Source organism: Luteibacter sp. 621 (genome assembly GCF_050435445.1).
Lineage (GTDB): Bacteria > Pseudomonadota > Gammaproteobacteria > Xanthomonadales > Rhodanobacteraceae > Luteibacter.
This window is the reverse complement of the sequence record NZ_JBNDKI010000022.1, coordinates 1-57,671: the sequence shown is the minus strand read 5'-3', so window position 1 is coordinate 57,671 and position 57,671 is coordinate 1. Positions and strand designations below refer to the sequence as shown.

The following is a 57,671-nucleotide window of genomic DNA, read 5'->3' as shown; positions in this document are numbered from 1 at the left end:
TCGCTCGAAGTGTTTTTCCGGGTCGACGATGAAGACGGTGGTATCAACCACGTCATCGAAGGTGAGGCCGGCGGCGGCGAGGACGCCGTTGAGGTTGGTGAAGGCCAGGCGCACCTGGGCTTCGAGGTCGGGCTCGGGGGAGCCGTCCTCGCGGCTGCCGACCTGGCCGCTTACGAAGATGTGGCCGCCGGAGCGGACCGCGGGGGAATACCGGTTGCGCTCGTACAGGGCCTGGCGGCCGGTGGGGAACACGACATCACGCTTTGCCATGGGGTTACTCCATCGGTGGGCGCTTGGGCCCGTGGGGAACGATGGCTCCAATCTAGGCACCGGCCGGGGTGGGATAAACGAGCAACCGCACCCATCACTGTTTGTAGAATCCAAACAGTCCGACGTCGGCAGGGGGTAAGTTGTGGATCGTTTCGACGCCATGCAGGCGTTCGTACGGGTGGTGGAGACGCGAAGCTTCACCAAGGCCGCCGATACCCTGCATATGAGCAAGACCACGGTGACCCAGCTTGTGCAGCAGCTGGAGACGCGCCTGCGGGTGAAGCTGCTTAATCGAACGACGCGCAAGGTGAACGTCACCGCCGATGGCGCCGTGTATTACGAGCGTGCCGTACGCCTGCTCGCCGAACTGGATGATGCGGAGACCAGTCTTTCGAGCGCTTCAGCCGTGCCGCGTGGCCGGCTTCGTGTCGATGTGCCCAGCCCCTTCGCGCGGCTCGTGCTGGTACCCGCGTTGCCGGCATTCCATGCGCGTTACCCCGATATCCAGATCGACATGGGTGTCAGCGACCGAGTGGTCGACATCATCGGGGAGAACGTGGATTGCGTCGTGCGCGGCGGTACGCTGCTTGACCAGTCGCTGATGGCCCGCTCGCTGGGCGACCTTCAGCTGGGTGCCTATGCCGCGCCAGCCTACCTGGCAAATCACGGGACACCGATCGATCCACGCGACCTCGAAGGCACCCACCACCGCATCGTCGGCTTCCTGTGGGCACGTTCGGGCAAGACATACCCCTATGTCATGCAGCGTGATGGGGAGCAGGTGGAGGTGCAAGGCCAGCATGCGTTCGCTTTCGATGATGGGAATGCGTACCTGGCCGCGGGTGTGGCTGGGCTCGGCGTGATCTGGCTTCCCACCTATATGGCGGAGGTACACCGCGAGCGTGGGGAGCTGGTCCCACTGTTCGCGGACTGGTCATTTGAATCCATGCCGATGCACGTGGCCTACCCGCCTAACCGGCACGTGAGCGCGAAGCTTCGGGTGTTTATTGATTGGGTGGTGGAACTGATGCTGGGGAAGACGCTTTGATACCGCACTTTACGGACCATGCCGCAAATGAGCGCACCTACCTGGCGTGGGTGCGGACAGCGATCGCCGTGATGGCCTTCGGGTTTCTGCTGGAACGCTTCGATCTGTTCCTGGCGTTTGCGCTGGCAACGGGCCCGCATACAGCCGTGCACGTGAACACCCGGGCCACGGAACTGTTAGGGCTGGGTTTGATACTGGTCGGGGCTTGGATGACGTGGCTGGCTACGCTGCGATATCACCGGAACAAGCGACAGATTGCGGATGAGGACAACCACAGTTATTCGGGCACGGGGCCGCAGAGGGCGCTCTCGTGGCTTGTGGTGGTGATTGGGATCTTCCTTGTTGGGTATGTGGCCCGGCAGCTGGTGGTGATTTCGTTGTAGGTGGGGGTGAGGGGATCGCGCGCGAGCGCGCTCCTACAGGGGGCGACGATCCCTGATGGGTATAGACCTCTGGATTGTCGGCGGGATTATTGGAGGAGGCGGTTGATTTCTTCGACGTCGCTGAGCTGGGCGGCGCCGACGCTGCGCTTCAGCAGCAGTTTGTTGAGGATGAACTGGTGGCGGAGCGAGGTGTACTGGGTGCGCACTTCGGCGAGGATCTGGATGGCCACCACGACGTTAGTCAGGCTCTGCGTGCCAATGTCGTAACCGGCGCGCAGCGACGCCAGTGATTTCTTCGCTGATTCGACGGCCGTGCGTGCGTCATCGACCTGGCTGATGCCGGCGACCACCAGATTGAAATAATTGTAGGCATCACGGGCGGCCTGGCGGCGCGACGATTCCAGATCACCCTGGTCGGCATCGCGCTGGTGGATCGCCTGGCGAACCTGCGACTGGGTAAGGCCACCACTGAACAACGGTACGGCGACGACCAGGCCGATCGTGGTGCTACCCGGGCCGTAACCCGCGCCGCCACGATTCACGTTGGACCACGAACCGAGCTTGTCGTAGCCCACGGCCACGTTCAGCGTGGGCAGGTGGCCACTGCGGGCCGCGTTGATCGAGTGCTCATCGGCCTTCACCAGATGCGTGGCCGCGACCACCGAGGGGTTCTGTTCCTCGGCCTGCTTTACCCACACGGTCGCATCGTCCGGCGTGGGGCGATCCATTGGCAGATCATCGCGCAGCGTCTTCAGCGTGCCCGGCTCCTTGCCCGTCAGCTGCTGCAGGGCGCGGCGTGCATCCTTCAACGCGTTTTCCGCATCGACCCGCTCGGACTTGATGAAGAGGTAGTAGGCGTGCGACTGGGTCAGGTCGGCTTCTGGTGCAAGGCCCTTGTCGAACAAGGTTTGCGCCTGGTTGTACGACTGGTGGTACGCGTCCTCGTAGGACTGGAACACCTCGACCTGGTCCTGCGCCACGAGCACGTTGAAGTACGCCTGGGTCGAGCGGACGTACAGGTCCTGCAGTTCCCCTTCGTAGGTCGCGTTCTGCGCTTCGGCGGTCTGCTGGGCCTGGCGTTCGCGGGCGAACTTGGAAAGATCGACCACGGTCTGGTCGAGGTTCAACGTGAGGTCGCGCTGGCGGCTATGACCGTCGCCGCCGTTCACGGGGGTGCCATCGCTATTGGTGTTGTTCGAATAGGCCGGATGGAACTGCTGAAGGCTGAGGCCCGCGGAGAGCTGTGGCAGCAAGGCAGCACGAGCCTGGGGGACGCCTTCGGCCACCACCAGCCGGCGTGCATCCGCACTTTGCAGCACGGGGTCGTTGGCCACCGCCTCGCGGTAGATGTCCATGAGGTCTTCGGCGCCAGCCACGGCGGGCAAACCGCCGGTGAGGGCCAGCAGGCCGGCAAGGCAGGCCGAGAGGGTGTTCTTACGCATGGACGGTTTCCCTAAACGCACGGAGGCTTCCCGGCGTTGAGCAACTACCGTGCCACGACCACAGGCTCGTTCTATCCCACTGTTTCTTCGAAGGTTCGCATGAACCGGCGTAAAGCGCCGCTGTCCGGAATCGTGTCCGCGGACAACGCAGGCCGGACAGTACCGGTCATGGGCTGGCCGGCATGTTGAGCGCCGAACGGACCGTCAGTTCGTACCAATGCTCCTTTCCGCGGGCATCGTGGTACTTGCGCAACACCGGCGCCAGCTCGTTCTCGGCGCACCAGGTGGCGAACACCTTCCACGCCGCGTTGTACGGGTGGGTGGGGTTGCGGATGTCGTAATCCGGGGTCCAGCGGAACGTCTGCAGGATGAGCGCGACCGTGTTGTTCTGCCCGGCACCCAGCTGGACCGGACGCACTTCGGCGCCGGCGAGGATGCGCGAGGTGAACTCCGTTTTCGCCGTATCGAAGAACTCCTGCACCTGGCGCAGGTCGCGCTCGCCGCAGGGGCCGTTGCTGCTGGCACTACGCTCAAGGTCCTGCATGCAATCGGCCTTGATGCAGTTCTCGGTGATGCGCAGCATCGCGCCTAGGGTCGAAGAGGACATGGTGTGAACCTCGGTGTGCGTTCTCAGCGGTTGGCGACGTTCGGGGCCGGCTCGGCTTGCCAGCCGCCACCCAGCGCCCGGATCAGGTCCACGGTGGCGCCAGCCTGTTCGCCGCGCAGCTGCACCTCGTTAAGTCTCGCGCCCAGCACCACGCGCTCGGCATCCAGGATGTTCAGGTAGGCCACCGATCCATCCTCATATTGCGCTTTCGACAGGCCGAAGGCACGTGTGGAAGCGTTCACCGCATCACCTTGCACGGCGGTCTGCTCCTGGAGGATGCGCAGATTGGAGAGGCTATCCTCCACCTCCCGAAACGCCACAAGGACCTGCCCACGGTACTGGGCCACGCTTTCTTCGTAACGCGCCTTGGCCTGTTCCAGGTTGCCCTTCCTCACACCCCCGTCGAACAGGGGCAAATTGATGGCGGTACCCACCAGTGGTCCCAGCAGGAAGCTGCGGCTCGACCACTTGAACACGTTGCTCAGGCTTTCGGCTTCGTACCCGCCGGTGCCGGTCAGCACGATGGAGGGGAAGTAGGCGGCGCGCGCCACACCCACCCGCGCGTTGGTGGCGGCCATGGCACGCTCGGCCGCCGAGACATCCGGCCGCCGCTCGAGCAGGCTGGATGGCAGGCCGGGCGGGATGTGGAGCTCCACGGGTTTCAGTGGCGCGGGCGCGAAGGTGAAATTCGCCGGCGCCTTGCCCAACAGCACCGCCAGCGCGTGCTCGGTCGTCGCGCGAGCGCGCCGCGCGGACATGGCATCGGATTTTGCCGTCGCCAGTTCCGCCTCGGCCTGCGCCCTGTCCAGATCGGTCACCTCGCCAGCCTCGTAGCGGTTCGAAACGAAGGTCAGCGTGTCCTTCCGCAACTCAATGGCGCGGTCGTAAACGACAATCTCCGCATCCAGCTCGCGCAGCCGGAAATAGTTCTGGGCCACATCGGCCTGCAGCATCAACTGCACCGACTGGTACAGCGCCTGCGATTCCTGGCTCTCGGCCTTTGCCGCGGCCACCGTGGAAGCGACCCGGCCAAAGAGATCCACCTCGTAAGAGATATTCGCCTGCGCCCGCCATACGGTCTGCGCATCCGGGCGCACGCCGGTATCCGGCACACCGAGCGATTCGGGCGCGTTCTGCTGCCGCGTGGGGCCAAAGCCGGCGGAGATATTCGGGAAGCGGGCCGCGCCCGCCGTACGTTCGGCGGCTCTCGCCTCCTGCACGCGCGCCGCCGCCACGGCGAGGTTCGTGTTACCAGCCATCGCCTGCGTTTCCAGCTCGTCCAGCTGCGGCTCGCCGAACACCTTCCACCACTCGCCGCGGCCCGCAGCCTCCGCCGGCAGCGCGGGTTGCCAGCTCCCTTGTGCGTCGGCGCCTAGCGATTCCTTATACGCCGACGGGGGGGCTACATCGGGCACCTTGTACTTTGGCGCCAGTGAGCAGCCGGCCACGCCACACGCGACCAGCACACCAAGCAAAGCGATATGCGTACGCATCAGCTGGCCCTCTCCGGCAAGGCATCCTCGATACCGATGACGCGCCCGTTGCGGCCGTGCTTGTCTTCAAGCTGGTGGGCGCCCGCCAGCGCACGCATGAGCACGTAGAACACCGGTGTCAGTAGCAAACCGAATAGCGTGACACCCAGCATGCCGAAGAACACCGCGATGCCCATGGCGTGTCGCGTCTCGGAACCCGCGCCGTGGGAAAACACGAGCGGCACCACGCCCATGATGAAAGCGATAGAGGTCATGAGGATCGGGCGCAGACGCAGGCGACTGGCCTCGATCGCCGCCTCCACGATGCTGCGACCCTGTATCTCCAGCTCGCGTGCGAACTCGACGATCAGGATAGCGTTCTTCGAGGCCAGGCCCACCAGCACCATCAAGCCCACCTGGGTGAAGATGTTGTTGTCGCCGTTATCCAGCCATACGCCGAACAACGCGCACAGCAGGCTCATCGGCACGATCAGGATCACCGCCAGTGGCAGCGTGAGGCTTTCATACAGCGCGGCCAGGGTGAGGTAGACGAGCAGCAGGCTGACCGGGAAAACGATCACGGCGGTGTTGCCGGCGATGATCTGCTGGAAGGTCAGGTCGGTCCATTCGAGCTTGAACCCGCGCGGCAGGGTTTCCGCCGCCAGGCGCTCCACCGCGGCTTGCGCCTCGCCCGAGGAATAGCCCGGCGCCGGCCCGCCGTTGATATCGGCGGCAAGGTAACCGTTGTAGCGCACGACGGATTCTGGCCCGTAGGTGGTCGAGACCTTTACCAGCGACGAAAGCGGGATCATTTCCCCCGCCGCATTGCGGGTCTTCAGCTGGCCAATATCCTCCGGGTGCGCGCGGAACGGCGCATCGGCCTGCACGCGCACCTGGAACACGCGGCCGAAGCGGTTGAAGTCGTTGACGTACTGCGAGCCCAGGAACACCTGCATGGTATTGAACACGTCGGTGACGGCTACGCCCAGCTGCTTGGCGTTGTCGCGATCCAGATCCACCTTCAGCTGCGGCACATCGATCTGGTAATTGGTGAACGCCGGACCCAGCTCGGGCGTCTTCGCGGCCTTGGCAAGAAAGTTCTTCGTGACCTCGTTCAGCGCCGTATAACCCTGCGCACCGCGGTCCTCGATCTGGAACTTGAACCCGCCCAGCGTGCCAAGACCAAGCACCGGCGGCGGTGGAAACACCGCAATGAACGCGCCCTTGATGGCGGCATACTTCTTGTTGAGCGCCATGGCGATGGCGCCAGCCGATTCGCTGGCACCGTGACGATCGGCCGAAGGGGTGAGTTTCAGGAACATCACCACGGAGCTGGACGAGTTCACGAAGCCGTTGATCGAAAGGCCCGGGTGCTGCACGGCGTGTTCTACACCGGGTTGTTCGAGGCCGATGCGGCCCATGTCACGCGTGATCGCTTCGGCGCGATCCAGCGATGCCCCGTTTGGCAGCTGCGCGATGGCAATGATGTACTCCTTGTCCTGCAGCGGCACGAATCCTCCCGGCACGATGTGGCCCATGAACGCGGCACCGCCCAGCAGCACGAGGTACACCACGACCATGACCCATTTGTGCTGGATGACGCCAGCGACGCCGCGGCCGTAATAGTCGGAGCCCCGCTGGAACACCCGGTTGAACGCGCCAAAGAACCGGCCAAGCACACGATCCATACCGCGTGTGAGCCAATCCTTGGGCTCGTCCCTGCCCTTCAGCAGCAAGGCGGCCATGGCCGGTGAGAAGGTCAGGGAGTTGAACGCCGAGATGACCGTGGAGATGGCGATGGTCATCGCAAATTGCTTGTAGAACTGGCCGGTAAGGCCGGACATGAAGGCCAGGGGCACGAATACCGCGACCAGCGTCAGCGCGATCGCCACGATGGGCCCGCTCACTTCGGACATGGCCTGGTAAGTCGCATCCCGCGCCGGTAGACCCGACTCGATGTTTCGCTCGACGTTCTCCACCACAACGATCGCATCGTCCACCACGATACCGATGGCCAGCACCATGCCAAACAGCGATAGGGCGTTGATGGAATACCCAAGGATCAACAGCAAGGAGAACGTGCCGACGATCGATACCGGCACTGCCAACAGCGGAATGAGCGACGCTCGCCAGGTTTGCAGGAACAGGATGACCACCAGCACGACCAGGATCACTGCTTCGATCAAGGTGTGGATCACCGCCTCGATACTTGCCCGCACGAAGGTCGTCGGGTCGTACACGATGCTGTACTCCACGCCGGGTGGCATATCCGGCTGAAGCTCTTTCATCGCCTCGCGCACGTCGTGCGATACCTGCAGCGAGTTCGCCCCGGGCAGCTGGAAGATCCACAGCGCCGCGGCTTCCTTGTTATCCAGCAGCGCTCGCGACCCGAACTCGGCCGCGCCAAGCTCCACGCGCGCGACATCGCGCAGATGGATCAATGCTCCCGCCTCACTCTTCAGCACAATGTCGCGGAACTCATCCTCGGTCTGCAGGCGTCCTTTGGCGTTGATGCTGAGCTGCAACGGCACTTGCCCTTTCATCGGTGAGCCGCCGATAAGGCCGGCAGCCACCTGCACGTTCTGCTCGCGAATGGCGGCCACCACATCCGCGGCAGTGAGGTTGCGCTCTGCCAGCTTCTGCGGATCGAGCCACACGCGCATGGCGTAGTCACCAGAGCCCTTGATCACCACCTGGCCCACGCCGGTAATCCGCTCCAGGCGTTCCTTGACGTTGATCAGCGCGTAATTGCGCAGGTAAGTCTGGTCGTAGCGGTTGTCCGGCGAGATCAGGTGCACCACCAGCGTGAGCGTCGGTGAGGACTTGATCGTGGTGACGCCCAGCAGCTGTACATCGGGTGGCAGGCGCGGCAACGCCTGCGATACGCGGTTCTGCACCAGCTGCTGGTTCTTGTCCGGATCGGTGCCGAGGCGGAACGTGACCGTGAGCGCCATGTTGCCATCGGCACTGGCCTGGGATTGCATGTAGAGCATGCCTTCCACGCCGTTGATCTGCTCTTCCAACGGCGCGGCCACGGTATCGGCCAGCACCTTGGGATTTGCACCGGGATACGAGGCATAGACCACCACCGAGGGCGGCACCACCTCGGGATACTCCGAGATCGGCAACGCGAACACGGAAATGACGCCGGCCAGCAGGATAAGCGTGGAGAGCACCCACGCGAAGATCGGCCTGTCGATGAAGAAGCGGGAGATATTCATGGCATCTCGCTATGGCCGACAGGGTCAGCGACTGGCGACGGGATCGTTTTCGCCGGACATGGCGACGACCTTGGGTTTCACGGCATCACCGGGATGCACGCGCTGGAAGCCGCTGACGATGATCCGCTCACCCGGCTTCAGGCCCGTATCCACGATGCGCAGGCCATCGACAAGGTTGCCGAGGGTGACCTCGCGGTACTGCGCCTTGCTCTTGTCATCCACCACCAGCACGTACTTCTTCGCCTGGTCGGTGGAGATGGCGCGGTCGTCGATAAGGATGGCGGGATGGGGCAGCCCGGCGCCCACCGATACCCGCGCGAACAACCCGGGGACCAGGGCGCCGTCGGGATTATCGAAAGCTGCACGAACCCGGATAGTCCCGGTGGTGTTATTCAACTGGTTATCCACAGAGGCCACCTTGCCAATCCGCGGTGTGCCTTCATCGGTAGCCAGACCCAAATGGACCACGACCTCGCGCTGGCCGACCAGGCTGAGATAACGCAGGTACGTCTGTTCATCCACGTCGAAGTCGGCGTAGATGGGCGACATGGAGACCAGGGTGGTGAGGGAGGGCGAGCTGTAGCCGGCGGCGACGATGTTGCCAACGGTGCGTTCGGCGCGTGAGACCTTGCCATCGACCGGTGCGTTGATCGCGGTGTAATCCAGGTTCACGCGGGCCTCGGTGAGCGCGGCTTCCGCGGCCTTTACGTCGGCGGTCGCTGTCAGCGACGCGTTGTAGCGATCGTCGAAGTCGCGCTTCGAGATGGCATTACCCGCCTGCAGTTTCTGGGCGCGAGCGTAGTCTGCCGTGGTGAACACCGCGCGCGCCCTGGCGGCGGCGACCTGCGCCGTGGCGCGGTCCACGGCGGCGGCATAGGGGCGCGGGTCGATCAGGAAGAGCGGATCGCCCTTCTTAACGGTCTGCCCGTCCTTGAAGTACACCTTCATGATGGTGCCGGGCACCTGCGCCCGGATATCCACGCGCTCGATCGCCTGCAAGCGGCCCGAGTAGGTTTGCCACTCGGCCACGGGTTTGTTCACCACCTGGGCGACATCCACCTCGGTGGCCTGCGCGGCGGCATCGGGCGCGTGCTTTCCGCAGGCGGTCAACAGCACGGCGAGCGGCAACATGACCGCGACAACCGTGGAAGGAAGGCGATTAGCGAGGTTCATGGATTTGTCCCCAACAGCGGATGCGGACGTACGGGCAGCTCGTGCCGAGTGTCGGGGGCGCAGGCATGCGCCCGATAGAACCGCCCTGCTGCTATTTGGATGCGATCGCAAGGCCGCTCGTGGCGGATTGGCCATAGCGAGCGTGCGATGGCATGCCGCTGCAAGTTGTGGTGGTTTGGTGCTACCGGGTGTCCCGCACCAACGTGTGCGACCCGGGGCCGCGAGGGTTTATCCTCTTGGCTCCCCACGAGGCCTGGCCATGAGTGATTCCAAACCGGTGCTTATCGAGACCACGGGCGCGGGCGGCTACCAGGTCGCCATCGCCGCGCAAGGTCCAACGTTCTTTGCCGATGAGCCCGCCGAACTGGGTGGCCTTGCAACCGGCCCTACGCCGTATGAACTGCTGAGCAGCGCGCTGGGTGCCTGTACGGCCATGACGATGCAGATGTATGCCCGGCGCAAGCAATGGCCCGTCGCTGGCGTCCAGATAGCGGTATCGCACAGCCGTGATGCCGCCGGTCGCGATCACTTCGATCGGCAGATCTACGTCGATGGTCCGCTCGATGAGACCCAAGTGGCCAAGCTGATGGATATCGCCGAGCGCTGCCCGGTGGGCAAGACGCTCGGCGGCGGTGCCGACATCACGTCGCGGCGCGTCACATCGCCACCGGGGCATGCCCACGAACCACCGCGGGATACGATGCATGAGCCCGCCATGGTCGAGGCGTGCGACGAGTTCGACAAGACCGGCTGAGTTACATGCGCATCAGGCTCACGTCGCCCACCAGGGCGTAGTTGTGCATCGGGCGTTGTGAGCCGTCGCTTGCCGTGTACAGGTCGGTGTCGCCGGCGGAGTCACGGATGTTGCTGCGTGGGCCTCCCGTGCGGCCGGCGATGGATGGCGGCTCCGCGGGGTCGCCCCAGCCGAGGCTGACCTTGGTGACGGTGGCAGGCAGCGGCGTCTTGAGCGTGAGCCTCAGCATGTCACCGGCGATCACCTCGACGGCGGCAATCAGGTTGTTATCGGCCGTGCTCACGGGCACCACGGCGTTGTTCGCATCGCGCAGGTCCAGGCCGTAGTTCCTCGTCGGTGCGACCCACGATGTATCCAGCGTAAGAACACCGTCAGGTACGTTGAACACGACGTAGATCGTGCGCGGCCCGGTGACCATGGCCATCACCATGTCGAGCGCCGGGTTACGCATGGGGAAGCCGGCCTGGCGGTCTTGCACGAGCTGGAAGATCGCGCGCGCGAAATAGCGGCCCTGCCAGCGATGGCTTTCATTGGTCAGGTGCAGCATGGGCTGCCCTACCGACGATTCATCGAAGTAGTCGAAGAGATACTGCGGGTTCACCATGCGCATCGTGGCGCTCGCCAGGCAGGCATCTCGTTGCGCCAACGCGATGAACGGATTGCAGAACGCCATGCTGCCGCTGCCGTAGCTGTTATGGCTGCATACCTGCGCCACCAGCCACAGCGGTCGCCAGGCCTGCTCAGGCACCAGCACCTGGCAGAGCTTCGTCCAGTGCGCCGCCTCCAGTGCCTTCAGTTTCGAGGCGTAGGTTTTCCGCGTTTCGCTGAGCCCGCTGGAATCCGCTTCACCCTGTTGCCAGGTCGTCGCGAGCCAGCCGATATTGCCGCCCGTGGCCGTCGCTTCCGCGCGCATCAAGCCGATCATGTTCTGCAAGCGCAGCTGGCTGTTCTTCCAGCCCTGGTAGCCACTGAGGTTATCGGCGGCAAGGAAGCTGGCGAAGTAACCGATCGGCCTGCCGCCTTCGCCGCTGGTGAAAGCGCTGTACTGGCTGAACTGTGCAGCGAAGGGGACGCCGGTCAGCGCGGTGGTGTATTCCACCAGGCCGTCGGCACACGCATTCGTTCCCACTTCGCCGCCCGTGCCGTGGCCGCCGTCGTATTCCACCAGTGGCGCAAGGCGGGTCATCGCCGTGGGATCGGTACCGGGGCGCACACCGCCATTGAAGGTGACGTTGGCATAGATCTCCTGCAACGTCAGTGCGGACCGGCCACCGGTGCCCACGGCGTTGGACTGGCCATGGAACATGATCAACTCACGGCGGGCGCGCGTGATGACATCGGTGGCTGGTGTATCCGCCGCCGCCGCATCGTCACTGAAAAGTGCAGACAGACCCGCCAGGCCAGTGGCGCTGGCAACACTCACGCCGCCGATGGCAGCCAGGCTCTGTCGCAAAAAGTCGCGGCGTGGCCGCGAGGGATCATCCTCTTTCATCGTGGCGCCTCACATGCGGGGAGGGGGATGGCGCTGTGAGTTCGATGGTAGAGGTTTGAAGCCGATGCGCGAGCGGCATTGCCGTCTTCGCGCATCGGTTCAATTTGGCGTGGGAAAGATGTTTCCCGCGCGTGAGCGCTGTATTACCAGGGCAGCGTCTTGCCAAGGTAGGTGAACGTGCCCGTCGGGCCGTTCGCATCGAGCAGTGCCATCTCGACGCTCGACTTCGCACCCGTCGGCACATCGATCTCGCCGTGACCGCCGTTCATTTCCGTCTTCACGTAACCCGGGTGGATCGCATTCACCTTCACGTTCGTATCGCGCAGTTCATAAGCGAGGTGGATGGTCCACGCGTTCACGGCACTCTTGGAGACGTTGTAGGCCGGGATCTTGAAATCGAAGATCGGCGACTTCGGATCCAGGTGCATGGCGAACGAACCCAGCTGGCTGGAGACGTTGACGATGCGGCCGGCCGGCGAGGCCTTGATCAGCGGCAGGAAGGCGTTGGTGACTTCAACGACGGCGAACAGGTTCGTATCGAAGGTATCGCGCCACACCTGCAGCGACTGCTGCGACGGCTTCTTGTCCAGCGCATCGAGCAGGATGCCGGCGTTGTTCACCAGGATATCGAGGCGGCCGTACTTGTCGGTGACATGCTTGACGGCGGCAACGATCGAGCCGGCATCCGTCACATCGAGCACGATCGGATCGACCGGCAGGCCCGCATCGCTGAGCTTCTTGGCGGCTTCCTTCGTGCGGGCCTCGTCGCGGCCGGCCAGCAGGGTACGCACGCCGGTCTCGGCAATCTGGCGGACGGTTTCGAAGCCAATACCACGGGTCGCGCCCGTGACCAGTGCAACCTTTTGCGAGTCATTCATTGCGGTACATCTCCAAGGGTGAGGCATTGGGGTTGGACATCCTTTTCGACCTATGGGCGGTGGGTGCGTGATGCAACCGCTGGATGTCTACCTCCGCGCGATTGGTGCGTTACCGGGGTGTTACCCAATGGTTTGCCTGCCGGAAATCTCGCCATGCCCCTGATTCGCCACCGCGCCATCCCGCTTTCCCTCGCGTTTGCTGTACTCGCAGCGGCGGGCTGTGCCAGTAATCGCTTGCTGCCGCTGACACCGATGCCGACGACCGCTGTGGACCTGACGGGCAATTGGCAGCTCGACCCAACTCGAAGCGAAGACCCTGCGGAGAAGCTGGCCCTGGAGCAAAGCGGCTCGGGGGGTGGACGTGGCGGTGGCCACGGGGGTGGGCACGGCGGCGGCCATGGGGGTGGCTTTGGTGGTGGGATGGGTGGCGGGGGTATGGGTGGCGGCGGCATGGGCGGTGGCGGGATGGGCCACGGTGGCATGGGCGGCGGTGGCGGTGGCGGTGGCGGTGGCGCCTCGTCCAGCTCCGGCAGCCGCGCGGGCGGCGGTGATGGCATCACCAAGCAGACACCCTGGCCCACGCATATCGTGATCGCCCAGGACACGACCACCCTGCATGTCGAAGGCGACGGCGTGCGCCGCGAGGTGCCGCTTTCGTCGAAGGGCACGAGCGACCCGCGCGATCCCATCACCGGCTGGTACGGCAGTGAGTTTGTCGTGGAATCCGGCAACCCGGATCGGATGCAGGTGACGCAGCGCTATTCGCTTTCGGCGGATGGGCGGCAACTGTCGATTCGTACTGACCTCGCGGCAAAGCGGATGAAGGAGCCGGTGACTGTGTGGCGGGTGTTCAATAGAGTCGCGCCAAGCGGGACGTAATGGCCCGGTGGTGGCGGCTTACGCCACGACCACCAGGACCTTCCCGCCGGCACGGCCACTCTCGACCAGATCGAGCGCCGCATTGCCATCAGCCAGCACGAAGCGCTGTTCCGAAAGCACCGGCCGCAGCTTGCCCGCATCCACCAGCATGGAAGCCTCAGCCATGATCTCGCCGTGGTGCTCGCGGCCTTTACCGGTGAGTAGCGGCATCAGGGTGAACACGCCGGAATAGGTCGCCGCGCGGAACGACAACGGCGCCAGCGCATGCGTGCCCCATCCGAGGCTGCTGACGACGTGTCCGCCGTAGCGGCGTGCGGCGACGAACGCGGCATCGAGCGTCGCACCGCCAAGGGTGTCGTAAACAATGTCGAAGCCTTCGCCAGCGGTGTGTGTTTCGACGACGGCATCGATCGGCGTGTCGCGATCGACCCACGTAGCGCCTAAGCTTTCGATGATGGCTTGCTGTGCCTTGCTGCCCGTAGCGAACACACGTGCACCACGCGCGGTAGCGAGCTGCACTGCCATGCTGCCGACACCACCTGCGCCGGCAATCACCAGCACGGTTTGACCTGCGTGTACGTTGGCGCGATCGACCAGACCTTCCCATGCCGTGATGAAGACGAGAGGCAGTGCGGCGGCCTCGGCCAGCGATAGTGTGTCCGGTGCGTGGGCCAGCAGGCGAGCATCCACGGCGGCGTACTGCGCCAGTGAACCCTGCACACCGCCGACGCCACCGGTCATGCCGTACACCGCATCACCTGGTTCAAAACCCTCGACACCCGGGCCGACGGATTCGACATGACCCGCCATATCGATACCCAGGATGGCCGGGGCCGGTTGGCGGGCATGGGCGCCCTGGCCGGCGCGGATCTTGCCATCCAGCGGGTTGAGGCCAGCGGCCGCGATGCGGACCAGCACCTGGCCGGGGCCGGCGACGGGCCGTTCCACGGTAGCGACGCGGAGGGGTTGGCCGGCGACTTCGAGACGCAGGGCGGTCATGGTGGCGTGGGTGGACATGGGCTTGCTCCGGAGCGACGGCGTCGCTGTTGTGGATAACTTAGGCCATGCGAACCCGCATGAGAACGCCCGTATTTGCACGACACCCATGCATAAATGCATGATCGGCTTATGGAATGGAGCGACCTGAAGATCTTCCTGGCCGTGGCACGCGGGGGCACCCTGGGTGCCGCCGCGCGGGACCTTGGCCAGACCCAGCCGACCATGGGCCGGCGGATCCGGGCGCTGGAGGAGGCGCTGGGCACCACGCTGTTCCAACGCACCAGCGAAGGCTTCGTGCTTACCGACGAAGGCGCCGCCGTGCTGGCCCATGCCGAACGCATGGAGGCCGAGGCGTTGGGGATCGCACGTGCGGCGAGCGGGCAAGCGGGTTCGCTCGATGGGGTGCTGCGTGTGTCGTCATCCGATTGGTTCGGTGCACATGTACTCACGCGTGCGGTCGCTGCACTCGGCGTGCGCCACCCGGCCGTGCTGGTCGAACTCATCACCGATGCACGACTGCTCAGCCTTGCCCGGCGCGAAGCCGACCTGGTATTCCGCATCACGCCATTCGATGAACCCGATATTGCACAGCGGCGCTTGATGACGATGCGTTACGCCGCGTACCGCGCGGTCGGCGCGACATTCGACGATCGTCTGGTCACGATGGATGTCGCGTTTGGCGGCATGCCGGATGTGGCGTGGCTACAGCAGCATTTGCCCGATGCGCGGATCGCCTTTCGCAGCAACAGCCGTGAAGCGCAGGGGCGTGCCTGTGCGCAAGGTGTCGGTATTGCCGTGCTTCCCTGCCCGCTTGGCGATGCCATTGCGGGGATCGAACGTATCGATCTTGGGGAAGCACCGCCTGAGCGCGATGTGTGGCTTGGGTATCACCGTGATCTTCGGCATTTGCCGCGGTTGCGGGCCTTCCTGGATGAAGTTCTGGCGATCGTGCGTGCTGATGACTAGAAGAAGTCGCGGCGCTGGGTAAGTGAATACCCGTTGCCGCACCCGACAAAGTTGTATCCATCGACATAGATGCGCGGGCGCAATTTTTTCATTTCGCCTCCGTACTCCAGAACCGAAAAAACCGGCTTGCGCCGGCTTTTTCATCCATCAACCAGGAGGTCTTGCCTCAGCAGATCAACGGGCTAGTTGTTACAGCGGACGTTAGCCCCGCCACAACCGGCCGTCAACATGTCGCTTACCGAACGGTTTGTCAGCCTTCCCTCGGCAAGATTCCGGAAGAAACAAGACTTGCCGGATTCACATCCGAGCGCTTCCTTCCGCCTACACACGATGTCCCAAGTTCCTACAGACATCATCACCAAACTTTTGCTACCGTCGCCTCGTTGCCTGCGCGCAGTTCACCCCCGCCGCGCAGGCAACCACCGCTGTACGCGGTGAAAGTCGCGAGCCAGAGGTGTTAGAGCACCGCCTGGCTCGCTAACCAAAACCAGCTCTAAGGAAGTTGATTATGGCTACCCCTGATCATACGGCACTCGCTCGCCCGCCGAATCCCCCCGGCGACACCTCACCGGCCAACGGGCCGCCTGCATAGGCCGCAGGCACGGTTGAAGAACCGCGGCGAGGCCTTCTTTTTGAGGCAATTCTTGATCGAATGAGGCAGGCAAGGCGCCTGGCGTTCCTCATCGTTGGCCTTCGCCCCGACTACTTCGTCAATCAAGCCACCCGGCGCCCGGTCACGGGCTACCGGTGAACCCGCGATCGTATGGTCCGTGGCATGGCAGGTCGTGACGACTGTCGTGCCACGTTAGATCGCGGTGTGGTGACACATGGGAGTGAGTGATGCGAGCCGTGAGCGAAAACCTGGGGTCTGGATCTGATGTTGGCGACGATGCCGGCAATGTTCAGACGACCCACGATCTTTTGAATGAAGCGACGATGTGGTTGCAATACTCGCGTGGCGTGACGGCCACGCTGGCCGATTTAATCCATGAAGCGGATGAGGTCGACTACAAGGGGCTTGGATTGTCCCTGGAAGCCATTGCGGCGATGACCTTGTTGGGCACGCAGCGATTGAGCGAGGCTCACGCACAGATTTGTTGGGACACCGGCCGCCGCTTGCCCTAGAGTGGGCGGTTCGTACCGCCATAAAGCACACGGCAAGGCATGGCCCACTCGGTTTTCCCGGACATCCCGGTGCCCCAACCCACGCGCCAGCATTTCCCCGCCCTGGACGGGCTGCGCGGCGTCGCCGCGCTTGCCGTCGTGGTGTTCCATTTCATGGAAATGGTCATCGGCAATTACAGCCAGCTACTCATCGGCCACGGCTGGCTGGCGGTGGATTTCTTCTTCTGCCTGTCCGGTTTCGTCATCGGTTACGCCTACGACGACCGCATCGGATCGATGGGGCTGCGGACGTTCGCCCGGGTGCGGCTTATCCGCCTGCATCCCATGGTGGTGTTTGGGTCGGTACTCGGACTTATCGCGCTGTACGCGGATCCCTTTCGCACCACGCCGCTAGGCTTGAGCCCCGGCCAGGTCAGCCTGATCTTCCTGGCGTCGGTGTTCCTGATTCCCTACCCAGCCATGCAGGAGCGCAGCTTCTGCCTCTTCAGCTTGAACTCGCCGGCGTGGTCGCTGTTCTGGGAATACATCGCGAATATCGCCTACGCCCTGTTTCTTTGCCGCCTGGGACGGCGCGGGCTGGTCGTGGCTACGGTGGTGGCGGCCGCCATCCTCTGCGCGGTCGGTTACACGCAGGGCAACCTGTGGGCAGGCTTCAACGGCCAGACGTTCTGGGTCGGCGCCGCACGAGTGAACTTCTCGTTCCTCGCCGGGTTGCTGGTTTATCGATCCGGGTTCCTGATCAAGACGCGGCTGGGATTCACCGCACCGGCCGTACTTCTTGCGCTCGCGCTGATGACGCCTTATGCCACCGGTGGGTGGATTCGCGAAGCTGCCGTGATCATGCTTGTCTTTCCCGCACTGGTGATGCTGGGGGCGGGCGTGACACTCAACGAGCGTTCGAAGCGTTTCTGCAAGTTTGCCGGTGATATCTCGTATCCGCTGTATACGACGCACTATGCGGTCATCTATGCGTTCGGCAATTACGTAGACACGAAGCACCCGGGAACGGCCGCGCTGACACTGGTAATCGTCGGTGGCGTGGTGGCTACCGTCGCCTTCGCTTACGTGGTGATGCGGTGCTATGACATGCCGTTGCGCAGCTATCTGAGCCGGGGAAAGCCCATGTCTGGTCGCGTACCGGGCGCGAACTAGTCACGTCTCCTTCTGTGCACCACCGTCGAGCCGCCCAAACTCCACTTCGCTTCTGCAATAAAAGAGATCGACATGCTCGGCGGCGATCGCGGCCATCAGCGCCTCGCATATCGCCTCGTCCGTCGTCACCGAGACGGTGATCGGCCGGTCGGCCATCTCGAAGAACCCTGCGGAGTGCATTTTTCCCGAGTGACCAAAACCCGCCGCGTCGACAGTCAGGGTGCCACCTGGTGCACCGAGCTTCCGCGCCGTATCGAGAATCCACTGGCCAACCGGATGACCGTGGACCTTTCGGTTTTCCTGCGTAAAGAAAAGTATGCGGTAGCCTTTCATGGTGTCTGGCCCTCGGTAGATGATCAGTCGGTGGCGATCGCCTTCAACGGCTCGCCATGGAACATCAGTACGCGTACCTTTTTAAGTTCATCGGCGTGTTCCTTCAGGAAGGTCTCGAGTTTTGCCCTCCGGTCGACCAGCTCCAGGCATTGGGGGTGGTGCATCGTGTGCGCCTCGGGGTGATGGTGGCTCAGGCGGTGGCCCTTGAGGTAGCCCGAATCGATATGGTGGAGGATGGCTTGTTCCACACCCGATTTACGAGCGACCGTCAGCAAATGATGCGCCAGCGCAGGGGCCGACAGGTGGTGCCAGAAGCGGGTGCGCTCGGCGCGGCTGGATGAGGGAAAATAGAGGCGCAAGGCCGCCAGATCGTGCATGTATCGCTCCTGTGTCACGGTTCGCGGGACTGGGATGGGGATTCGTTCGCTGGCCGGAGGCTCTTGCGGTACGCCTTCACCTCGGCCAGGCGCAGATCTTCAGGCAGGTGGCGCACGTGCTTGGCTCGTCCGAGGCGTTGCGCGTGGTAAATGCCGGCGTGGCCCGAGAACAGATAGCTCGCAACGCAGGCGATCGCGGCGAACGGGGCGATGGCTGGCCCGAATAGCTCGATGGCCATCACCGTACAAGCCAGTGGCACATTCGCCGCGCCAGCGAAGACGGCAACGAAACCGAGCCCGGCGATCATGCCGACAGGAAGGTGGAGCAGCGGTGCCAACGCGCTTCCAAGGGTCGCGCCGATGAAGAACAGCGGTGTCACCTCACCACCCTTGAAGCCGGACCCGAGGGAGGCCACGGTGTAGACGAACTTGCCCGCGAAATCCCAAGGCGCCAGCGGATGCTGGAACGCTTCAACAATCGTCGGGATACCCAGCCCGATGTATCGGTAGGTATGGAAGACGGCCACGGACAACGCGATGACTGCGCCGCCGATCAGCGGCCTGAAGGGCGCGTACGCGATCCAGCGCTTCATCCACGCCCCCACGTGATGCGCGGCTGTCGCGAAGAGCAGCCCCACCAGGCCGAAGATGATGCCGGCAACGATCACGCTCAAGGCTGTTTGCCAGGTCATGGCGGTGACGGTATCGACGACATACACGGTGTGGTGAACGCCCCAGGCGAGGCAAACGCGATCGGCCACGATCCCGGCGATAACGCAGGGAAAGAGCGCGTCATAGCGGAGCCGTCCGATGGCGAGTACCTCAAGGCCGAATAGCGCGCCCGCCAGCGGGGTGCCAAAGACGGCTGCGAAACCGGCACTCATGCCGACCATGAGCAACACCCGCCGGTCTTCGTGGCGTAGGCGGAAGACATGGGTGAGCTGGTCGGCGAGTGCCCCGCCCATCTGGACGGCCGTGCCCTCGCGGCCTACCGAAGCGCCGAACAGATGGGATACCACCGTACCGATGAAGACCAGCGGGACCATGCGCCGCGGAATCACCTTCCGGGGGTCATGGATCTCGTCGATGATCAGGTTATTACCCGCCTCAACCGGTTTACCCATCCGGTGATACGCCCAGCCGACGACGAAGCCGGCAAGCGGCAGCAGGCCGATCAACCAGGGCGATGCTTCGCGCGTGGCGGTGGCCCATTCCAGGGCGAGCAGGAAGAAAGCTGAGGCGGTGCCGGCCAGGGTGGCGGCGCAGCTGGCGATGATCAGCCACTTGCCCATGTAGGGCAGCAGCTCCCATTGCTCGAGTGAACGTAGGTGACGCATTAGGGTTCCAGAAGTGGTGGGACCACCTGGTTTCCCGACGCCATAAGCACGAATGCCTACGCCCCCGGGAATCCAGGATACGTAGGCATCATCAGCCCGAAGGCGGTTCTCGGAGGCATGCCATCTCCGTTGGGCTCAGTGTAATGCGGCATCAGCCCAAGGGCAAAGTCTCAACGGGTGGCCATCCTGACGAGGAAGAAGCCAAGGGCAAGGCAACCCAATGCCCCCAGGACATGAGCCGCCAGATGCGCGGCGACCGCGCCGAACTGACCCCGCTGCAGCAACAAGAAGCTCTCTGCGGAAAAGGTGGAAAACGTGGTCAGGCCGCCGACGTAGTTGAAGGCTTCGGCCACGCCAAACCGCAGTAGGGCACCCAGGGTTGAACCGATGGCCATGGAGAGCAGGGTCAGTGGCATGTCAGGTGGCTCGGTCAGGCGGAATGGAAAGCAGTACCCATTGCGCATAGCCCGACGCAGCACCGGGCAGGGCGAGCATGAAGCGACGTCCGAAACAGTTCGTAACCGTTCTGCCTTAAAGCCGTGAGTTCACTCATTAGCCTCTGATCGCTCAATGTCTTTCACCTCGATTGTTAGCCAAGTCCTCTGGATCGTGGGAAGCGTGGAGGAAATCTTACCAACAGCCAGGTGCGGAGAACGGAAGCAAGTAGTCCGCCGATACAGGCCATGGCTACGAGGGAAAAGCCCACGGACCCGGGCACGTTCCAATGTAGCGCGACTCTGGCCAGAACTAACAGGCCGCCCAATACCGCGCAAGCCAAAAGCCAACGAAGTACGGTGTTTAGCCGTCGCTGCCATAGCATGGCTCTGTGTCGGGTTGTCCGCTTTCGTTGATGAAAGATCATGTTCAACCTCTTCCTTTCCAGAACAGCTCCCCCCTGCGGCGAATGCACCCGCCGCGCCACGAACTTCGACGTATCAAACACCGTTTTCTGCGGGGGAAGACCGTTAGAATACAAAGACACCCTAAGGAGCGCCGCCGTGAGCCCGCGAGCAATCGACTCAGAGCACTATTTGCTATCGGTTAAGCTGCGTCGGGAGCAACTGCCATCCGCACGAACATATCCGTTCTCGCTCCCGCTGTTCCGGTCTTTGAACGAGATTTTTTTCCATCCGAAGGTTACATTTTTCGTCGGTGAGAATGGGAGCGGGAAGTCGACCCTGTTGGAAGCCATCGCGACCGGCTGGGGCTTTAATCCTGAAGGCGGAAGTAAGAATTTTCGTTTCCACACCCGAGAATCCCATTCATCCTTGCATCAACACCTGAGACTCGTAAAGACGGCCAGACGCCCTAAGGACGGGTATTTCTTTCGCGCAGAGAGCTTTTACAACGTAGCTACCGAGATAGAGGCCCTCGACCGAGAGCCGGGATCCTCCCGGCTTATCGATTCGTATGGCGGACGGTCGCTGCACGAGCAATCCCATGGCGAATCTTTTCTATCTCTCTTCAACAAGCGATTTCGCGGGAATGGCCTGTACATTCTTGATGAGCCTGAAGCAGCGCTTTCGCCGACCCGTCAGATGGAGATGATAAAGCGACTTCACGAACTCGTGAAGATGAACAGTCAGCTCATCATTGCCACTCACTCCCCGATACTTATGGCTTATCCAGACGCAGACATATGGCAGGTTAGTGACAACGACCTGGTCAAGACCAGTCTTCAGGAAACCGAGCATTACATAGTCGCTAATTCATTCCTGTCTAATCCAGAACACGCTATCAGGCAGCTCCTTTTCTGAAAGCGTGGCCTAGCCAGTCCTGGGTTCAGCGCCTGCGTCTTATCTGGCAGTCTTGGAAGTGACGAGCGCAGCGCGTCAACAGGGTGGTGAGTAGAAAGGCTCGCTTAGATCATCTCATTCGACGACGTAAAGCACGCTCCCGTCGGCACGGTACTCGATGAATCCAGGCAAGGATTTATCCATGTATTTGATTCCCTTTCTCAACAATTTTCCGTCATCGAACCAAGCTTCGTAGCTCCCCTCGTACTGTCCATTCACGACATGCGCCTGCAGCGTTAGGCGACCATCTTCACTCCATTCTCGGATGACGCCTTGAGCCAGCCCCTCGACGAATGTCGCCTCGCTAGAGAGAAGGCCATTCTTGTGCCAGATACGCGCAACGCCTTCCTTTTTTCCGTCTACGGTCGTCCACTCTCCCCTGAGACTGCCATCCTCATGGAAGCGACGATGAATTTGGGTGCTTCTAGGCGCCATTCTTTCCTCACATGTCTCTATACGACCATTCGTCCGGCGCCTCATCCGATAGTCCACGCAGGCAAAGGTTCCGGCGCGCTTCGGCGCGTTTAACACATGCGTCATACCATCGATCTGGGGCTTCGGCCGGCCCCATACCAATCCAGCGATCACACCGCTTCGCCTCTTTTTCGAACCGATCATAGCAACCCTCGTAGTCCGGTGGACGCGGTGGGCACAATGCGTCGCCCGGCTTTGGTACCGGAACCGCGGGACTCCATCCGGGAGGATGTCTCCTGATTGCGTCGGCGAGACGCCCCCAAAGCCCCCCCGACTCGCCCACGGCCCCAGCGTCAGCGGTGCCGGCGCCGGCGCCTGCGGTTGTTGCAGAGCCACTAGCTGCCCCGGCGCCTTGAGGAAGCATACCGGCCTCAGCGCATGCAGGAGCAGCAGCGGGCTGGAGACAGTTTGCAGTGGACTGCGTACCGAAAGGATCGATTCTATTTATCGGATCGCCGTCGACGTAAGAGTAAAGATTCAGCTGTCCAGAAGAGTACCCAATGGGATCTTTCGAGAGGAACCGCCCGATAGCTGGGGAGTAGTAGCGATTCCTGTAAAAGTAGATGCCGTTATCATCAAGCTCCCTGCCAGTGAACAGAAACCGGTTCGCAGGTTCTGTCCCTGATGGATCGATTGAGGGCACGCCGAAGGGGTCGTAGCTTATCGTTCGATTAACGGTACCAGCTGCGTCGGTCTCAGCGACCGTGCTACCTATACCATCAACAAATGTAAATCGCTCTCCGTCGCCCCCAAACCAGCCGATGCGTTCGTCGACCGAAGTACCTGGGAATACGCTGGACATGCCACCGGACGATCGAATCGCCATGATTGACTGGCCGTCATAGAGGTACGATCTCTGTTCACCGGAACTGTCGGTGACCGAAGCACGGCGTCCAGCCGCATCATATTTGTAGATTGTTGACGAACCTCCGGGACGGGTTATCGATTCCAAGCGACCCTTTGCGTCCCACGTAAATGAGTTGACGCTATCACTTATCATCCGACCGACCTTATCGTATGTGATCGCATGACCATTGTTAGATAGCAGGCGATTCAGCGAGTCATAGACACGATCACCGACGGTCGGCTCGGGTAGCAACTCGGCTTGGAAAGTACTATTTACGAGTATGCGCTTTGAACTCTCTCCGTACGCGTATCGAATTGACCCGATTTCTCGACCATCTGCATGGATGTAATCCAGCTTCAGCAGATTTCCTGCGGAGTCATAGTCATAGAACGCCTTCATTCCATTTGGGAACAGTAACCCACTCCTCAGACCGCTTCCGTCATAGGTAAACGTTGACGTTCGATCCCCGCGACTGACGGCTGTGACTTGCCCTACCTTGTCATAAGAATAGCTAATAGAATTTTCGCCGTTGAGCGAAACCGCGGTCTTCTGACCAATCTTGTCGTATCCGAATTCAACAAGATCGTTCCCCGTTTTCTCTGCAATAAGCTGGTCGAGAGCCCCGTAGGACCAGGACACAGTTAGTCCAGACGAATCGGACTGCGACAGCTTTCGCCCTGCTGCGTCGTAGCTGTTGATAGTTGTCGATCCGTCCGGGTGGCTGGTTTTAGCCAACCTGTCCATTTCGTCGTAATCGTAGTACGTCAAGTCACCGCCAGCATCGCTGTATAGGCTCGGCTTGCGATCCGCGTAGTACGTCCACGCTTCGACCGCCCCCATTTGATCAATGTGAGTGATCAAACGATTCATCACGTCGTACTCGAATCGGTCAACTGATCCGTTGGGAAGGCGCACCGAGGTAAGGTTGCCGTTAGCATCATAATCGTGTTCAGTGATGGTTCCGCTCCCGTCCATCTGCCTGATGATGCGGTCGTTAGCGTCGTATTCGCGCGTCTTCACGACGCCGTCCGGACTCACGATCGACGTCAGGCGCCCAGCGGCGTCCCACACGAAGCTTGTAGATAATCCGCGACCATTTGTGACCGACACTAGGTCGCCGCCACTGTATGCGAATCTTGTCGTTCGGCCCGCGGGGTCCACGATCTTCACGACGCGTCCAGCTGAATCGCATTCACGAGTTGTGCGTTGACCTAGCGCGTCGGTCGTGCCGATTAGACAGCCATTGAGGTAGCTATACTCCGTCACACCTCCGAGCGGATCGGTGGCAGAAATGAGTTCCGCCGTGCCGCGCCTATATTCATAGTGTTCAGACGCCGCTTCACTTGTCCCAGCCAGATACGTGATGTCGGTAACATTTCCAACCTCGTCGAAACGACGGGTTATGACGCGCCCGATTGAGTCAGTGATCGACGTTGCCTGGCCGGACGCGAGGAGCTCATATGTGCGCTTCTCAGGCTTATTGGTTCCGTAGCCATCGATGTCGAACTTTACAGACCCGCTGTTTGCGTCGAAAACATAGAGGTGCTTTCGCCCGGTGGGTAACGTAACCAATGTGGATGATTCGTTCTGTTCCGTGGTCGCGTATTCGAACGTCTCTTTTGTACCATCTGCAAATTCCTGCGCGGTTACCCGGCCGGAACCATCATACGTAGTTTCCAGCCAGACCGTGCCCATGCGATCGGTCAAGCGGGACATGCGGCCATCGGCCCCATATCCGTACACTTCCGTACTCCCGTCGGGATACGTTACGGAGTGCAGTCGTCCGGCGGAGTCATACGCATAGGCGGTCAGTCGACCGATGTTGTCCTCGAGTTGCTTGATGCGATTCTGGCTATCGTAGCTAAACGTTAGCGACCTGCCGTTTGGTGAGCTGATCGTCTCCAGCAGACCACCGTTGTACACAAAGCTCGTCTCATTCCCGAATTGATCCTTTGTCCATGCAAGCGCATTCGGCGTATGCCGGCCAAATGCATACTCGCTTCCGTCACGTGTTGTAAGTATCCAGTGAGCTCCCTCGCTCGTCGCGTCCATAAGGAATTGAAGCGTGGATCCATAGAGTCCCGAGTCACTCCCGCTGTGTGTCCACACTGTTCCGGCTAAGGGCCATGCCACCGACCCGCTCGTTAGGCGATAAGGGACGTCTTGACCGCATGGCATGACAAGGCTGATAGCTGCCATGCCGTTCGTGCTGTAAAGGTGCATTCCGAAATTGGTTGTTGAACCAACGCCGAAGCTGCGCGGCCGCGTATCGTCGGACCGGTATGACCTAGTAAGCGATAAATTAACGGTGTCCGCAAGATCGGCATCCTTCCATTCGTGCCAAAATGTGCCGGTGCGCAGATCTACTGGAAACTGCGTGGACGCGCCACCACAAGTCATGCCACCCGGAGGATCATCCGGATTCACGGAAGCACCGGCGCCCAGTGCCCAAACGAGAGCAGCACCGTGGTCTGGTATCACCTGGCTAGAGTCCTTGGACACATGCCCAGCCCCATACATTTCCCAACCCTTCCCAGCCGAGTAAACCCAAAAATCGGCCTTGTCCGCCGGCTTCTGCTTACCGTAGTTCGGATAGACGACCTGGATGCCCTTCGCCGCGTCCGGGGTCATGCCCTGTACCACCGCATCACCCGGCTGGATGGTGAAGTACATCGGGAAGTTGTCAGGCAGCGGGAACGGCGCGTGGTCGACCGGCGTGGGGACGATGGCGATCTCGTTGAGCACCTTGCCGTCGCGGTCCTTGAACACCGCGCCCGCCGGAATGCGCAGCTCCAGGCCAGGCATATCCGGATGGGTGAGCACGGTTTCGCGGGTGGTTGGCGACGGCAGCGGAATCTTGTCGCGCTCGAGCACGCGCGGCAGGTACATCACGAACGGCATGTGGTTGATCGTGGTGGCGGCGACATCGGCGCCCACGACGAAGCGGCCGTATTCGGTACCTGGTTTGCCGGCGGGCCGGCCATCGACGAACAGCTCTCGGCGGCCCGAAGGCAGGTTCTGCAACACAAACACGCCGCGGGCATCGGTCTGCACGGTCTGTCCATCGACGCTGATGGCGACGTTGGCCACCGGCGTCTCGTCGATGCGGCGAACCTGGCCTATCAGTGCCGTGCTGCCCTTGGCCAGGTTAGCCTCCAGCTGCCTGGTGTCAGGTAGCGACTGGCGGTCCTTGTACAGTCGCCAGTGGCCGCCGGATGCCGTGGCCACGTTGTCCTGGCCGGGATAGAAGGCGCCATCCTTCACCTCGCCCTTGTCGCGGCACAGGTGGAACGCATCGCCGGGCTTGCAGGGTTTGACGGTCCCTTCGCCCGCCATCACATAGACGGCAGGTTCGGTCGCCGCAGCCGCCCCCGCTCCAGGGCGCTTGCCTTCACCGGCCAGCACCACGCCGTTACGCGCGGCGCGGGTGGTGAAGCCGATCGCTTCATAGGGCACGGCCTTGCCGGCAGCTGTGTGCAGACCCTGCACGAAGATCGTGTAGCGCGCCGACGGATAGAGCTCGTCGGGCAACTGGATAAAGGCGAGGCGACCGTTCTCGGCGCCGACCACGCGGGTCTTCACCACGCCGTTGGGGCCGAGCAACGATACCGTTCCGTTGAGCTGCGCCACGTCGACCGGCTCGTCGAAGCGCAACGCAAGCGGGCCGATCGGTGATGCGCCGGCCGCGTCTTTCAGCGGGTACGACGCGGCGATGCCCGGCGTGGCAGAGTGACGGGCGTCAGGCGCGCCGTACTGCCACGCGTCATGCGCCGGCCGGCCGATGTCGTCGATGCCACCGGCGATCTTCAACGTGCCGTCGGCCAGCAACGTGGCGGAGCCACCGAGTCGTGCATGCGTATCGCCATCCGGCTTTAGATCCAGGTGGCGGTCGAGCGGCCGCCAGATAGCCACCTCATGCGAAGGCACATTGCCAGGCCCCCAGCCGCCGGTCATCGCCAGCGAACCATCCGAGAGCACGGTGAGTGTGTGCGCCGCACGAACCGGTAGACCAAGGCGGCCCGTGGTCACCAGCGCACCAGTCGTCGGCTCGAACCACTCCCCGGTTTCAACCAGGCGGCCGTCGCCATCCACGCCACCCCAGATCAACACCTGGCCCGTCGGCATCGTGGTGAGCGACGCAAAGTGGCGTGACGTGGTCAAGGGGAACGTCTTATCGCCAAGGGAGAGCGTGCCGCCGTGTAGCACCAGTGGGCGGCCATCAGCCAACGTGACCGTCGCCTCATCCGCGATCCGGTCCGTGGCGAACGGGCCCGCAATGGCCACGCGCGCTGTGATCGGGTGGTGGTACGCAATTGCCACCGCAAGCGCACTCAGCGTGAGGAGTACGCCCGTGCCTGCCAGCTTCCATTTATCCATGGCTTTCTCCTGACCTCCAGGGGTCGTGCGATTTTTTGGTGTTGCGTTATTGGGCGGGTTCACGGCGTGGTCCCTTGCGTCAGCGTGAGCGATCCCTGGCCGGCCGAAAGGTTGTCGCTATTCACGACCACCGTGTACGTGCCGTCCACGGGCAGGTTCGGCAGGTTCAAGGTGTCACTGCCGTAGGTGCCAAGGATTGCGTAGCGGTTATCCGGCGTAATGAGGCCGCCATCGGGGCGGTAGACGCGCACATAGGTCGTGCCGCCTGCGGGACTGGTCGTGGCGCCGGCGACGCGAATGCCTACCGAATCCTTGCGGTGCGCGGTGAAGGTAAAGCGCGTGTCCTCACCCAGCCGCCGTGTGATATCCACCGGAACATCCCTGGTCAGGGTCCCGCCATCGACATTCGGGAGGAACCGGGCGTCGAAGCCTGCGATATCGCGGCTATCCGCCGGGCTGGCGACCACGCGGTAGTGGCCTGCGGCCAGGTTCCAGTAATCGCGCGCGCAGTTGGATGTGGTGTAGCAAGTGTACGAGTCCACCTGCGCCCCTGCCGCATTAAGCAGCGCGACGCTCATATAGGCGATCATCGGATCCTGGGCGGTCCCGGCCAGGGTCAGCTCGAAATTCCCCGCGGTCGGCACGTCCACGTCCATGTAGATGTTCTGGCCAGGTGCATTCGCCCGCGCATGCACGGCTGATCCACCACTGATGTCGATACCCTGTACACCCGGCACCAGCGTCAGGCTGCCTGTCCCACCGATGTCGTAGTCGGAATTGACGATCACCGTGTATACGCCGCCAACCGGCAGATCCGGCAGGTTGATCAGGGTGTTGTCCCTTGTGCCGGTCTGCGCGTAATAGCCGTTGGTGGTGATCCGTCCGCCATCCGGCCGGTACACGCGAACCGATGTGTTGAAGCCTGCCGGCGTGGTGACGACGGAGGAGAGGCGCAGCGCGACGGTGCCGCCTGCGTTGGCGGTGAAGGTGTAGCGGTACAGGTCGCCGATCCCGTGCGCCATATCGGCGGGAACACCGGGCACTAGCGCCCCCTTCAGCGCGTTCGTTTTCAGCAGGCCGTCGAACGACAGGCGCTGGCCCGCATACGCTGGCTGCACCGTCACGTGATATATGCCAGCGGGCAATTCCCACAGGTCACGCGGGCAGGAAGGCCACGACGGGTAGCAGGTGTAACTATCGACCTGGACGCCGTTGGGGCTGTAGATCGTCACCGTGTAGTAGTTGTCGCCGCCATCACTCTGCGTCACACCGTAAAGCAACAGTTCCGCATTCGCGCCCGACCTGAGGTCGACGTCGAAATACAGGTTCTGCGCCGCGACACCCGCATCAAGGTGTGTTACGAGCCCGTCGGTGAGCGTATGCCCGGTCACGCCATCGGCGACGGTGAGCGTGCCCGTGCCAGCCACGAGGTAATCCGAGTTCACCAGCACCGTATAGGTACCCGTGGACGGCAACGACGGGAGGTTGAGCGTCTGCGAGTCGCGCCCGTTCATCGAGCTATACGTGCTGTTGCCGGTGATAAGGCCGCCGTCCGGGCGGTACACGCGCGCACCCGTGTTGTATGCCGCCGGCGTGGTCGTCGGGTTGTCGATACGGATGGCGACGGTTTCGCCGGTCGTGGCCTGGAACGTGTAGCGGAGCAGGTCGCCGAACTGGTGCGTGATGTCCGCAGGCGTGTTCCGGGTTAGCGCGCCCTTGATCGGGTTGGCCCTGATCAATGCGTCGAAGCTCATCGTGGATGACGGGTAGGCCGGCTGAACGACCACGTGATACCGGCCCGGCGCCATGTTCCACAGATCGCGCGTGCAGCCAGGGTACGACGGGTAGCAATTGAACGCGTCGACCTGGGCGCCCGCGGGTGAGAACAGGGACACGGTGTAGTAGCTGTCCCCGCCATCGCCCGACGAAACGCCGGACAGCGCCAGTTCGTAGGCACCGCCGGAACCGATATCCATGTCGAAGTAGATATTTTGGCCGGGAGCCTTCGCGCCGCCATGCAGCGACGCCGCCTCCGTCAACGTTGAACCGGACGCGGCACCGACAAGGGTCAGCTGGCCGCTGCCGGCGATGAGGTAGTCACTGTTGACAAGCACGGTGTAGGTGCCTGTCGCCGGGAGGTTGGTCAGGTTGAGCGTGTTCACGCTCGTGGTCGACATGGATGAGTACGGGCTTCCCGGCAGGATCAGGCCACCGTCGGGCCGGTACACGCGGATCGAGCTATTGCGGCCACCTGGGGTCGTCGCGATGCCGGACAGGGTCAGGCCGATGGTTTCACCCTGGCTGGCATCGAAGGTGTAGCGCAGGATGTCGCCACCCACATGGGTGATGTCCGACGGAGTGCCCCGCACCAGCTTGCCCTTCTCCTTGTTGCGGATGAACGTGGCATCGAAGGTGGGCTTTGACGTGCCGTACTGCGGGATGACCGCCACGCGATAGGTGCCCGGGGCCAGGTTCCACATATCCCGCGAACACGAGGGATCCGATGGGTAGCAATTGAAACTGTCGATGGTGGCACCGGCCGCGTTATAGATCGCGAGCGCGACGTAGTTGTTGCCGTCCTGCAGATTCAGGTTGCTCAGGAATAGTTCGAAGTTACCGCCATTGCCGGCATCGATATCGAACCATGCGTTCTCGCCCGGTGCGTTCGCTTCGATGTGGGTGGTTTGTTCGGGCGCGATGACTGAACCAGTGGTTCCCGGAGCCAGCAGCAGCTTCGCATTGAATGAGAGCAGCCAGTCGGCGTGGACAAGCACCGTGTATCGCCCGGTGACAGGCGCGCTGTTGATGTTGATGGTCGTACGGGTATTCGTGACGACACTGCTCCACGGGAAGCCGGGCTGGATCAGCCCGCCATCCGGGCGATACACACGAATCCCAAGGTTCTGGCCTGGCGCGGTGACCACAATATCGGAGAGATACAACGCGAGCGTTTCGCCCTGTACTGCATCGAAGGTGTAGCGGACCACATCGCCTACATCCGCCGTGACGGCCTTCGTCACCCCGCGCTCGAGCGCGCCGCCGTTCGGGTTGCTGTGCACCACCGCGTCGAAGGACATGCCCGACCCGGTGTTCGTCGCTAGCGTGATCGAGTAGGTGCCCGGATGAGTATTCCAGACATCGACCGTGCATACGGCCGTCGTTGTGTAGCACTGTGAGCTTCCGACATAAGCCCCGGAAGGGTCGTAGACGTTCGCGAAATAGTAGCTATCCGTCCCTGCGGCGCCCGTGATGGCCACGTCCAGGTTCTGCCCACCGGTTGAATTGAACACCATGGAAACCGGCGGATCGGGCAGGGTCCAGCCGAAGTGCTTCGGCGCCGCATCCACCGTCAGGTTCACGGGCTTCGGGGCAGGTGTATCGGCGGCGCGAACAAAGGCCTCCGTGAGCGTGAGCGAAGCCGGCAGGCCGTAATCCGGCACGACCAGGACGGTATACGTGCCCGTGACGGGCAGGTTAGCCAGCGTGAACAGTCGATTGCCGTTGGAGGCGTCGTTGAAGATCGCCGACGTCGAGGTGGTGATGCCGGTGTTCGGTGCGTAGACCATCAACCGCACATTGCCGCCCGCAGGTCCGGTCAGCACATCCTTCATGAGGAGCGTGCGCGTATCGCCGGCGGTGGCATCGAACGTCACGCGCTCGGTCTGGCCGGCGCCGAGATTGATATCCAGGTCATCGCCATCGGAAAGGTGCGCACCCTTCTTCTGCGAGGTCAGCCTGGCGTCGAACTGCGTCGCCTGGCCGTTGTTCATGACGACGTTAACCTGGTAGTCGCCTTCGGGGAGGTACCACAGGTGAAGGACACAGCCCGGATCGCCGTAGTAGCAACTGGTTCCCCCTACCTGCTGGCCCAACGCATTGGAGACATAGATGTTGTAGTTGCCGTAGAGGGCGCCCACCGCGCTCGCGTTCGTGAACGAGAGCTCAAGGTCGTCCAGCGCGCGCGCATGGAACTTCAGGTAGGTCGTCTGGCCGGGGCCGGGCACGTGCAGCGTCTGCGAAGGGGCGTCGGCCACCAGCGTGGCTGTCGCACCGTGCAAGAGGTCAAGCCGAACATGCGCGGCCACGCCCGACGACGGGATGACCAGCAGCGTGTAGTCACCGGTGGCCGGAAGGTTGGGTAGATCCGCCACCTGGTTGCCCGAGCGCGTGAAGTCCAGGTACGCGGGCGTGCTCGTCGTAATGACGCCGGCATCCGGCCGATAGAGCAGGAACCGGACATTCTGGCCCGCCGGCGTCGTGACGATGCCGGTTTCCTGCAGGGCGATCGTATCGCCTGCATTGGCATGGACCGTCAGCCGTTCCACCTGGCCGGTACCCAGGTCGAAGGAGGCGGGCGTATCGAAAGCGAGCACCCGGCCGGTCCGGTGTGGCACCACGGCCGCATTGAAGCGCAGTGTTCCACCCCACAAGAGCGATACCGTCACGCGGTAGGTCCCGCCGGAAAGGGCCCAAAGGTGGAACGTGCATCCTGGATCCGACGAATAGCAGGTGTTGTACGTGATGTCCCGGCCGGCATCGTCGCGGATATCGACGCTATAGGCGGGGTAACTGGCACCGGACTGCACGACGTTCGAGAACGCCAGTTCGAGATTGTCTCCGCGGTTGGCCGTGAATGAGAAGTAGGTGGTTTGGGTCGATGCGTTCGTTTCGAACGTGTGCGTGGCACCGTCGCCCAGCAACGCACCTGTCGCGCCACCCACGAGCGTGAGCGTGACATCCGCCGGTACGCTGTAATCCGGCAGCACGACAAGCGTGTAATCGCCGCTCACCGGCAGGTTCGGCAGGTCGAGCAACTGGTCGCCCGATCGGGAGAACTCCGTGTATGGCACGGTGGTCGCGACAAGCGTGCCTGCATCCGGGCGGTACAGAAGGAACCGCACGTTGCGGCCGACCGGGTCGGTCTTGATGCCCGATTCGACCAGCGCCAGCGTGTCCCCCGCATTGGCGTGGAACGTCACGCGGCCAGCCTCACCACGGCCCAGCGATACGGCTACGGATGCGTCACTGGTCAGTGTCGGGAGGATTTTGTGCGGTCGCGCCGCCGCGTCGAAGGACAGCGTACCGCCCCAGTTCGCGCTGACCGTGGCGCGATAGCTGCCGGCCGGCAGGTTCCACAGGTGGAACACGCAACCAGGATCGTTGACGTAGCACCCGGTGCCACCCATGTAGCGGCCGGCGGCATCACGGATATCAACCACATACGCTGGGTAGCTCGCCCCCGTCTGTACCGTGTTCCAGAACGTAAGCTCCAGGCTCTCACCTTGGTAGGCCGTGAAGTCGACGTAGGTCGACTGTTGCGAACCGCGTGTCTGGAAGTGACTCGACTGGCCATCAGCGGGCAGGCTTCCCACTTCGCCACTGATCAGTTGCACCGTGGTATCGATGCCGACAGCGTTATCGGATACGACGGCAATGGTGTAGTCGCCGGTCACCGGCAGGTACGGCAAATCGAGCAGGCGCGGGCCGTTCGCCCCGAACTCGGTGTAGCTCGGTGTGACGCTGCCGATCGCGCCGGCATCCGGGCGGTACACGATATACCGGGCGTTCTGTCCCTGGGGCGTGGTGGCAACACTGTTGACCGCGAACGCGAAGGTATCGCCCGCGTTTGCATGGAACGTGATGTGTTCGGCGACACCCCTGTCCAGAACGACATGGGCAGGGGTATCGACCTGGAGCTTGCGCCCGGTGATGACATCATGCACACCGGCCGTTACATGCAACGTACCGCCCCAGTTCATGGTTATCGTCGCGCGGTAATGGCCCGCGGGGAGGTACCAGAGGTGGAACTGGCAGCCGGGGTCGCTCGTGTAGCAGGTGCGACTTTGCACATTGCGGCCGGCCGCATCGCGAATGTCGACCGTATATGCCTGGTAGCTTGCACCTGCCAGCGCGGCATCGATGAAGGCAAGATCGACACGCTCACCGGCCGTGGCGTCGAAATCCACATACATGGATTGACCGGGCACATGGGTATCAAGGACGACGGGTGCCGCGTTGGTCACCAGCGTGGTCGTGGTACCGGTGAGCAGGCTGACCTGCGCGGCCGCCGGTACGCCGTAGTCAGGGAGGATGAGGATCGTATAGCGGCCGGAGACCGGGAGGTTCGGCAGGTCCGCGACCCGCGAACCGTTCGTCGAGAAATCCAGGTAGGCGGGCGTTTGCGTGGTGATGCCGCCAGCATCCGGGCGGTAGACGAGGTAACGGACGTTCTGGCCTTGCGGCGTGGTTCGCGTATTGCTGACGGACAGCGCCAGCGTCTCACCCGCCTGCGCATCGAACGTGACCCGCTCTGCCTGGCCAAGGGCAAGGTCGATACCCGCTGTCGAATCGTGCGCGAGCGTACGCCCGGTAAGGTGCTTCTGCAGGGTTGCATCAAGGTGCAGGGTGCCGCCGAAATACGGGGTCACGACGGCCTGGTAATCGCCCTCGGCCAGGTACCACAGGTGCAGGTTGCAGTTGCCACCCGGGTGGCTGACATAGCAGCCGGTGTAACCCACCTGGGCTCCTGCTGCCGAGTACACATGGATGTCGTAGTAAGTCTCGGTCGTATCGGTGAGGGTGGCATTCGAAACCACCAGCTCCACGTCGTCGAACGGGTTGGCAGGGAAGTTCATGTACACGTTCTGGCCCGGCGACTTCGCCTCCAGGGAGACGGGGTCGGCGCCCGGCACGAGTACACCGGTCGTTCCCTTGAGCACGGATACGTGCATGACGCCCTTGACGCCAACACCTGGCGCAACGACAAGCTGCCAGGTGCCGGCGAACGGCAGGTTGGCCAGGTTGATTGAGCCGATGCCGGAGGTGACCCCACTCGTGTAGAGCCCGCCTGATGGCGTGTAGACCGAATAGGTGACGGCCGCGTTCGCGGGCTCGGTCGCCGCGCCAGCGATCTTCACCACGAGGGTGTCCTTCACCTGCGCGTTGAAGGTCGCACGCACGCTCTGCGAAGGCGTCTGCGTTACCAGAGTGAGCTCTTCATCACCGAACGCGGCGTTCGAATTCGCTGCCAGGTCGAAGGAGAACGAGCCACCATCGTTCGTGCGGAACATGACCATGTACGTGCCGTCGCCCTGCAATCGCCCCAGGTGTATCGAGGGGCTGTTGGCCGACACGACGCCCTGGAGCACAGCGACATTACCCGGCGCGTACACCGTGTAACCGATGCTCCCGGAACTGCCCGAGATGTTCGAAAGCTGAAGACTTATCCACGAGTGGCCTTCGCTGTCGAACATCACCGCGCCGTAGACATTACCGTCGGGCAGGTTGATGTGGGCCGGGCTGGTATCCAGCGTGGCGACGCCGCGCGATGTCACCTTGGCGAGGTCAATCCCGGGTGGGACAACGAGCACACCCTGGACACTTTCGGCCGTGCCGTAAGGCGTCTGTACACTCATACGACCGCTGCTGGCCGATGGCGGCAGGATGGCGTCCAGGTGCTGGTTGGTGGCACCCCTGGCGATATCGAGTGAACGGCCGCCGATGCGAAGCGATGTCTTGCCGGGAATGGGATACAGGTGCAGGCCGTCGAGGCCAAGCGAGGTGCCTGCCACCGCAATATCCGGTGCCACCGCGGCAATGACCGGGGGCAACCCCGTCTCATCGATCGCGAACGTGCCGTCGCTGGTGGTAGTTCGGGCGCCCACCGTAACGGTGACCGGTCCGGTCGTGGCGCCATAAGGAACGACGACCTTCAGTTCGCTTGCCGTGGCCGACGATACCGTCGCCGCTACGCCGTTGAACTGCACCGAGTCATTGGCCGCCACACTACTGAAGCCCTGGCCGCGGATGGCTACGGGCGTATCCACCGTGCCGTGCATGGGCGTCATGGCGAAGATGCGCAGCTCCGAGGCCTGCACGCGTTCCACGCGCAGAATATTGCCCATGGCATCGTAGACGTAGCGCGCACTTTCACCGCTGTCATCGGTGACGGCGACGAGGCGACCGTTGGAGTCGTAGACGTATTGGGTTGCCGCGGCCGGCATGGCCGCAAGTAACGCAAGCATCAACATGACCAGCCAGGACGCGATCGTCGAGCGTGCAGGACGTGCCCGTGTGCGCTGCGTTTCCATGCATGTTTCCCCTTAGATGCCGTTCTTCACGGAGAGGTGGCCGTGCGCGGGCACCCCCCAGTCGGTACCAATGACAACGATGTAACGACCACCCACAGGCAGGTTGGGAAGCGTCAGTGAGGTCGCGGTGCTCGTGTTGACGCGGGCGAAGGGGTTCTGCAGCCATACCAGACCCACATCGGGGCGGTACACGGAGATCGTTGCGTTCCGCCCGGCTGTGTCGGTGACGATGTCGTCGAACGTCAGCGTCACCGTATCGCCAAGCTGTGCATCAAACGATGTGCGCTCCACGACCATGCGTTGATGCGCGAGCTCTTTTGGCTCGTCGTAAGCCAGCGCCCCCAGTTCGACGTTCCGCGTCAGTGACGCATCGAACCCCACCATGGCTTCACGGTCCGGTGTTACCACCACGGTGTAGATTCCGCCGAGGGCGTTCCACCAATCGCGGATACAGGCCGGATCGGATGCGTAGCAGTAGAAGTTGTCTACGTTGCGACCGTCCGGGTCGTATACGGCCAGGGTGAAATAGCTCGATCCGACGATCGACACGTTTTCCAGGATGAACTCGAAGTTTCCACCGGCACCCGTGTCAACATTCATCGACACGGTCTGGCTGGGTGTAAGGTTCTTTAGATGTTGTGCCGATGCCTCCGAGACCGTCGCGCCCGTAACGCCAGGAACGACGGTCAGCGAGCCGTGCGCAGGCATGGCATAGTCCGAACCGATCACCACTTCATAGTCACCCGTGACCGGCAGGTCGCCGAGATTCAGGGTGAGGGCATCGCGTGAGTAATAGCGCGCGTAAGGGTTCTGCACCCAGATAAGCCCGGTGTCGGGTCGGTACACCGATACGGTGACGTTATACCCTGCAGGCGTGGATCCAAGGTCGCTCAAGCGGAGCGCCACGGCCTGACCGATCTCTCCGTGGAAGCGGGTGCGCACGACATCCCCAAGGCCATGGGTGAAATCCTTGGGCTGGCCCACCGTCATCGGGCCGAGATCCGGGTTGCGCTGAATCGTCGCATCGAAGCGAATCTTGTCGTCTTCCTGCGCCTGCGCAACCAGGCGGTACTTGCCTGCTTTCGCGTTCCAGAAGTCGTGAGTGCAGGCCGGGTCACTGAAGTAGCAGTAGTAGTTATCGACGTTGACGCCCGACGGATCGAAGACGGAGACGTAGTAATAACTCGCCCGTCCACCGTCGTTCGATTTGTTCGTCATCACCAGTTCAAAGTCGCCTCCGTTACCGGTATCTGCATCCAGATAGATGCTTTGTCCGTTGGTATTGGCCTGGAAATGTTTCGTTACGCCATCGGTGATGCCATCGCCCGCTACGCCAGCGACCAGCGTCAGGGTTCCACCGCCCGCGAGGCCATAATCGCTGCCTACCGTGACGAGATAGTCGCCCGTGACGGGAAGGTCCGGCAGATTGAGTATGTGGAGGTTCTTCGAGTACATGGAACTGTACGAATTGTTCGTCCACACCAGGCCGCCATCGGGCCTGAAGACCATGACCGTCGTGTTGTATCCGGCCGGGGACGACGTCACGCCATCCAGCCTCAGGGCCAGGGTCTGGCCCTGGCTCGCGCTGAACTTGAGCCTCAGTACGTCGGCAAAGCCATGGCTTATATCGACTGGCGTGCCGATCTGTAAGGTCCCTCGATCGACATTGCGCTTTAGCACGGCATCGAAGCCGATCTTGGCTAACCCGTCCGGTTGGACGACCACAGTGTAGATACCTGCGCGAGTGTTCCACCATTCACGTGTACAGGCCGGGCTGCTCAGGTAGCACGCATAGTTGTCGACGTTGACGCCATCGGGGTCGAAGACGGCGATGGAGTAGTACGTTGATGCGGTGGTCACGCCGTTGTACAGGCTGAACTCGAAATCGCCTCCCGTGCCGGTATCCACTTTCAGATACAGGTTCTGTGCGCTTGTGCTCGCATCGAACCGGTTGGGGTGCGCGACGGATACATTCGGATCCGCCTGCCCCTTGAACAGGGTCAGCGTACCGGTCTGCGGCAAGCCTACGTCGCCACCCACGATAACCACGTACTCGCCCGCGACCGGAAGGTTCGGCAACGTGAGCGTCGTTCGATCGCGCGAATAGAAGCTGCTGTACGGGTTGCTTTCCCAGATGGCGCCGCCGTCGGGCCGGTATACGAGTACGTTGGTGTAATACCCCGCAGGCGTGGATGCCAGGTTGTCCAAATGGAGGATGGCCGTTTCACCCGCTTCAGCGCGGAACGTGTAACGCAGTGCTTCACCCAGGCCCCGCGTGATATCTGCCGGGACACCCGGCGTTAACGCGCCGACGACCGTATTCGGCCGGCCGGTCGCCTGGAGGGCCAGGGACGAACCGCCGGAGCGTACGACGACGGCATACGTGCCCTCGACCAGGTTCCAGAAGCTTCGCGCGCACGCGGGATCGACCGGCCAGCAGGTGTAGTTGTCGATATTGGTTCCGGCGGGGTCGTAGACCTGGACATAGAAGCTGCCCGCCTTGCCACCATCGCGGAGCGCATCGGTGAATGCGATCTCCAGGTTGTCGCCTGCGTGTGCATCGAACGTCAGCGTAAGGTCGCTCGCAGCGCTACCTGAGCTGAATGCGTGTTTCGCCGCATCCATGGGGAGGTTGGTCGGCTGGTGATGCGGCTCATCCGTGCCTGCCGAGAGTGTCGCCTTGACGTGGCCGCTGGCGGCGAGCCCGTAACCAGGCAGGGCAATCACCGTATAGGCGCCCGCGACCGGCAGGTTGGCCACCGACATGACTTGGCTCGCATTCACCTGCGCATCGGCAAGGCTGCGGGTGTTGTTGGTGATCAGCCCGACATCGGGGCGATAGACGAGGAACCTGACCGGCGCGCCGGCTGGGTTCGTGACGATATCGGTAAGCTGGAGCGTCAGCGTATCGCCCGCATTGGCGCTCACCGTGAAGCGCCGTGCCTGGCCGGCTCCGGTGCTTAGGGGCGTGGAGACCCCCGGGGCGAGCGCCGTGGTCAGGTGCGACTGTACGCGCGCGTCGAAATGGACCGTGCCACCGTAATTCGGCGTCGCGGTGAACCGGTAGCGGCCCGGCGGAAGCGCCCACAGATGGAACTCGCAGCTATTGCCTGTATTGCTGGTCACGCAGCTATCGCCGGCAACCTGGCGGCCTGTCGAATTCCAGACGTACACGTAGAACTGTGGGTACTGGGCGCCTGTCGTGGTGGCGCTGCTTAGGGTGAGTTCCAGATCTTGCAGGCGCGTGGTGGTGAATTCGCCGTACGCTGCTTGCCCGTTAGCCGTGGAGTCGAAACGGACAGCGCCACCGTCGACCGGTATGGCCTTACGCCCGCCTGAGACGGAGGTGATCGTCGATGTGGCAGGAAGCCCGTACGACGGAAGAAGCAGCACTCGGTACATACCAGCTACAGGCAGATCGACCAGGTCGACCACGCCACCCTGGCTGACGGTGAAGTCGGTATATGCCCTCGTCGACTGCACGATCGCGCCAGCGTCTGGACGATAAACCAGCACACGCACGCTCCCTCCCGCGGGAGTGGTCGTCGTACCTTCGAACTTCAGTGCAATGCCATCGCCTGCATCAGCCGGGAACGTAAGCTCCATGGGCTGGCCTTGCGCCAGCGACACCACCGTGGGGGTGTCCCTTGCCAGCACCGGGCCTGTCGCACGCCGGCGGACCATGGCGTTGAAATGCAGCGTCCCGCCGTAGTTCGCGCTCACCGTGACGTTGTAGCGTCCCGGCGGCAGCCGCCAGAGGTGGTACTGGCAGCTCGCGCCGACGTTCGCCGTGACACAGCTATCTCCGAGAATATAGCGACCCGCCTGGTCACGGATCTCCACATAGAACTGCGGATACTGCGCACCGTTGACCGCCACGTCCGCGAGCGTCAGCTCCAGATCCTCGTTCGGCCCCGCCGTGAAATTGAGGTACGCGGACTGCGTAGGTGCGTTGGTGTCGAACGTCGTGCCGTCACCGCTACCGTCGATCGCCCCAGCCTCTCCGGAAAGAATGCTCGCCACACCACTGGCCGCCGTGCCGTTCACAGGCAGGATCATCAATGTGTAGCGACCCGTCGCGGGGAGGCTGGGGAGGTTGACCAGACCTGACGAGGTGCTGACGAAATCTGTATAGGCTCGTGTTGCCGCGGTGATTGCACCGGTGTCGGGGCTATACAGGATGAAACGCACCCCCTGGCCACCGGCGCTCACGATGTTCGAGACCTGCAGGGCCACGGTGTCGCCCGCCGTCCCATTGAAGCCGATTTCCTCGGCGACGCCCGTTGCCAGGGCGAATGCGAGTGGCGTGTCCTTCGCGAAAGAACGGCCCGTGACGTGCGTCCGGAGACGCGCATCCAATGTGAAAGTACCGCCGTAATTGGGGTCGATCACCGCGCGGTAGTGACCCTTTGGCAGGCGCCACAGGTGGTACTCACACGCCGGCTGGTAGCAATAGCCGCTCGCGACATTCCTTCCCACGCTGTCATAGATGTTGACGTATACCTGTGGGTAAGCGGCGCCCGCGGTCGTCAGGTTGTCGATCACCAACTCGTTCATCGCGTTCGGCGCGATGTCGAAATCCAGGTAGCCTGTCTGTCGGTCCGTTCGGGTGGCGATGTGGCCAGCGTCACCGTCAGCGATAAGCGGCGTTACCGCGCCGGCAAAGAGCTGCAGCCGGAACGTCCCGGCCGCCCCCAGATCGGGAAGCACGATAACGGTGTAGTTACCGCTCACCGGGAGCGCAGGTAAATTGATCGTCCCGGCCGGCGAGATGCTGACGTCGGCATACGCCACGGTTTGCGTCGTGATGGCTCCGGCATCTGGGCGGTACACAAGGACACGTACCCCCGCGGCGGCGGGTTGCATGACCATGTCGGCAATGTGCAGGGCAACGGTCTGCCCTGCCGCGGCTTCGAACGTGACGCGCTCCGCCTGAGCGGCAGGCAGGTTGAACGCGAGCTCGCCGTCCACGGGTAGTGCGCGACCGCCGATATGCTTGCGCAGGATGGCGTCGAAATGAAGTTCGCCGTCGTATACCGGTACCACCGTGACCTGGTAGTGGCCCCCGGTGAGATACCACAGGTGCAGCGCGCAATTGCCGTTGGCACTATTCGTGTAGCACATGGGGCTTGCGATCTGCTGGCCGCCCGGACCAGTGACGTACACCTGGTATTGTGTGTAGCCCGATCCAATAAGCGTCGCGCCCTGGAACGCCAGCTCGTAACTGGCGAGCGGCTCGGCGTCGAAATCAAAGTAAACGTTCTGCTTGGACGCGACGGCGTCGAAGTGCTGCGCCGGTCCGCTAGCCGATAGGCTCCCGGTCGCGACCTTCACCACGGCCACCTGCATGTTGCCCGTGTAGCCAGCACCGGGCCACGCGATGAGCTGCCAGGTGCCACTCTGTGGCACTGACGGAATGTTAAGGCCGCCCGCACCCGGGAAGTTATTCCACGTGTAGGCGATGCCGCTGGGTGACCGCACCTCGTAACCCACGTTCGCCCCGGCCGGCGTTGTTAATGCCGGGTCGATCTTGACGACGAGCGTCTGTCCCTGCTCCGCGACAAATGTTCCACGCACGCTCTGCGAGGCCCCATGGACCGACAAAGTCGTGGGCTGCCCAGTGATGGACCTGTTCGACTCCACACCGACGGTGAAGCTGGCCGGTGCGCCCTGCGGCGTGAACAGCACCAGATACGTACCGGAGCCACTCAAGCGGGCGAGGTGAAGCGAGAGTTGCGACGGATCGAGATAGCCCTGCTGGACCAGGGTATTCCCCGGTGCATAGACCTGGTAGGTGACTTGGCTGTTGTTGGTAACGACGTCGCTTAACTGCAACGTGACCCAGTCACGCCCGTCGTTATCGAACAGCAGGGCCCCGATCTTCCCCGCACCCGGCATTTGCAGCGACACATGTGACGAGTCCATGGTCGCGACACCACGCGATGCGATCTGGCCAGGGGCAATACCCAGCGGGACGACCAGCACCGTCTGCGTCCCATCGGCCGTGCCGTAAGGCGTTTGCACTGATACGCGACCGCTACTGGCAGATTTGGGCAAGATGGCGGCGAGGGCGCTGTTGGTGGCAGCTTGGGCTATATCCAGCGATCGCGTACCGAGGCGAAGCGAGGTCTTCCCAGGGATCGGGTACAGATGCGTGCCCGTCACGCTTAACGTGTCACCGGCCGCCGCGGTAACAGGAGTGACGTCGCCAACGGTTGGCGGCAACCCCGTGTCGTCCACGGTGAATGGCGCGTCACTCACTACCTGGCGCCCGCCCACGGCAAGGGTGACGGGACCCGTTGTTGCGCCGAATGGGACCGTGGTTCTGATTTCGTTGGCGGTCGCAGACGTTACCGTCGCCGCCGTACCGTTGAACAACACGGTGTTGCCGGCAACCTGGCTACTGAAACCCTGGCCGCGGAGGGTGACAGGCGTCTCGGCGGTGCCATGGGCAGGGACCAGCGTGAAGAGACGAAGCTCGGAGGCCTGCACGCGTTCGACACGAAGGATGTTTCCCATCGCATCGTAGACGTACCTGGCGCTTTCGCCACTGTCGTCGGTAACGACAGCGAGCCGGCCATTAGCGTCGTAAACGTATTGGGTTGCGCCCGCCGGACCTGCGATTGCGAGCAGGGTAAGGGCGGCCATGGTGATCCACGAAGCGAGCTTCCTGCGCGCGCACCGAGTACGCGTCCACTGCGAAACCATACGCACATCCCCTGTGGCCGGCACCCTGCCAGCCTTCCCTTTGATAACCGGCTGCCCTTTCCGGTCCCCTGATACGTCGCAATAATGTACGCATCCAGTGATTCGAAGAATGCTACGCGAATCACAGTTTCCTGCGCAATCGTGTGCCTCGGGCGATAAATCGCCGTCGCGCGTGCGTTTGTAATTGCGATCTGCTATCTATGCCGCCACGCCAGGGCGGAGCTGCCCTGTGTCTCGCCGGTCCGAGGGGGATCGGGCCCATGTCTGGAATGACATCGATGAAGAAATGGACCGCCTGCACGTTCGCCCTGGTAGCAGCCCTTGCGCTCGGCGCCTGTAGCAAATCAAACGACCAGGCCGCGAACGCGCCTGCCAGCGCTGCCGCCAAGAAAGGCACGGTGCCGCGCCCCGCCGCAACCGCCGATGAGAACACCTGGGGTCTGTACCTGGCCGACCAGGGCAAGGTGCACGCTGACGATATCGGCATGCGGCCGTACATCTACGTGATTCCGGCCGGCGAGGGCTCGATGGCCGAGGACCGCCGCAAGAACGAAACGGACTCGATCGTTCACGGTGCGGGCTCGATCCTCATCCCGGGTGCGTTGCTGATCCTGGGCGGACCGGATGCGACGGTGACGAACGCGTTCATCGAAAGCCTCGGCAAAGAGGTCAAGCCGGACACGTTGAAAGGCGTCACCGTCCTTATCGTTGGTGACGGCGCGCAGAAGGATGCGCAAGCGAAGATGCTCGCGGCCACGGGCGCTCGCGTCCGCGTCGCTGCGATGTAACCGACGCATCCGCTTGCGGAGCGTAGGATGCGCCCGGCCGTCGCCCTGACATGTGTTGCGTTAGCGCTTGCCCTTGCCGGGGCAGGCGCGCTGGCGTTCATGCGCGCACCGGGATCGCAGGGATCCCGCGCTGACGACGCGCCAGCCCACCTTGGCGCGAAGCTGTTCACGGATGTCCGCATCAGTGCTGATGGCAGGACGAGTTGTGCTACCTGCCACGTGCCCGGACGTGCATTCACCGATGGCAAGGCCGTCGCCACCGGTATTCGCGGTATGGCCGGGACGCGAAACACGCCTTCGCTTACCGCGGCCATTGCCTCGCATCGCACCTCGTTCTTCTGGGACGGCAGGCGTGATCGCCTGGAAGATGCGGTGATGGATCCCTTCAGTAATCCCGTGGAGATGGGACTTCATGATCGGCCCGCCATCGCCCGGACAGTCACCGCACTGCCGGACTATGTCGAATGGTTCCCCGCTGGTAAGGACACGCCTGGGGCGGCGGCGGATGCCATGATCGCCACCGCGCTGGCCACGTACCTGCGGGAGCTACCGTTGACGCCGACCCGCTACGAACGATTCACCCGCGGCGAGACAGCGGCGCTCGATGAGCGCGAAAAGCTCGGGATGCGCATTTTTTCTGGGAAAGGCCAATGTGCCGCGTGCCATGTACTCGACGGGGCGAAGCTCACCGACTACGATTTCCATCGGTCAGGCGTCAGCATGGACGATATTGCCGCACGCCTTCCCGAGTTGACACAAGGCGTGCTCAGTCGGAATCTGTCGGGCGGAGCGCTGGGCGATCGCGTGGCGACCCACGCCGACGAAGCCCAGTTAGGCCACTTCGCCGCGAGCCACCGCGTGGCCGATATCGAAACGTTCGCCACGCCATCGTTGCGCGAAGTTCGGTTCACCGCGCCGTACATGCATGACGGGAGCGTCCCTACGTTGGATGCAGCCGTTGATCGCGAGGTCTACTACCGTGGCCTCGATAGCGGCTATCCCATTGGTCTCACCGCGCAGGAGCGGGCGGATCTTATGGCGTTCCTGCAGACGCTGTAGCGTCGGAGTCTTTGTTGATCACTCGCTCAACGTGGTCCTGAAAACGATCCTAGCGAGGAACCTTCGACACGCATCGATTTCGTTCATAGGATTTCTGCAATGGCTTAATCGGATTCCAAGCGAGAGTGTTGTCTTCGATATGTAGCGGCTCGTATGTGGGCGCTCGATGCACCAGCAGGACTGAAGGAAGAAGTCCGCGGCGCGGGGAGCATGATTCCGCCGCACGCCTTCGGAGATCTTTCCGTAGTGAGGCACGCGACAGTATCCGTTCCGCGTTCAACGCACTACAGCCGAAGAACATGATGTAGTAAGGCACTAGGCCGGCGCCGTAGTGTGACATCGCGTCATGCAGGCCGTTCTTCAGTTCTTAGAGGGCTCCTGTCTTTCTATCGCTTATCTCAGAATACGACCTACTATGAAATGCGACGCACCGTGGCACAGGGTCATCATGCGGTTGAGAAGGGGGGGATTCGCCCCCCCTCGGAAACGCCGGATCCGATCGAGAGCGCTTATATGCCAGGGCCGTAGCGGGGTAAGCGCCAGGAAGTCAAATGGGCCGTGGGCGCGGTGACCCAGAGGACAGTGCCCTATCCGGTCCTATGTCTCAGAACAACTCCCCCTGCGGCGAATGAATCCGCGGCGGCACAAACTTCGACGTATCCAGAACGGTATCCCAAGCCCGGTGTAGCCCCGCCTTCCTCGAAGCCACCTGCACCCGCTTCCTGATGATGTCCGCAAACACACCCTGCCCGCGCATACGCGTCGCAAAGTTGCTGTCGTAGTCCTTCCCACCATTCATCTGTTGGATGAGGCTGATGATGTGCGCGGCCTTCTCGGGGTAGTGCACATCCAGCCATTCGCGAAATAGCTGCTTCAATTCGTGCGGCAAGCGAATGCACGTGTACCCAATCGAGTTCGCGCCGTTCGCCGCAGCTCGTTCGATGATGCCCTCGACATCCTTCTCATTAAGCGCCGGAATGATCGGCGCGACGAGCACGCCCACCGGAACCCCTGCATCGTGCAACGTCTTCACCGCCTGCAACCGCCGATGCGGCGCTGACGCACGCGGCTCCAGCTTGGATGCCAATTTGTTATCCAGCGAGTTGATCGAGATGAACACCTGCACCAGGTTGCGCTCGGCCATCGGCGCGAGGATATCGATGTCGCGTTCGATCAGCGCGTTCTTGGTGACGATGGTGCACGGGTGGTTGCACTCGTTCAGCAGCGCCAGCGCGGCGCGGGTAAGGCGCCAGCTCTTTTCGATCGGCTGGTAGGGATCGGTATTGCTGCCGATGTTGATCGGCTTGCAGGTGTAGTTCTTCTTGGCCAGCTCGTCGCGGAGGATGTCGGCGAGGTTGGTCTTGGCGAACAGCTTCGTCTCGAAGTCCAGGCCGGCCGAGAGGTTGAGGTAGCCATGTGAGGGGCGGGCGTAGCAGTAGATGCAGCCGTGCTCGCAACCCCGGTAAGGGTTGATCGCCTGATCGAAGCCTACATCGGGCGAGTCATTTCGTGACACGACGCTACGGGCGACTTCCTGGCTCACGGTGGTAGCGGGGCGGCGATCATCTTCCTCGCGGTGCCAGCCGTCGTCTTCGGCCTGGTACCGGGTGGATTCGAACCGGCCCTCCGGATTGGAGGCGGCACCGCGGCCCTTATGTGGGCGGATCATGGGGATCGGCTGGCTCATCGTACAAATGTACACCATCCGAATCTCAGGACACGCGACCTGCCGAAAGGGCTTCAGTCGTTCGAATTTTGATGCCAATCACGAACTATCAGCGGTTCCGAGGGCTGAGATTCGGCTATTCCTTCACCTATTGCCGAAAATTCCTACTCATATTCGGTCACCACGAATGTGAACTGCGTCACATAACGACCTGCCTCGTCACCCGCTGCCACGGCGGCCACTGCCTAAGCAGTTGTAACGCAATCTTCACAAGGTGTGGCACGCAACTTGCTGATACGCCCCCGCTCCCGACCAAGGGCAGCTGTCATCGATCAGGGAGGACCAGAGCGATCGACAGGGGGGCGCCCACCACTGACAGGACTTTGCATTTCCCATGAATAGAATTTTTCGCATCGTCTGGAACAAGACGATCGGCCAGCTTGTTGTCGTTTCCGAGCACGCTCGCGCCGCCGCCAAGGGCGGCCGTTCCGCCGCTGGCGGTTCTTTCGCATCGACCACGCTGAAGCGCGTTGCACTGGGTGCCGCGATCGCGTTGTGCGGTGTCCCGTTCGCGAGCGCCCACACGATCTCGGTGGGCTACACCAACAACGGCAGCGGCAACCTCACGTTCTGGTACGGCACGTACCATGCGCCGACCGAGGCAACGGGCTTCGAAGGCCAGTTCCAGCTGACCGGCCCGAACGGGTACAGCGAACTGGTCGATTTCAGCCAGCGCGCCACGTCGACGCCTGACGGACTCGAGGATGGCGTCAACAACTTCTACGCCGACTCCATCAATGGCAGCACGCTCACGCCCGATAACGAGACCGGCGAAGGCCCCGTCCAGACCTGGCAGGGCGTCTCGTTCAGCGACCTGTTGCCCGGCACGTACACGTATACGTACGTGCCTATCGCGAACCCTTCGGTGTCGTGGAGCCCGTGGGCGCCCGTACTGACGAACACGCTGACCATCACCGGCGCCGATCTGAACGGCGTGCCGATGATCGGCGGCAACACGTATACCGAGGTCGATCCGGAGCTCAACTACGAGTACTCCATCCTGTTCAACGACGGCATCTTCAAGCCGACCACTGACGTGACGAAGGATCAGGACGTGACCGTGCGCAGCGGCGGCGGCACGGTCGACACGACCAACGGCGATGTGACCTTCACCGGTGGCCTAGACGGCAACGGCACGCTGACCAAGACCGGCGACGGCACGCTGACCCTCACCGGCCCGACCACGCTTACCGGTGGCATCGATGTCAACCAGGGCACGCTGCAGGGCGATACCGGCAGCCTCGTGGGCGTCATCGACAACAGCGGCACCGTTGCCTTCAACCAGGACACCGACGGCACGTTCGACGGCACCATCAGCGGCACCGGTGATGTCGTGAAGGCGGGTACCGGCACGGTCACGATCGACCAGGCCAACACCTACACCGGCAACACCACCGTCAACAGCGGCACGCTTGCCCTGGACGGCGCCGGCTCCATCGGCACGGGCGATATCACCGTCGATACGGGTGCGACGCTCGACACCTCCGCAGCCACCCATGACACGACGGGCACCTCGCTCGCGGGTAACGGCAGCGTGCTCCTGGGCGGCAACGACCTCAACCTGACCGACGCGCACGATACGTTCAGCGGCACCATTGATGGCACCGGCGGTGTGAATGTTAGCGGTGGTACCGAAGTGCTCACCGGCACGAACACCTATACCGGTGGCACGAGCGTCAGCAACGGCGGCACCGTCGCGATCTCCAACGATGGCGCGCTCGGCACGGGCGGCCTCACCCTGAACGATGGCACCCTGGCGACGACGGCCGACATGTCGTCGACCCGCGCCATCGATGTCGTGGGCTCGGGCACGATCGATACCGCCGCGAACACCACCCTCGACAACGCGGGTACCGTCGCCGGTACCGGTGACTTCATCAAGGGTGGCTCGGGCATCCTGGACCAGTCCGGCGCACTGACGCAGGACGGCAAGACCATCGTCGATGGCGGCACCCTGGTGCTTAGCTCCACGGCGAACACCTACACCGGCGGCACGGTGGTCAACTCCGGCGCGGGCCTGCAGATTTCGAGCGACACCAACCTCGGTAATCCGTCGGGCGACCTGACACTTAACGGCGGTGCCCTGTACACCACCGATACGATGTCGACGTCGCGCGATGTGCATGTCGATGGCACCGGTGGCGTCTTCGTCAACGACGCTGGCGAAACGCTCACGCTGGGTGGCACGGTAGATGGCACGGGTAGCGTCTACCAGGCGGGCATGGGTACGCTCGTACTCGCCGGCAGCAACACCTACGCGGGCGGTACGACGGTCGCCAATGGTGGCACGGTGCAGGTCGCCAACGATGGGAACCTGGGTGCTGCCTCGGGCAGCATTACCCTGAATGGCGGCACGCTGCACACCACGGGCGATGTGGATTCGGCGCGCAATGTCGCGCTCTCCGCCGACGGCGGCCAGTTCACCACCGATATCGGCACGACCTTCGCCACCACCGGCGATGTCACCGGCGACGGCACCATCTACAAGAATGGCGAAGGCACGCTGCGCATCGATGGCGACGCGAACCAGACCGGTGGCGTCGTCGTGAACGATGGCACCCTCGTGCTCAACGGTAACAACGGCTACATGGGTTCGACCGTGATCAACGGCGGCACGACCCTTGAAGTGAACAGCGGCAATGCCCTGGGCTCCGCGCTGGGCAACGGCCTCATCGTTTCCGGCGGTACGCTGCACAGCACGGGCGATGTCGATACCAGCAAGCAGGTCGCCGTGCTCGGCGGCATGACGTTCGATGTGGATAGCAACACGACGACCACCAGCAGCGGCGAGATTCTTGGCGTCGGCCCGGTCGTGAAGAGCGGCAACGGCACGCTGGTGCTTGACCACGCCAACAGCTACACCGGCGATACGTGGATCAATAGCGGCACCCTGCAGATCGCCAACGACAACAATCTCGGCAGCGACGGCAACATCGTCTTCAACGGTGGCATCCTGCACACCACGGGCGACGTGAATTCCACCCGTGACCTCGTGCTTGATGGTAATGGCCTGATCGCCGCCGATGCAGGCACCCGTATGGTCACCTCCGGTACGGTGTCCGGCAGCGGCGTACTCGCCCAGGGCGGCGCGGGTACCCTCGAAGTGGACGGCGTGGCATCGCAGACGGGCGGTACCTATGTCGTGAACGGCACCATGGTGCTCACCGGTAACAATACCTACACCGGTGGCAACTACATCGGCAACGGCACGCTGCAGGTCGGTTCGGATGCGAACCTGGGTGATGCATCGAACGGTATCGACCTGATGGGCGGTACGCTGCACACCACGGGCAGCTTCACCACCGCGCGCAGCATCACCCTTGACGGCACGGGTACGTTCGATACCGACGCGTCGACCAAGGTCACGGCGACCGGCAACGTCAGCGGCGTGTCCGGGCTGGTGAAGAACGGTGAAGGTACGCTCGAGATCGATGGCGTCGCCTCGCACAGCGGCGGCACCACGGTGAACGACGGCACCCTGATCCTGGGTGGCAACAACACCTACACCGGCGGCAATACGATCAACGGCGGTACGCTGCAGATCTCGTCCGATGCCAACCTCGGTGCGGCGTCGAACAACATCGCGATCAACGGCGGCAACCTCACCGTCACCAAGACGATGACCACCGACCGCGACATCGTGATTGGTGCGAACGGCGCCAGCATCAACACGCTGGATGGCGTGACGCTTAACCAGCAGGGCGACATGAGCGGTAGCGGCGGCCTGGTGAAGCTGGGTGGCGGCACGCTGATCGTCAGCGGTAACAACACCTTCACCGGTGGCACCCTGATCGACGGCGGCGTTATCCGCATCGATTCCGGTTCGTCGCTCGGTACCGGCCAGATCCTGCTTCAGGGTGGCACGCTGCAGACCGTGGCGACGCTCGGCACGGGCCAGCAGGTGATCATCAGCGGCAACTCGGGCGTGAACGTGGATGCGGGCACCACCACTGTGCTCTCCGGCAACCTGGCCGCAGCCGCAGGCGATGCCTGCTTCGTGAAGTCGGGCAAGGGCAAGCTGAGCCTCACCGGCTCGGCCAACCTGGGCAGCGGTACCTGCGTGCAGGATGGCATCCTGAGCGCCAACGGCGACCTGAACAGCGCCTTCGTGCAGGTGGATGCCGCCGGTACGCTGCGCGGCACTGGCCACATCAGCGGCCCGGTGAACGTGGAAGGTACGCTTGCCGCCGGTAACTCGCCGGGCACGCTCACGGTGGCGGGCACCGTGACGATGCAGGCCGGCGCCACGCTGCAGGTCGATATCGACGGCCTGGGCACCGGCAATGGCGCGGGCAACTACTCGCGTGTGCTCGTTACCGGCGCCGGCAACCAATTTGTCGCCAACGGCACGCTGGCTCCGACCCTGCGCGGCATCACGGGTGATGCGAGCAACACCTACACGGCGGCGCTGGGTACCACGTACCGCATCGTTACCGCGGAAGGTGGCGTGACTGGCTACTTCACCTCGATCACGCAGCCGACCGCCGGCCTCGCCGCGAATACGCGCTTCCTCGCGTTCTACGGCGTCGATGGCGGCCACAGCATCGATCTGCGCGTCACCCCGGTGTCGTATGCACAGCTGCTCGGTGCCTCGGCCAAGCGCAACGGTCTGGCCGCCGCAGGTGCGCTGGATGGCGCCGTGGTCGCACAGGATGCCGGCACCGCTACGGCCGCACAGAGCACCCTGCTGTACGCCGTGTCCTCGCTCGGCGCGGACAAGGTCGGCACGATGGTGAGCAGCCTTTCGGGTGAAGTGCATGCCGATGAAGCGGCAGCGGCACGCAATGCAGGCCTCGGTATGCAGCGCGATGTCAGCGACCACCTCGGCACCGATGTGCAGTCGGCCGACACGGCACACAACGCGTGGGCCAACGTCACCCGCGATGGCAACCGTTCCATCGCCGATGGCCAGGGCAGCGGCTTCGAGACCGGCACCGACCGCACGACGGCCGGTGTGGATCTCTACGCCGCCAATGGCACGGTGATCGGTGTGGCTGCGACGCACCACGACACGAACGTGATCGCCCACGGTGGCTCCGGTTCGATCCGTGGCAACTCCGGCATCGTGTACGCCCAGCAGGCGCTGGGTGGCTTCGTGCTCGATGGCATGGCCGCACGTGGCACCACCGACTGGTCGACGCGCCGCGCCGATCCGATGGGTGGTGGTTCGCTGGATACGCGTACCTCGGGCAAGGACACCATGGCCAGCGCGACCCTGCGCATGCCCATGCAGACGGCCTCGGGCAACCGCATCGAGCCGTACGTGAGCGCGGTGTGGCAGAAGGTGGAGCGTGATGCATCGGCCGAACGCGGTACCTCGGTCGCCGCGCTGTCGCTCGATAAGCTCTCCGAAACCGGCACGCGCGTCCTCGCGGGCGTGACGCTCGGTTCGAAGGCGGCCGATCCGCTGGCCACCACGCTGACCTGGCGTGCCGGTGTCGCCGTGGGTGCCGATACCGGCAACCTGCTCGACCCGACCGTGAACAACACGATGGCCGGCCAGCGCTTCGACACGGCCGCACCGGGTGTTGGCCGTGGCTTCGTGCAGGTGAATGCCAACGGCACGATGCGTCTGGCGAAGAGCACGTACCTCTACGGCGGCCTCACCGCTGAAGAAGGTTCGGGTCGCTCGGCGTATGGCGTGACGGCAGGTGTTCGCGTCGCGTTCTAAGCGCTAGCGAAGTGGAATGAGAAAGGCCCGCCGGTTCATCCGGCGGGCCTTTTTTGTGAAGTGTTTTTTGCGGCGTCGCTCCCTGTAGGAGCGTGCTTGCACGCGATCGGTTGTACCTCAATGCTCCAGCGGAAGATCCTTCGTCTCGCGCACAAAGAACAACCCAACCACAAAGGTCATCAAGGCGACCACCACCGGATACCAAAGCCCGTAGTAGATATCCCCCTTGTACGCCACGAGCATGAAACCAATGGTCGGCACAAACCCACCAAACCACCCATTACCAATGTGGTACGGCAAGCTCATCGACGTGTAGCGAATGCGGGTGGGGAACATCTCCACCAGCCACGCGGCGATCGGTCCATAGACCATGGTCACGTAGAGCACCAGGATCGCCAGAAGGACCACCAGCATCGGGTAGTTCGATTGCGAGGGATCCGCCTTGGCCGGGTAGCCCGCGGTCTTCAGCTGGTCATCCACCTTGCCGGTGAACGCCTTCTGCTCCGCCGTGAACGCGGCTTTGTCCATGCCCGTGCCTTCAAACGACTCGATGACCTCATCACCGATCTTCACCGTCGCCAACGTGCCCGGCGACGCGGCCGCATTGCTGTACGGGATACCCTTCTTGGCCAGCACGCTCTTGGCTACATCGCATGAGCTGGTGAAGGTGTGCTTGCCCACCGGATCGAACTGGAAGCTGCAGGCGTTCGGATCGGCAGTAACCACGACCGGTGCGTTGGCCGCGGCGGCTTCGATGGCCGGGTTACCGAAGTGGGTGAGGCCCTTGAAGATGGGGAACATAGTGAGCGCGGCGATCAGGCAACCCGCGAGCACCACCGGCTTACGGCCAACACGATCGGATAGCCAGCCGAAGAACACGAAGAACGGCGTGCCGATGAACAGTGCGGCGGCAATCAGCAGGTTGGCCGTCGTGGCATCGATCTTCAGGCTCTGGGTCAGGAAGTACAGCGAATAGAACTGGCCCGTGTACCAGACCACGGCCTGGCCGGCGGTGGCACCCAGCAGGGCAAGGATCACCAGGCGCAGGTTCTTCCACTGGCCGAACGCCTCGGTGAGCGGTGCCTTGGAGTGCTTGCCTTCCGCCTTCATCTGCTGGAACACCGGCGATTCATGCAGCTGCATGCGGATGTACACCGACACGCCGACGAGAATGGCCGAGATCAGGAACGGAATGCGCCAGCCCCAGGCATCAAAGGTGTCTGCACCCAGGCCAAGACGCGTGCCCAGGATCACCAGCAGCGACAGGAACAATCCGAAGGTCGCGGTGATCTGGATGAAGCTGGTGTACAGGCCACGCTTGCCATCGGGTGCGTGCTCGGCCACGTAGGTTGCCGCGCCACCGTATTCACCGCCCAACGCGAGGCCTTGCAGCAATCGCAACAGGATAAGCAATACCGGCGCGGCCACACCTATCGTGGTGTACCCCGGCAACACGCCCACAAGGAACGTGGAGGTACCCATGATGATGATGGTGACAAGGAACGTGTACTTGCGGCCGATCAGGTCACCGATGCGGCCGAACACGATCGCACCGAACGGGCGCACCGCGAAGCCCGCAGCGAATGCCAGCAGCGCGAAGATGAACTGGCTGGTGTCGTTCAGGCCGGTGAAGAACTGCTTGCCGATGGTGGCGGCCAGCGAGCCGTACAGATAGAAGTCATACCATTCGAAAACGGTGCCCAGGCTGGACGCGAAGATCACGCGTTTGTGGCTGGTACCGATGTTGCCGTCGGCACGCATGCCGTGTGCGGTGGTGGCCATGCTGCGGTCTCCGTCAGAACTTGTACATCGCGTTGAGGGTGTACTCGTTGCCGGAATCCGCCTGGCGACCGAGGCCATTGGTGGTGGTGGAGTTGATCTTGGAATGGATCCACTCGCCACTGAAATCGAACGGCCCCGTGCTGTACTGGAGGCTGAGCGCTTGCTGCGTACCCTTGAGCAGGCCGGCCGTGTTTGCGGCACGCCAGCGCAGCACATCGTCCTTGTCCGGCTTGCTGACCGAGCCGAAGGCGAACAGGGTCCAGTGCTTGTCGAACTTGTAGCCGGCCTGCAACCAGGCACCCTTGTCCTTGATGTCGCCGAACTGGGACAGGTCGCCGAACATCTGGCCGATCGCGTTACCCGTGTACACCGCGCCCTTCAGGATGAAGCTGCCCGGTGTCCACATACCGCCCAGTTCCACGGCGGTGCTCTTGATGTTCGACTTGATCGGGGTAATGGTGTTGCCATCCACGCCATGCAGGTCGACGCGGCTGTAATGCGCGCCCAGGAACGCCTGCCAGTCCTTGCCCTTCGCAGTGATGCGCGCCTGGATCTGCGGCTTGAAGCCGGCGTTACCTGCGGTGAGGAAGTTGGTCGTGGCACCCGGGCCGTTCCAGCTGCCTTCGTAGGCGCCCAGGTCAAACCGCCACTTGGTGCCTTCCGAGCCCTTGTTCAGGTCCTGCATCCACACGATGCCGGGGTAGCGCCAGCCGATCAGGCCGGTGCCGTAACCCAGCGGGAAGGCGATGTGCGAGAGCGACTGCGGCACATAATCCAGCGGGAACAGCAGCTGCCACATCTGGCCGATGCGGAAGGTGGTGCCGGAATCGGCGTTGCTGATATCCATGTACGCCTGGCGCAGGCGCTGTTCGGGCTGCGAACCGGCGTAGGCGCCGGTGCCGTTGAACCCGCCGAAGAAGTCCATCTCGATACGGCCGGAGCCGGACCAGTTCTCGTTGAACTTCGCGCCGGTGAAATCCAGCCAGAAGCGGGTGTTACGTACATCCACGCCCGTGATCGAATTGGCCTTGCCGGTGGCGCCGGGTAGCGGGTATTCGGCGTTCTGGCCGTTGCCGTACTGGTAGTTGCCATCCTGCTTGAAGCCGCTGACGTTGATGAAACCGTGCAGGGCCAGCGAGACGCCTGGCGTGGTACCGGTGGTGAAGGCGGGCTTGGCCGGCACGGCGGCCACGGTCTTCTCGACCTTGGTTACCTTTTCCTCCGTCGCCTGCGACTGGGTCTGGGCGGCCTGGGCCGTGGTGGTGGCCTCGGTGGTGGCCGTCTTCTGTTCCTGGATCATGGCCTTCAGCTCGGCCAGCTGCTGTTCCAGCTGGTTCACGCGCTGCTCCAGCTGCGCTTCGCGGCTGGTGGTTTTCTTCGATTTCGACTGGGCGTGTGCGAGCTGCGGCATGGCTGCGAGCGGCAGCATGAGTGCACAGGCAACGCTGAAGGCGATGGCCTTACGGCCACCGGAATGCGTGGTCTTCATCAATGGTCTCCCCAACCCTTGGCGAGCCGAGCATGTGGCACCCGGGCCCCGGCATCCATTCGCCAAAGGTCGAACCTCGACCAAAGTCGTAAGTGCGCCGCATCCGGATGCTGCGCCGCGACGTTACACTCAGGGCCCACGCCCCACGAACCATGGTTACGCAGGAGCCAGCATGTCCGAGATCCACCCGGTTGATCCCGCCTTCGCCGAAAAGGCGCGTGTCCGCAAGGACGATTACCAGCGCATGTACGCGGAATCGGTCCAGGATCCGGAGGGCTTCTGGAAGACGATGAGCGAGCGGCTGGACTGGATCACCCCGCCCACGAAGATCAAGAACGTCTCGTACGACCCAGCGAACCTGCACATTCGCTGGTTCGAGGACGGCCAGGTCAACGTGGCCGCCAACTGCCTGGACCGTCACCTGGAAAAGCGTGGCGACAAGACCGCCATCATCTTCGAGGGCGATGACCCCAACGAAACCCGCACCCTGACCTACCGCCAGCTCCACGCCGAGGTGTGCCAGTTCGCCAACACGCTGAAGAACCTGGGCGTGGAGAAGGGCGACCGCGTGGTCATCTACCTGCCCATGATCCCGGAAGCGGCCGTCGCCATGCTGGCCTGCGCCCGCATCGGCGCCATCCACTCGGTGGTGTTCGGCGGCTTCTCGCCGGATTCGCTGGCCAGCCGCATCGCGGATTCCAAGGCCAAGCTGATCGTAACGGCCGACGAGGGGTGCCGCGGCGGGAAGAAGATCCCGTTGAAGGCGAATGTCGATGAATCGCTGACGCGCCCGAACACCAACAGCGTGGAAACCGTGATCGTGGTGCGCCGCACCGGCGGCGCGATCAACCTCCAGTCGCCGCGTGACCGCTGGTACCACACCCTCATGGAGGGGCAATCCACCGATTGCCCGGCCGAACCGATGAACGCGGAAGACCCGCTGTTCACCCTGTACACCTCGGGCTCCACCGGCCTGCCCAAGGGCGTGCTGCATACCAGTGGCGGCTATCTCGTCTACACCAGCCTTACCCATGAGCTCACCTTCGACCTGCGCGAAGATGACATCTACTGGTGCACGGCCGACGTGGGCTGGATCACTGGCCACAGCTATGTGGTGTACGGCCCGCTGGCCAACGGCGCGACGGTGGTCATGTTCGATGGCGTGCCCAACTACCCGGACTTCAGCCGCTTCTGGCAGGTGGTCGACAAGCACAAGGTCACGCTGTTCTACACGGCGCCGACGGCGATCCGCGCACTCATGCGCGAAGGCGATGCGCCCGTGCAGAAGACCTCGCGCAAGAGCCTGCGCATCCTGGGCACCGTGGGTGAGCCGATCAACCCTGAAGCCTGGAACTGGTATTACCGCGTGGTGGGCGAAGAGCGCTGCCCCATTGTCGATACCTGGTGGCAGACCGAGACCGGCGGCTTCCTGATCACGCCGCTGCCGGGCGCGATCGACCTGAAGCCGGGTTCGGCCACGCTGCCATTCTTCGGCATCAAGCCGGCCATCGTCGATGCCGAAGGCAAGGTGCAGGAGGGTGCATGCAGCGGCAACCTGGTCATCACCGATTCGTGGCCAGGCCAGATGCGCACGGTATATGGCGATCACCAGCGCTTCATTGATACCTACTTCAAGGCCTACCCGGGTAATTACTTCACCGGCGACGGTGCGCGCCGCGATGAAGACGGCTACTACTGGATCACCGGCCGCGTCGATGACGTGATCAATGTCTCCGGCCACCGCATCGGTACCGCGGAAGTGGAGAGCGCGCTGGTCGCGCATCCGAAGGTCGCGGAGGCCGCTGTCGTTGGTTGCCACCACGACATCAAGGGCCAGGGCATCTACGCGTTCGTGACCCTCAATGCCGGCGAAGCCGGCAGCGAAGACCTGAAAAAGGAGCTGATCGCCGGTGTGCGCAAGGAGATCGGTCCCATCGCGGCACCCGATCACCTGCAGTGGGCGCCGGGTCTGCCGAAAACCCGTTCGGGCAAGATCATGCGCCGCATCCTGCGCAAGATCGCGGAGAACGCGCCGGACCAGCTGGGTGATGTATCGACGCTCGCGGATCCGGGCGTGGTGAAGAATCTCGTGGAAGAAAGACTGATCAAGTGAGCGACGTCCTCATCGCCGATGACCACCCGCTATTCCGCGACGCGTTGCAGCGTGCGGTGATAGCGGCATTGCCGGATGCCACCGTGCATACGGCCGATAGCGTGCCTGCGCTTTTCGCGCTCATCGAAACGATGCCGGAAGCCGACCTGCTGTTGATGGACCTGCACATGCCGGGTGCGCGCGGGTATTCCGCGCTCGCCCACATCCGCGGGCAGTATCCGGGGCTGCCTACGATCGTGGTATCCGGCCACGAGGAAGCGCAGGTGGCACGGCGTGCACTCGCGCACGGCGCCTCGGCGTACATCCCGAAGTCGGCCGCCGTAGATGACATCGTGCAGGCGGTTCGTACCGTGCTCGATGGCGATGTGTGGTTGCCACACCAACTGATGGGCGGCACGGTGGAACTCAAGCCGGATGAAGCCGATGTCGCCGCGCGCGTCGCATCGCTCACGCCGCAGCAGTTCCGCGTACTCAACATGATCGCGGAAGGTTTGCTCAACAAACAGATTGCGTATGACCTTGGCGTGTCCGAAGCCACGGTCAAGGCCCACATGACCGCGATCATGCGCAAGCTTGGTGTCTCCAACCGCACGCAAGTTGCGCTTGCCGCATCGCATCTGGATGTTGAGAAAGAAGCTATCCCCGGCGTATCCGAAGAAGAGTAACCCCTGTAGGAGCGGGGGGGGGGGGGGGGGGGGGGGGGCGGGGCGGGGGGGGGGGGGGTGGGGGGGGGGGGGGGGGGGGGGGGGGGCGGGGGGCCCGGGGCGCCCCCCGCCCCCCCCCCCCCCCCCCCCCAAACACACACCCAGCACCCCCACCCCGGCCCCGGGGGGGTGGCCGCGC

General features: G+C 63.0%; 33 protein-coding genes and 1 riboswitch (1 of these 34 running past the window's edge). Of the genes, 13 read left to right on the top strand and 20 right to left on the bottom strand.

The window, feature by feature from the left end:
* On the bottom strand, positions 1–270 hold the 5' portion of the coding sequence (locus ABIE56_RS19215) for a RidA family protein (protein WP_429245413.1). The gene continues 123 nt to the left of window position 1, outside the view; 270 of the gene's 393 nt are visible here — the first part of the coding sequence; its start codon is at positions 268–270; its stop codon lies beyond the left edge, outside the window.
* A 160-nt stretch (positions 271–430) separates the two neighbouring features.
* On the opposite strand from ABIE56_RS19215, the gene ABIE56_RS19210 reads away from it, so the two are divergent.
* Together ABIE56_RS19210 and ABIE56_RS19205 are read left to right on the top strand one after the other, a co-directional pair.
* Positions 431–1,318, top strand: a complete 888-nt coding sequence (locus ABIE56_RS19210) for a LysR substrate-binding domain-containing protein (protein WP_429245449.1) — start codon at positions 431–433, stop codon at positions 1,316–1,318.
* Positions 1,315–1,701 (top strand): YidH family protein, encoded by a 387-nt coding sequence (locus tag ABIE56_RS19205; RefSeq protein ID WP_429245412.1) that lies wholly within the window; start codon positions 1,315–1,317, stop codon positions 1,699–1,701. Before ABIE56_RS19210 ends, ABIE56_RS19205 begins: the two co-directional genes overlap by 4 nt.
* An 86-nt stretch (positions 1,702–1,787) precedes the next feature.
* Here ABIE56_RS19205 and ABIE56_RS19200 read toward each other — a convergent pair whose 3' ends face one another.
* From ABIE56_RS19200 to ABIE56_RS19180, 5 genes are all read right to left on the bottom strand, one after another.
* Positions 1,788–3,143, bottom strand: coding sequence for a TolC family outer membrane protein (locus ABIE56_RS19200; RefSeq protein WP_429245411.1), 1,356 nt, complete (start codon positions 3,141–3,143; stop codon positions 1,788–1,790).
* 166 nt (positions 3,144–3,309) lie between these two features.
* Positions 3,310–3,750, bottom strand: coding sequence for a hypothetical protein (locus ABIE56_RS19195; protein WP_429245410.1), 441 nt, complete (start codon positions 3,748–3,750; stop codon positions 3,310–3,312).
* Between the two features lie 23 nt (positions 3,751–3,773).
* A complete protein-coding gene (locus tag ABIE56_RS19190) occupies positions 3,774–5,243 on the bottom strand; it encodes an efflux transporter outer membrane subunit (RefSeq protein WP_429245409.1) in 1,470 nt (489 codons plus the stop codon).
* Positions 5,243–8,443 (bottom strand): efflux RND transporter permease subunit, encoded by a 3,201-nt coding sequence (locus ABIE56_RS19185; RefSeq protein ID WP_429245408.1) that lies wholly within the window; start codon positions 8,441–8,443, stop codon positions 5,243–5,245. The genes ABIE56_RS19190 and ABIE56_RS19185 overlap by 1 nt, the downstream gene beginning before the upstream one ends.
* Positions 8,444–8,467: 24 nt before the next feature.
* Complete coding sequence (locus ABIE56_RS19180; RefSeq protein ID WP_429245407.1) at positions 8,468–9,616, bottom strand: efflux RND transporter periplasmic adaptor subunit; 1,149 nt, start codon at positions 9,614–9,616, stop codon at positions 8,468–8,470.
* 259 nt (positions 9,617–9,875) lie between these two features.
* On the opposite strand from ABIE56_RS19180, the gene ABIE56_RS19175 reads away from it, so the two are divergent.
* Entirely contained in the window at positions 9,876–10,370 is a 495-nt protein-coding gene (locus ABIE56_RS19175; RefSeq protein ID WP_429245406.1) for an OsmC family protein, read from the top strand.
* A gap of 1 nt (position 10,371) precedes the next feature.
* On the opposite strand, the gene ABIE56_RS19170 is transcribed toward ABIE56_RS19175, so the two are convergent.
* Together ABIE56_RS19170 and ABIE56_RS19165 are read right to left on the bottom strand one after the other, a co-directional pair.
* On the bottom strand, positions 10,372–11,862 hold the full coding sequence (locus ABIE56_RS19170) for a hypothetical protein (RefSeq protein WP_429245405.1): 1,491 nt from the start codon (positions 11,860–11,862) through the stop codon (positions 10,372–10,374).
* A 143-nt stretch (positions 11,863–12,005) separates the two neighbouring features.
* A complete protein-coding gene (locus ABIE56_RS19165; RefSeq protein ID WP_429245404.1) occupies positions 12,006–12,740 on the bottom strand; it encodes an SDR family oxidoreductase in 735 nt (244 codons plus the stop codon).
* 153 nt (positions 12,741–12,893) lie between these two features.
* On the opposite strand from ABIE56_RS19165, the gene ABIE56_RS19160 reads away from it, so the two are divergent.
* Positions 12,894–13,619, top strand: a complete 726-nt coding sequence (locus tag ABIE56_RS19160) for a hypothetical protein (RefSeq protein WP_429245403.1) — start codon at positions 12,894–12,896, stop codon at positions 13,617–13,619.
* Between the two features lie 18 nt (positions 13,620–13,637).
* On the opposite strand, the gene ABIE56_RS19155 is transcribed toward ABIE56_RS19160, so the two are convergent.
* Positions 13,638–14,636, bottom strand: coding sequence for a zinc-dependent alcohol dehydrogenase family protein (locus ABIE56_RS19155; RefSeq protein WP_429245402.1), 999 nt, complete (start codon positions 14,634–14,636; stop codon positions 13,638–13,640).
* A 96-nt stretch (positions 14,637–14,732) separates the two neighbouring features.
* Here ABIE56_RS19155 and ABIE56_RS19150 point away from each other — a divergent pair, with 96 nt between their 5' ends.
* The 3 genes from ABIE56_RS19150 (at position 14,733) to ABIE56_RS19140 (ending at position 17,861) form a co-directional block, all read left to right on the top strand.
* Positions 14,733–15,584: a LysR family transcriptional regulator gene (locus tag ABIE56_RS19150; protein ID WP_429245401.1), complete on the top strand. Its 852-nt coding sequence runs from the start codon at positions 14,733–14,735 to the stop codon at positions 15,582–15,584.
* Between the two features lie 849 nt (positions 15,585–16,433).
* Complete coding sequence (locus ABIE56_RS19145) at positions 16,434–16,709, top strand: hypothetical protein (protein ID WP_429245400.1); 276 nt, start codon at positions 16,434–16,436, stop codon at positions 16,707–16,709.
* Positions 16,710–16,748: 39 nt separating this feature from the next.
* On the top strand, positions 16,749–17,861 hold the full coding sequence (locus ABIE56_RS19140) for an acyltransferase family protein (RefSeq protein WP_429245399.1): 1,113 nt from the start codon (positions 16,749–16,751) through the stop codon (positions 17,859–17,861).
* On the opposite strand, the gene ABIE56_RS19135 is transcribed toward ABIE56_RS19140, so the two are convergent.
* From ABIE56_RS19135 to ABIE56_RS19120, 4 genes are all read right to left on the bottom strand, one after another.
* Entirely contained in the window at positions 17,862–18,194 is a 333-nt protein-coding gene (locus ABIE56_RS19135; protein ID WP_429245398.1) for a DUF190 domain-containing protein, read from the bottom strand.
* 23 nt (positions 18,195–18,217) lie between these two features.
* A complete protein-coding gene (locus ABIE56_RS19130) occupies positions 18,218–18,571 on the bottom strand; it encodes a DUF190 domain-containing protein (protein ID WP_429245397.1) in 354 nt (117 codons plus the stop codon).
* 14 nt (positions 18,572–18,585) lie between these two features.
* Entirely contained in the window at positions 18,586–19,908 is a 1,323-nt protein-coding gene (locus ABIE56_RS19125) for a voltage-gated chloride channel family protein (protein ID WP_429245396.1), read from the bottom strand.
* Between the two features lie 75 nt (positions 19,909–19,983).
* A riboswitch (Fluoride riboswitch) is annotated at positions 19,984–20,045 on the bottom strand.
* A gap of 33 nt (positions 20,046–20,078) precedes the next feature.
* Positions 20,079–20,324 carry a CrcB family protein gene (locus tag ABIE56_RS19120; RefSeq protein WP_429245395.1) on the bottom strand — a complete coding sequence of 82 codons (246 nt, stop codon included), beginning with the start codon at positions 20,322–20,324 and terminating at the stop codon, positions 20,079–20,081.
* Between the two features lie 444 nt (positions 20,325–20,768).
* Here ABIE56_RS19120 and ABIE56_RS19115 point away from each other — a divergent pair, with 444 nt between their 5' ends.
* A complete protein-coding gene (locus tag ABIE56_RS19115) occupies positions 20,769–21,665 on the top strand; it encodes an AAA family ATPase (protein ID WP_429245394.1) in 897 nt (298 codons plus the stop codon).
* A gap of 114 nt (positions 21,666–21,779) precedes the next feature.
* Here ABIE56_RS19115 and ABIE56_RS19110 read toward each other — a convergent pair whose 3' ends face one another.
* From ABIE56_RS19110 to ABIE56_RS19095, 4 genes are read right to left on the bottom strand one after another with little or no spacing between them, the layout of a single operon-like run.
* Positions 21,780–22,139: a toxin-antitoxin system YwqK family antitoxin gene (locus ABIE56_RS19110; protein ID WP_429245393.1), complete on the bottom strand. Its 360-nt coding sequence runs from the start codon at positions 22,137–22,139 to the stop codon at positions 21,780–21,782.
* A gap of 7 nt (positions 22,140–22,146) precedes the next feature.
* The gene (locus ABIE56_RS19105; RefSeq protein WP_429245392.1) at positions 22,147–27,402 is read right to left on the bottom strand and encodes an RHS repeat domain-containing protein; all 5,256 of its coding nucleotides are present in this window, start codon (positions 27,400–27,402) and stop codon (positions 22,147–22,149) included.
* Between the two features lie 59 nt (positions 27,403–27,461).
* Entirely contained in the window at positions 27,462–35,492 is an 8,031-nt protein-coding gene (locus tag ABIE56_RS19100) for an IPT/TIG domain-containing protein (RefSeq protein ID WP_429245391.1), read from the bottom strand.
* Positions 35,493–35,504: 12 nt separating this feature from the next.
* On the bottom strand, positions 35,505–42,140 hold the full coding sequence (locus tag ABIE56_RS19095; RefSeq protein WP_429245390.1) for an RHS repeat domain-containing protein: 6,636 nt from the start codon (positions 42,138–42,140) through the stop codon (positions 35,505–35,507).
* A gap of 338 nt (positions 42,141–42,478) precedes the next feature.
* On the opposite strand from ABIE56_RS19095, the gene ABIE56_RS19090 reads away from it, so the two are divergent.
* Together ABIE56_RS19090 and ABIE56_RS19085 are read left to right on the top strand one after the other, a co-directional pair.
* Entirely contained in the window at positions 42,479–42,988 is a 510-nt protein-coding gene (locus ABIE56_RS19090; protein ID WP_429245389.1) for a hypothetical protein, read from the top strand.
* A gap of 27 nt (positions 42,989–43,015) precedes the next feature.
* Positions 43,016–44,047 (top strand): cytochrome-c peroxidase, encoded by a 1,032-nt coding sequence (locus ABIE56_RS19085; RefSeq protein WP_429245388.1) that lies wholly within the window; start codon positions 43,016–43,018, stop codon positions 44,045–44,047.
* Between the two features lie 604 nt (positions 44,048–44,651).
* Here the strand turns inward: ABIE56_RS19085 and ABIE56_RS19080 are convergent.
* A complete protein-coding gene (locus tag ABIE56_RS19080; protein WP_429245387.1) occupies positions 44,652–45,734 on the bottom strand; it encodes a PA0069 family radical SAM protein in 1,083 nt (360 codons plus the stop codon).
* 373 nt (positions 45,735–46,107) lie between these two features.
* On the opposite strand from ABIE56_RS19080, the gene ABIE56_RS19075 reads away from it, so the two are divergent.
* Complete coding sequence (locus ABIE56_RS19075) at positions 46,108–51,444, top strand: autotransporter-associated beta strand repeat-containing protein (protein WP_429245386.1); 5,337 nt, start codon at positions 46,108–46,110, stop codon at positions 51,442–51,444.
* Positions 51,445–51,561: 117 nt separating this feature from the next.
* On the opposite strand, the gene ABIE56_RS19070 is transcribed toward ABIE56_RS19075, so the two are convergent.
* Both ABIE56_RS19070 and ABIE56_RS19065 read right to left on the bottom strand, forming a co-directional pair.
* The gene (locus tag ABIE56_RS19070; protein ID WP_429245385.1) at positions 51,562–53,226 is read right to left on the bottom strand and encodes an MFS transporter; all 1,665 of its coding nucleotides are present in this window, start codon (positions 53,224–53,226) and stop codon (positions 51,562–51,564) included.
* Positions 53,227–53,239: 13 nt separating this feature from the next.
* Positions 53,240–54,715 (bottom strand): hypothetical protein, encoded by a 1,476-nt coding sequence (locus ABIE56_RS19065; protein ID WP_429245384.1) that lies wholly within the window; start codon positions 54,713–54,715, stop codon positions 53,240–53,242.
* A 172-nt stretch (positions 54,716–54,887) separates the two neighbouring features.
* On the opposite strand from ABIE56_RS19065, the gene acs reads away from it, so the two are divergent.
* Together acs and ABIE56_RS19055 are read left to right on the top strand one after the other, a co-directional pair.
* A complete protein-coding gene (gene acs, locus ABIE56_RS19060; RefSeq protein ID WP_429245383.1) occupies positions 54,888–56,828 on the top strand; it encodes an acetate--CoA ligase in 1,941 nt (646 codons plus the stop codon).
* Complete coding sequence (locus ABIE56_RS19055) at positions 56,825–57,493, top strand: response regulator transcription factor (protein WP_429245382.1); 669 nt, start codon at positions 56,825–56,827, stop codon at positions 57,491–57,493. The genes acs and ABIE56_RS19055 overlap by 4 nt, the downstream gene beginning before the upstream one ends.
* Positions 57,494–57,671 lie beyond the last annotated feature (178 nt).

Bases quoted from the DNA above. Each gene is read 5' to 3' on its own strand.
- ABIE56_RS19095 (WP_429245390.1), bottom strand. From the start codon at position 42,140: ATGGCCGCCCTTACCCTGCTCGCAATCGCAGGTCCGGCGGGCGCAACC.
- ABIE56_RS19160 (WP_429245403.1), top strand. From the start codon at position 12,894: ATGCCCCTGATTCGCCACCGCGCCATCCCGCTTTCCCTCGCGTTTGCT.
- ABIE56_RS19105 (WP_429245392.1), bottom strand. From the start codon at position 27,402: ATGGATAAATGGAAGCTGGCAGGCACGGGCGTACTCCTCACGCTGAGT.
- ABIE56_RS19190 (WP_429245409.1), bottom strand. From the start codon at position 5,243: ATGCGTACGCATATCGCTTTGCTTGGTGTGCTGGTCGCGTGTGGCGTG.
- ABIE56_RS19150 (WP_429245401.1), top strand. From the start codon at position 14,733: ATGCATGATCGGCTTATGGAATGGAGCGACCTGAAGATCTTCCTGGCC.
- ABIE56_RS19175 (WP_429245406.1), top strand. From the start codon at position 9,876: ATGAGTGATTCCAAACCGGTGCTTATCGAGACCACGGGCGCGGGCGGC.
- ABIE56_RS19070 (WP_429245385.1), bottom strand. From the start codon at position 53,226: ATGGCCACCACCGCACACGGCATGCGTGCCGACGGCAACATCGGTACC.
- ABIE56_RS19140 (WP_429245399.1), top strand. From the start codon at position 16,749: ATGGCCCACTCGGTTTTCCCGGACATCCCGGTGCCCCAACCCACGCGC.
- ABIE56_RS19135 (WP_429245398.1), bottom strand. From the start codon at position 18,194: ATGAAAGGCTACCGCATACTTTTCTTTACGCAGGAAAACCGAAAGGTC.
- ABIE56_RS19080 (WP_429245387.1), bottom strand. From the start codon at position 45,734: ATGAGCCAGCCGATCCCCATGATCCGCCCACATAAGGGCCGCGGTGCC.
- acs (WP_429245383.1), top strand. From the start codon at position 54,888: ATGTCCGAGATCCACCCGGTTGATCCCGCCTTCGCCGAAAAGGCGCGT.
- ABIE56_RS19155 (WP_429245402.1), bottom strand. From the start codon at position 14,636: ATGTCCACCCACGCCACCATGACCGCCCTGCGTCTCGAAGTCGCCGGC.
- ABIE56_RS19210 (WP_429245449.1), top strand. From the start codon at position 431: ATGCAGGCGTTCGTACGGGTGGTGGAGACGCGAAGCTTCACCAAGGCC.
- ABIE56_RS19125 (WP_429245396.1), bottom strand. From the start codon at position 19,908: ATGCGTCACCTACGTTCACTCGAGCAATGGGAGCTGCTGCCCTACATG.
- ABIE56_RS19120 (WP_429245395.1), bottom strand. From the start codon at position 20,324: ATGCCACTGACCCTGCTCTCCATGGCCATCGGTTCAACCCTGGGTGCC.
- ABIE56_RS19180 (WP_429245407.1), bottom strand. From the start codon at position 9,616: ATGAACCTCGCTAATCGCCTTCCTTCCACGGTTGTCGCGGTCATGTTG.
- ABIE56_RS19065 (WP_429245384.1), bottom strand. From the start codon at position 54,715: ATGAAGACCACGCATTCCGGTGGCCGTAAGGCCATCGCCTTCAGCGTT.
- ABIE56_RS19090 (WP_429245389.1), top strand. From the start codon at position 42,479: ATGAAGAAATGGACCGCCTGCACGTTCGCCCTGGTAGCAGCCCTTGCG.
- ABIE56_RS19195 (WP_429245410.1), bottom strand. From the start codon at position 3,750: ATGTCCTCTTCGACCCTAGGCGCGATGCTGCGCATCACCGAGAACTGC.
- ABIE56_RS19185 (WP_429245408.1), bottom strand. From the start codon at position 8,443: ATGAATATCTCCCGCTTCTTCATCGACAGGCCGATCTTCGCGTGGGTG.
- ABIE56_RS19100 (WP_429245391.1), bottom strand. From the start codon at position 35,492: ATGGAAACGCAGCGCACACGGGCACGTCCTGCACGCTCGACGATCGCG.
- ABIE56_RS19170 (WP_429245405.1), bottom strand. From the start codon at position 11,862: ATGAAAGAGGATGATCCCTCGCGGCCACGCCGCGACTTTTTGCGACAG.
- ABIE56_RS19110 (WP_429245393.1), bottom strand. From the start codon at position 22,139: ATGGCGCCTAGAAGCACCCAAATTCATCGTCGCTTCCATGAGGATGGC.
- ABIE56_RS19200 (WP_429245411.1), bottom strand. From the start codon at position 3,143: ATGCGTAAGAACACCCTCTCGGCCTGCCTTGCCGGCCTGCTGGCCCTC.
- ABIE56_RS19075 (WP_429245386.1), top strand. From the start codon at position 46,108: ATGAATAGAATTTTTCGCATCGTCTGGAACAAGACGATCGGCCAGCTT.
- ABIE56_RS19165 (WP_429245404.1), bottom strand. From the start codon at position 12,740: ATGAATGACTCGCAAAAGGTTGCACTGGTCACGGGCGCGACCCGTGGT.
- ABIE56_RS19115 (WP_429245394.1), top strand. From the start codon at position 20,769: ATGTTCAACCTCTTCCTTTCCAGAACAGCTCCCCCCTGCGGCGAATGC.
- ABIE56_RS19130 (WP_429245397.1), bottom strand. From the start codon at position 18,571: ATGCACGATCTGGCGGCCTTGCGCCTCTATTTTCCCTCATCCAGCCGC.
- ABIE56_RS19085 (WP_429245388.1), top strand. From the start codon at position 43,016: ATGCGCCCGGCCGTCGCCCTGACATGTGTTGCGTTAGCGCTTGCCCTT.